We start from the raw sequence: 57,671 nt of genomic DNA on the forward strand, positions 1-57,671 counted from the left end.
AAGGCAGGTTACCTACGTGTTACTCACCCGTCCGCCGCTAGCTTATCCCGAAGGATAAACCCGCTCGACTTGCATGTATTAGGCACGCCGCCAGCGTTCGTCCTGAGCCAGGATCAAACTCTCCATAATAGTGGACGATTGCTCGTCCTATTGTGAAAGCTGAAATGCTCATTTTGATGCTAGCGAGATTTTGCAATCTCTTTTTTGAACGATTTCTCGTTCGTGCTTACTCACTCGTTGTTCAGTTTTCAAAGATCAATCACTCTTGTCCTAACCGCTCTCTTTCGAAAGCCGGAAGACCAATATACCACACTGAGTTTTTATTTGCAACTCTTAATTTCGAGTTGTTTTTGTTGTGTTTCTTATGTTTCTCATGTTGTCCTCAGCGGCAACTTTTATAAGATACCACATACGCCACACACTTTGCAAGTCCTAATTTTTAAAAAAACCGGGCACCGAATGGTGCCCCGAAACGAAGAAATTACTCGCCTTGGCGCTCACGCATCAACGGGAATAATAAGACATCACGAATCGATGGTGCATTCGTCAATAGCATTACCAAACGGTCGATCCCTATACCTAGACCACCCGTTGGCGGCATTCCGTACTCAAGAGCGCGGATGAAATCTTCATCCATTTCATGCGCCTCATCATTACCTTGTTCTTTTTCACGCAGCTGCGCTTCAAAGCGCTCTCTTTGATCGATTGGATCATTAAGTTCTGTAAAGGCATTAGCATGCTCACGCGCTACGATAAAGAGTTCGAAGCGATCCGTAAAGCGCGGATCCTCAGGGTTCTTTTTGGCAAGCGGAGAAATCTCTAATGGATGTCCATAGATGAATGTAGGCTGAATCAACGTCTCTTCAACAAACGTCTCGAAGAACTGGTTCACAATGTGACCAAATGTCATATGCGGTTCAACAGACACCTTATGCTCTTTGGCCAAACCATGCGCTTGCTCATTCGTCATATGGACGCTAAAGTCTACACCTGTAACTTCTTTAATCGCATCCACCATGGATACACGTCTCCAACCTACAGCCACATCAATTTCATGGTCTCCGTAAGGAATTGTCGTCTGTCCAAGAACCTCTTGCGCGATATGAGCAACAAGCTCTTCTGTCAGCTTCATGATATCTTTGTAGTCAGCGTACGCCTCATACAGCTCAATCATCGTAAACTCTGGATTATGACGCGTAGAGATCCCCTCGTTGCGGTATACGCGACCGATTTCGTACACTTTCTCTAGTCCGCCAACAATAAGACGTTTCAAGTGCAGCTCGATCGCAATACGCATATGAAGCTGCATATCCAGCGCATTGTGATGCGTGTTAAAAGGACGTGCTGAAGCACCACCTGCAATTGAGTGCAATGTTGGAGTTTCTACTTCCAAATAACCTAAGGAATCTAAATAACGACGCATGGATTGAATGATTTTGGAACGAAGAATAAACGTCTTCTGAACATCTTGATTCATAATCAGATCGACATACCGTTGACGATAGCGCAGTTCAACATCGCTAAGTCCATGAAATTTATCCGGCAGCGGAAGCAAGGATTTCGTCAGTACCTCAAGTGATTTCACTTTAATAGAGGTTTCGCCCGTCTTCGTTTTGAAAACAACACCTTCTACCCCTACCATATCGCCTAGATCGAGAATATCAAAAGCTTTATATATGTTTGCATCCAGCGCATCTTCACGCACATAGATTTGAATTTTACCTGTAATATCTTGCAGATGTGCGAAGCTAGCCTTGCCCATACTTCTCTTCTGCATAATACGTCCAGCAATACGGACTACTACGTTCGCTTCATCTAGGTCTTCTTTGCTCATTTCTTGATAAGCAGTAAGAATATCCCCCGCTGTATGCGTTCTTTCAAATTTGCTCCCGAATGGATCGACACCGAGACCGCGGAGCTCGTCCAATTTGTTGCGTCTGATCACGAGCAGCTCATTTAACTCTAGTTCCTGACTCATTGTTTCATCTCCTACTCATTAGTTAAGTCTGTGAACGGAAAAAAGCTTCCTGAGGGAAGCTTTCCAAAAGGCTTGCGGCTGCACGCTACTTTTTAATATCAATAATTTGATACTGAATGACGCCAGCAGGTACTACAACATCAACGTTGGTGCCCTTTTGCTTGCCTAGAATAGCTCTACCCACAGGGCTTTCATTGGAAATCTTATTCTGCAACGGATCGGATTCAGCCGAACCTACAATGTTGTATTCTACCAAATCGCCGAATTCCAAATCTTTCAGTGTTACAATCGACCCTACACTTACTGTGTTAATATCGACTTCATCGTTATTAATAATCCGCGCATTGCGCAGCATTTTTTCTAAAGTAATGATTCTACCTTCAATGAAGGCTTGCTCATTCTTCGCGTCTTCGTACTCGGAATTCTCACTAATATCGCCATAACCGATGGCAACCTTAATTCTTTCCGCGACTTCTCGACGTTTCACGGATTTCAGATGCTCAAGCTCATCCTCTAATTTCCGTAGCCCTACTGGTGTAAGAATGACCTCTTTTTCAGCCATTGCCAACTGATCTCCCGTCATGTGAAAGATTTTCATATCGTTGAATCGATGCTTCCTGCTAGGAGTTGGGTCTTTATAGAGCTGATTCAAGTAGTATGAATTCACGTTTTATAATAAGTTGCTTACTCGTTAGTCTTTCAATATATGCAGGAATACATTAATATTGACTGATTATATTGCAACGGTTTCAAAATGTCAATGTCAACCATCGCTGCATGTTTTTAATGCAGTACCGTTGATTCTTCCGCTGCCCCAGACGCGGAACTCATAGCAAGATGCTCGACATATGCGTCTAATGTACGAACCATAACATCCCGCTTCTCTGTCTCCATAATGATATCCTTCACACGAGCAGCTCCCGTCATGCCTTTGAGGTACCAAGCCATGTGTTTGCGCATTTCCTTCACCGCTACATGCTCACCTTTGAGTGCGATCAGTCGATCCATATGCAAAATCGCAATGCGAATTTTCTCTTCTGCTGAAGGTTCTGGAGGTAATGTACCATTAGCTAGATATTGAACCGTACGGTACAGCATCCATGGGTTGCCTAAAGCTCCGCGTCCAATCATGACACCGTCTACACCGGTTTCATCCAACATGCGTTTCGCATCCTCTGGTGTCACAACATCACCGTTTCCGATAACCGGAATAGAAAGAGCTTGTTTAACATCACGGATAATGTTCCAATCCGCTTTCCCTGTGTAGAGTTGCTCACGTGTACGTCCATGTACACTAACGGCGCTACCGCCGCCTCTTTCGACAGCTTTCGCATTTTCCACGGCATAAATATGATCAGAGTCCCACCCAATACGCATCTTGACCGTAACAGGTTTACTAACTGCCGCGACAACTGTAGCGATCATCGCTTCGATTTTATCCGGTTGGAGCAACCATCTTGCTCCCGCGTCACATTTCGTAATTTTGGGAACAGGGCATCCCATGTTGATATCAATAATATCGGCATTCGTATGTTGGTCAACAATTCTAGCCGCCTGAACCAGTGTATCCGTGTCGCCTCCAAATATCTGAAGACTCAGCGGTTTCTCACGATCATCGACATACAGCATCTCCATAGAGCGTGTGTTGCCGTGAACAATCGCTTTATCACTAACCATTTCCGCACAGACTAAGCCTGTACCAAACTCTTTGGCGATTAATCGGAACGCTGGATTACATACGCCCGCCATTGGGGCTAACACAACTCTATTGGGAGCTTCGACATTTCCTATTTTCAGCACCGAAGATTCCACTCCTCTCATTTCACAACTACCGCCACTAATTCTTCAGGTTCTATGTTAAGGACTTGCGAAATATTTTGAATCATTTTATTATCCGGCTTGCGTGTGCCTCGTTCAATCGCCCCTAATATGGCAATGGATACACCTAATAAATCAGCCAGTTCACTCTGGGTATAGCCTTTTAATTTACGAAAAGCGCGAATGCGCTGTGCTATTGAGCTTTTTTCCATAGGATGACGCCTTCCTTTCCTTCCAGTTTCTCCAAGTGTGCAGAGATAGATTCAAATAGAGCGTCCTGCCGCGCGTAGAGAACCTCAGATAGGGGCACTAACACAAAAGCCCGCTCTTGCATCCGCGGATGCGGAATGATCAAGTCGGGGGTCGTTAACCGATGGTCACCATATAGGAGCAGATCCAAATCAATTGTTCGCGGTCCCCAACGCAAGTCACGCGTCCGACCCAGACGGTTCTCAATGGCAAGCAAGGTAACCAATAACGCTTCAGGCGATAAATCAGTATGAATTTGAATAACCATATTTAAAAAAGCAGATTGATCCACATAGCCAACAGGCTCGGTTTCATAGATGCCGGACTGTCCCGTCACCGTTATCCCCGATTCCTCATTCAGCGCTGCAATTGCACCCTGCAAATAATGTTCACGATTATCAATATTGGAGCCTAATGCGACGTAAGCGATAGTGCGTTCTCGATCTTCGGCTGTCATTCCAATGCCCGCTTTCGATTGATCTCTATAGTAACGCCGTCAAAAATAACGGCAAAAGGCGGATGTGGCTTGATAACGCGAACCGTCACTTCATTGATACTAGTATAAGTATGCAGGAGCTCGGATGCAATATTTTCTGCTAAAGCCTCGATTAATTTGTACGTACGCCCTTCAACAATCCCTTTGATTAGAAAAAATGCCTCCCCGTAATGGACGGTTTGGGTCAAATCGTCGGTCTTTCCAGCTTTATCTAAAGGGAGCATTAGCTCCACATCAACGTAGAAGCGTTGCCCCAGCGTATTTTCTTCAGGGAACACACCGTGATTGCCAAAAAACTGCATGCGTGTAAGTATGATTTTATCCATTGTCGAAAGCCTCCAAGGTTAAATGCTGCTGCGAATAATAGCGTCGGTCATAACAGCTAGTCGTTTCATCGATTGGATATCGTGGACCCTAACGATCTGGCACCCTTGCGCAATGCCAAGCACGACGGTCGAAGCTGTACCTTCAAGGCGCTCTTCGGGAGGCAACCCGAGGGTTAGGCCGATGACACTTTTGCGCGATGTACCCAAAAGGACCGGATATCCAAGGTCTGCGATCACACGCAGGTTGTTCATTAGGTAGAGATTCTGCTCATAGGATTTGGCGAAGCCAATGCCGGGATCTAGAATGACGCGTTCAGGCTTAACTCCTGCTTGTAGAGCGTCATTCGTATACTTTTGCAAATCTGCACATACATCTGAAAGAAATTCGACATATTCTGAGCTTATCCGATTGTGGGTGATGATAAACGGACAATCATAATGAGCAGCCACTGCCGCCATCCCATCTTCCGCTTGACCGCCCCATACATCATTTATAATGTGTGCTCCGGCCTCTAGGGCTTGTCTAGCTACTTCCGCTTTATAAGTATCGATTGATATTGGGATGCTGATCTCACGGCGGATCGCCTCGATTACGGGGATAACACGCTGCAGTTCCTCGTCTAGTGTGACGGTTGCCGCACCTGGTCGTGTGGACTCCCCGCCAATGTCGATGATGTCTACGCCTTCTGCAACCATTTGATGGGCTTTGCGAACCGCATCTTCGATTTGTTTATAGCTGCCGCCGTCCGAAAAGGAGTCTGGCGTTACGTTCAATATGCCCATAATGATCGTTCGATCACCAATGGGCAATTCATGACCTCTGTAGGATAACACATTCATCTTAGGTTCACTTCCTGTTCATTGCTGTTAGTTCGCGGAGAGTTCATTCATAACCCCCTGCTAAACGTAATGTTGAATCAGTTGGCGGGTTATAGGACCTAGAGACCCTCCTCCTACGGTGTAAGCTTGTCCATTCGGCGTGTACAAAGTGGTGACAGGCACAATTTCTTGGATTGAATTCACGAGAAATGCTTCGTCCGCATCGACGAGATCTTCCCAACGGTACAGACCGTCTAGTGTTGGAAGCTGTAGCTGTTGTGCGAGATTTATGACATGTGCTCTCGTGATGCCCGGTAGGATGCCCGTATCGAGCGATGGTGTGTAGAGGGTGTCATTTTTGACGAAAAAAAGATTGCTAACGATCCCTTCGGCCACATAGCCATCTTCAGATAACATAAGGCCCTCTGCCCCAGTTGCCCATGGGTATTGCCCCAGCTCTCTTTTGGCCAAAATGTTGTTCATATAATGAAAAGACTTGAATCGGTACAAGCCTTCTGGTGTATTGCGAGGCAGCTTAAGCAGTTGCAGCGCTTTGCCTTGAAGATAGGTTCGTTCATCCTTTGGAGGTAACGGTTTGATGTAGATGATTTCGGTTGATTTTGAGTAATCGGTGGAAGGAAGCCCTAATGCCTCCACGCCTGCGGAGACGGAATAACGGATATAAGCATCTTCCAGGTTATTGACATGGAGTAATTGCTCGATTTGGGTTGTTATCTTCTCGAGGTTAGGCTCATATAGGATGCCGAGCTCTTGGCACCCATCGGTTAGACGACGAAGGTGCTCAGCGAGCAGGAAAGGCTTACGGTTATAGGTTCGAAACGTCTCGAACAAACCGATCCCGTACAGAAAACCGTGATCGTATACGGAGACCACGGCTTCTGTTTCTTGGACGAAAGTTCCATTGATGGAGATGATCATGCTTCTGTTAAACCCCCGACTTGGCTGTGCGACGAAGGAAGTTGCGTAGCATTTGGTGACCATGCTGCGTGATGATCGATTCTGGGTGGAATTGTACACCCTCGATCGGATATTCTTTATGACGCAAAGCCATGATCTCACCTTCAGCCGTTTGCGCGCTGATTTCCAGGCAATCTGGTAACGTTTCTGTTTTGACGATTAAAGAATGATAACGTGTCGCGATGAAAGGTGACGGAAGTCCTTCGAATAAGGTTTGGCCGTCGTGGAAAATCTCCGAGGTTTTGCCGTGCATCAAGCGCTCTGCGCGAATTACATCGCCACCGAAGGCTTGGCCAATGGATTGATGTCCGAGACAAACGCCGAAAATCGGGATGATCCCTTTAAAATGGTCAATCAGTGATAAGCTAATTCCAGCTTCATTCGGCGTGCAAGGCCCTGGAGAAATTAAGATATGGTCTGGCGCGAGCGCCTCGACACCTGCCAAGTCAATCTCGTCATTCCGACGAACGATGACTTCCTCTCCGATCTCACCCAAATACTGCACAAGGTTGTACGTAAACGAATCATAATTATCAATCACTAAAATCATTCTAAGCTCCCCTTTCGTCAGCCCCACTCGGGCTTAAGCTCGGCTCATGCTCCGCTCGCTATACTCGATTGCTTTCCACATCGCTTTGGCTTTGTTCAAGGATTCGATATATTCACGCTCTGGAATGGAATCAATAACGATCCCAGCTCCCGCTTGAATATGGCCCATCCCATCAACCGCTACTAACGTGCGTATAATAATATTAAATTCCATATTGCCATTATAGTCAATCCATCCCATCGAACCTGTGTAGGGACCACGACGTACGGGTTCTAGTTCTTCAATGATTTCCATGCAGCGAATCTTCGGCGCGCCTGTGATCGTACCGCCAGGGAAGGTCGCCGCAATGACATCGTAAGCATCCTTCCCTTCCGCCAATTCGCCGACGACTTCGGAGACGATGTGCATCACATGGGAATAGTACTCGATGACCATGAAGTCTTTCACATGGACGGAGCCATATCGCGAGATGCGGCCCAGGTCGTTGCGCTCAAGGTCGACCAGCATAACGTGCTCGGCGCGCTCTTTGTCATTGTTGATGAGCTCGCCGGCTAGGCGCAGATCATCCTGCTCGTCCTTGCCGCGCGGGCGCGTGCCAGCGATCGGACGCGTCCGCAGGATGCCGTCCTCGAGCTGCACGAGCAGCTCCGGCGAGCCGGAGACGAGAGCGAAGCCTGCGAAGCGCAGCAAGCCCATGTAGGGCGAGGGATTGACGATGCGCAGCGCCTCGTAGATCTCCTCCGGCGTCGTGCGCAGTTGCCGGCTCTGCCTTACTGACAAGTTGACTTGGAACACGTCACCTTGGGAGATGTAGGCTTGGATGCGCTCCACCGCAGCCATGTACGCGGTCTTGTCGAACGCAGGCTGGATGCCTGCGATGCTCTCGACGTCGATGTGCAGCTGCTCGCGCGCCATCGCCGGTTGGTCGGCACCGCTCAGCGGCGTGCCGGACCAGTTGCCGGCGCGGATCGCGTGCCAGCAGACGAGCATCGCTTCGGCACGAGCGTGCGCCTGCGCGTAAAGCTCAGCGAGGTCTGCGCCTTGCGCGAATGGCATATGCACCGCGATGAAGAGACTCTTCTCGGTGTGATCCAAGGTCCACACCTGATCATACATAGCGAAGCTGTAGTCAGGGATCGGCAGATCAACCTGGGATTGCTCCGGCAGCTTCTCGATGGTGCGAATCACATCGTAGCTCCAGTAGCCTACGCAGCCTCCAACAAATTTAGGAGCACCTTGGACTTTCGGACTCTGGTAGGCAGACATCCACTGCTTGACGATGTCAAGTGGTTTGCCTTGTACGCGAGATATCGTAGAGTTCGTGTTACTCGTGATTTCTGCTTCCAAGCCTGTACCACGAACCGTCGAAAAGGGATGCAGCCCAAAGTGCGTATACCGTCCGCCTTTTCCGCTTTCGAGCACGAAAGAGTCTGGCGAAGCTTCTTTCCACGCGTCTTGCCATGAGGCGATACGATCATCTGCGAGTCCTAATTTGATCACATACGGCAGCATGGTGTAGGTGGAGGTTGAAGTGGAGGACCAGTCCTGCCATTGTTCTACTGTTGTTAAAATCATACTTGCGCTCCTTACTTAAAATCCGTTAATTCGTTGTCCATTAGTATACTCCAACCCTATACAGAAAAAAAGCCCCAGCTGTAATAGCTGAAGGCTTGATCTCTTTTGCATGCAATTCGATCTTATTGCTCTTCGAATTGGTACAAAGGTGTTGAAAGGTAACGCTCACCGTTACTTGGAACGACAGCAACAACACGTTTGCCAGCGCCTAACTCTTTAGCAACCTTCAATGCTGCGAAAATCGCTGCACCGGAGGAAATTCCGCCAAGAATACCTTCTTCTTTGGCAACACGACGTGAAGTTTCGAACGCATCTTCGTTCTCAACCGTAATAATTTCATCGTACACATTCGTATTCAAAATATCTGGAACAAAGCCTGCGCCAATACCTTGAATTTTATGAGGACCTGGCTTACCACCAGAAAGAACTGGGGATGCCGAAGGTTCAATTGCGTAAATTTTGATATTCGGGAAGTTTTCTTTCAAAACGCCACCTGCACCTGTGATTGTTCCGCCTGTACCGATACCGGAGATGAAAGCATCCAGTTTACCATCATGAGCGTTGATCGCTTCCACGATTTCCGGTCCTGTTGTTTCACGGTGAACTTTCACGTTCGCTTGGTTCTTAAATTGTTGTGGAATGAAATAAGAAGGATTCTCCGCTTGAAGCTCTTCCGCACGTTTAATTGCACCCTTCATGCCTTCTGCTCCAGGAGTTAGAACCAACTGTGCACCGTAAGCGCGAAGCAGGTTACGTCTTTCCAAAGACATCGTTTCAGGCATAACAAGGATTGCTTTGTATCCTTTAGCTGCTGCGACTAGAGCAATCCCGATTCCTGTGTTACCACTTGTCGGTTCTACAATCGTATCACCCGGCTTCAATTTACCTTCTTGCTCAGCTACTTCGATCATGGAGATGGCAATACGATCTTTAACGCTAGCACCTGGATTTTGGTACTCTAATTTCACATAAACCTCTGCACTGCCTTCTGGAACAACACGGTTCAAACGAACTAGCGGTGTATCTCCAATCAAATCCGTAATGCTCTGTACTAATCTTGCCATAATATTTCCCCTCCAGATTGAGTATTGAATGATTTCCGAGTTAAATGGTTGGTATTAATGAATTTAATCTTATCAATGCGTTTACAGGTTGTCAACCAAATTTTCACATTCTCTTACCGGAGCGTCGGATCTACTACACTTACCTTCCATTTACTTCGTAACAGAGCGATATAATCTTTCAATGGAGGCGCTTGTTGCAGCGCAAGCTCTCTGCGCACATTCTCCCGAATGAACACCAGATCCGGGTTATTTTTGTCCCGTCGATCCTTAAGTAAGACGACCGCAAACCCCTGTGAAACAGGTATCGGCTCACTCACTTTGCCAACCTTCAACAATTTCGCTGACTCCAAGATGGGCGCCTCTACAAAAGGATCGTCACCTTCAATCCAACCCAAATCTCCACCGGAGTTATTGGTTGCATCATCAATTGATCGATCTCTGGCAAGGATCACAAAGCTCTCCCCTTTGGCCAGCTCCGCAATGACCTTCGTCGCTTGCTCCTTCGTGGATACAATGATCTGCTGAATGTTGTACTCTGTTTCTTGCTTAAACTCATCTGCATGTGACGTTATGTATGTCTCGACCTGAGTATCCGTGATGTGAATGGAGGCCGTTGCTAGCTTCTCAAGTAACAACTTATTCGATACATCCTCTTTGATTTCCTGCTCCGACATCCCCAACTGACTTTGCATGGAGTCATAAAATTGTTGTTCACTTTCGTACCCTTGCTGCATCCTTTTCAACTCACGGTTGATTTCCGCACTCTCTACCTTTGTTCCCGACTCATTTCCTTCTAGGCGAATCACTTCACGGTCCAGCATTTGACCTAGCTGCTCTGGTCCATAATGGTGCGCGAGCGCTGTTTGGAGCTCTTCCATGGTAATTTCCCGATTTCCAACTTTGGCGACAACTCGTGTATTCTTATTCTCACCCTGCTGTTCGGGCTCTGGTGATTGTCTTGGTTCTGACTGGTTGATGGCATGACTGATCAGCAAGGATGCGAGCACGAGTATACATATCGACATCGCGATGATGACTCCCCACAATCGCTTTACATTGCGCATCCTATTTCCCTCTTTTACTTCCATATTGCTGCTTGCACCCGTGTTCACTAGCTAAATCAAGCAGATCATCCACTCTTACAGATCAATCATCCGTTGCAAATCTTCCCCTTCATACCGGTAAGCTTCATTGCAGAAATGACAGACGACTTCCGCAACTCCTTCTTCCTCCAATATTTCTTGAAGTTCTTGCTTGCCTAAGGAAATCAAAGTAGATTCCACTTTCTCCCGACTGCATTTGCAACGGAACATGACGTCCATCTCGTCAAGCTTACGGAAGGATGGGAGTACGGTTTGTAAAATTTCTTCTAGATCCAATCCGCCACCTAACATGTTCGTGAAGGTTGGAATTCGTCCTAACATCGCTTCGATCTCATCGATCTCACTATTCGTCAAACCCGGGAGCAGTTGAATCACAAAGCCGCCTGAAGCAAGGATCGTATGATCTGTATTCACCAATACGCCAAGTGCGACAGCAGAAGGTGTTTGTTCTGATTTTGCAAAGTAATAGGTGAAATCCTCTGCCAATTCACCTGAGATTAGAGGAACGCTTCCTTTATATGGCTCCTTCATCCCTAGATCTTTCGTTATGTATAAAAAACCGTCTGTCCCCACCGCAGCAGCAACATCTAATTTGCCGTTATCTTTGAGCGGCGGATCCACCAAAGGATTATCTACGTATCCACGCACTTCACCCTTCGCATTCGCATCAACAACGATTTGACCGATAGGGCCATCCCCTTTGACTTGCACAATGAGATGTTCCTCCCCCTTGAGCATGGCAGCTATAAGAAGAGCCGCGGCAGCAGTTCGACCCAATGCGGCTGTCGCTGTCGGTGTCGTTTGATGTCTTTGACTAAGCTCTTCTGTTAGGTGAGTCGTCTGAACAGCGAAAGCACGTACACGCCCCTCTAACGCTGTTCCTCGAATTAAATAATCACTCATGTCTAAATTCCTTCCTTAAACAGCTTAGGCATTTTTCTCATAAATCATTTGTAAGCCTTGTAAAGTAAGCAATGGGTTGACGACTTGAATCGTCCGTGACTCACTGGAAATGAGCTCTGCTAATCCCCCCGTTGCAATGACAGTTGGATTCACATTAAACTCTTGAATAACTCGCTCTACGATCCCGTCCACCTGACCAACATAGCCATAAATAATTCCGGCTTGCATCGCAGCGACGGTATTTCGGCCAACGACACTTTTCGGCTTAACGAGCTCGATCCGAGGTAGCTTAGCCGCCTTTTGATACAACGCTTCGGTTGAGATCCCAATGCCAGGTGCAATGGCGCATCCCACCAGCTGCCCTGAGGAATCAATATAATCGTACGTTGTAGCTGTACCGAAATCTACAATGATACACGGAGCTCCATATAGCTCCAGCGCCGCCACCGCATTCACAATGCGATCCGCGCCAACTTCCTTCGGATTGTCCACACGGACATTTAGTCCCGTTTTGATCCCAGGTCCAACGATAAATGGCACCCTTTTCAAGTAGTGTAAGCATAGGTTTTCCATGGCATTCATCAACGGGGGCACGACAGATGAAATAATGACACCTTCTACTTGCGCAAAGGTAATACCCGAGTGCTGGAACAAGCTGTGCAGCTGCATGCCATACTCATCAACGGTAGCAGAACGGTTCGTGCTCACACGCCAATGATGCAAGAGCGTACTTTCTTGGTAGAGGCCTAGCACAATGTTCGTATTCCCGACATCGATAACGAGAATCATAGTGCAGTCTCCTTCCGTTCATTCAGATCTAACGAAATATCGAGCGCTGCTACCGAGTACGTCAGTCGTCCAACGGAAATCACGTCCACACCCGTCTCCGCCATGGCCTTAATCGTTTGCGGGGTGACCGAACCTGACCCTTCTACTACAATATGCGGCGCTTTGCTTTTAATTATCGAAACTGCTTCTTTCATTTTGACCGGTACCATGTTGTCCAGCATGATAATATCAGCTCCTGCTTGGAGCGCCTCATGAAGCTGCTCGAAGTTTTCAACTTCCACTTCGATCTTCATCGTGTGAGGAATGTTCTGACGAGCCGCTTGGACCGCTTGGGTGATGCCACCTGAGCCTTTGATATGGTTATCTTTAATCATCACAGCATCATAGAGGCCAAAACGATGATTATAACCGCCGCCAACGCGCACGGCGTACTTCTCAAGCAATCTGTGCCCAGGCGTTGTTTTACGGGTGTCCACTAATCTTGTAGGTAAACCATCTAACGCTGTTACAAATTCATGCGTCTTCGTGGCTATCCCCGACAATCGTTGCATTAAATTCAGACTTAATCGCTCGCCCAATAGGATGCTCCGTGTATTGCCTTCCACTTCAGCTAGTATGGTCCCTTTATGAACAGACGATCCTTCGACCACTTTAGTTTCAAAACGAAGAGAAGCATCGACTGCTGCAAAAACCTCCTGCGCGATGCGAAGCCCACAAACGATTCCGTCTTCTTTGACGTGGATAATCCCTTTGGACACTTGCTCCAAAGGGATTGTAGTCACCGTCGTAACATCGCCTGTACCGATATCTTCTTCAAGCCAAAGGCGAATTTGCTTCCGAACTAATTCCATATTTATTTCTAACATGCTAAATCCACTCCTCAATCCTATCTTCCCCGCGCTGAAAAACAATATGCTTCTTCCATACCAAGTCATCCCGATCCGGGAAATCTTCTCGATAATGGCCGCCGCGGCTTTCCTCACGGGTTAAAGCTGCTGTCGTTGTTAAAAGGGCTACGTTGAGTAAGTTAGCAAACTCATACTCTTCGCGTTTCGTCATCAACGAATCAAAAATCGAAAGTTGTCTCGCCAGCTCTTCATGCCCCTTTTGCAATCCTTTGGCAGCGCGTTTGAGACCTGCATAGCGGAGCATGATTTTCTGAAGCTTGAGTCTCTTCTCAACCACTGCTTGATTCGGGATCTCTGTACGCGGCGCTTCCGATGCTGCACGGATCTGAATGTTTCCTTGGAGATCAGGCAACTCTTGTATCCGTTCTATTATTCTGCGACCGAATACAATCGCTTCTGATAAAGAATTACTCGCTAAGCGGTTTGCACCATGTACGCCTGTAGATGAGACTTCTCCGCAGGCAAATAAACGACGCACCTGCGTTTCTCCGTGCAAGTCCGTCTTCACGCCACCCATCATATAGTGCGCTGCCGGGGCAACCGGAATCCAATCTGTGCTCATATCGAGCCCATAATTCAAACAATATTCGTATATCGTTGGGAAACGATGTTTAATTAATTCTTCCGATTCGTGTGTAATGTCGATATAGACGAAGGTTGATTTGCAATTTTCCATCTCATCCACGATCGCGCGTGCAACCACATCTCTCGGCGCTAACTCTAGCTGGGGATGATAACGCTCCATGAAGCGTTCTCCTTTGATGTTACGCAAATAGGCGCCTTCGCCCCGCACCGCTTCGGAAATCAGAAACCGCGGTGCGCCCGGATAGCATAGCGCTGTTGGATGGAATTGAATGAATTCCACATCTTGAATTTGTGCCCCTGCACGGTGAGCTATGGCAATTCCGTCACCCGTGGCGATGTCTGGGTTTGTTGTGTAGCGGAACAGCTGTCCCGCGCCACCGGAGCAAAGGATTGTAGCGTTGCCGCGCACAAACACACGCTGTCCACCTGGTTTCTGAACGAGTGCGCCGTAGCATTCACCATCTTGTGTAATCAGGTCAATCACGAAGTGATCATCCCAAATTTCGATATTCGGATCTTGCTTCGTACGCTCCGAAAGAGCTCTGACAATTTCCGCGCCTGTCGCATCGCCATTCGAGTGCAAGATGCGACGTTGACTGTGCGCTCCTTCCTTGGTTAAAGCAAACTCCCCGTTCTCTAAATCAAACTGAGTTCCCATACGGATCAAATCCTGTACGCCCTCAGGACCTTCATGCACTAGGACATCAACAGCGTCTGATGAGCAGAGACCCGCTCCTGCGATTATCGTATCCTGGCGGTGGTACTCAGGTGAATCTTCGTCCGAAATGACCGCGGCAATCCCACCTTGCGCGTAACGTGTGTTGCTATCAAGGAGAGATTTCTTCGTAATCATAAGGACTTTTTTATTCTCGCTAGCACGCAGAGCCGTGAAAAGTCCAGCAATGCCTGCACCAATAACAATTACATCTGTATGTATATGAGGAATAGAATCTAAATCAACATCTACGAGATATCTAGGAATCATGACGTTTCACCTGTTCTCTTCACCATTAATACCTCATAAAGCAACCTTAGCATGTCCGTGATCAACTTGTCCGTGTCATCGGAGACTAATTTTGCTTTACGAGGGCACCTATTCACTTAACAAGAGAGTAGCGCATGCTACTTAACTTGTAACATGCGCTCTAAGGACAATCTCGCTTTATCGGCTACGTCTTCTGGTACATAAATCTCTGGTTGCATCGTCTCAAGACATTTCACGATTTTCTTCAAATTATTCACTTTCATGTTCGGACACACCAAGTACTTGGTTGCAAAATGGAATTTCTTATTCGGGCTATCCAAACGAAGCTGATAACCAGTTCCGTCTTCAGTCCCGACGATAAACTCTTGGCAGTCGGACTCTTTGCAATATTTAATAATCGCAGTTGTGCTACCTACAAAGTCCCCTAGCTTAACTACTTCTGGGCGACATTCTGGGTGAACAACGAACTGTGCATTCGGATACTGTGCTCTCATTTCTTCCACATCTTTAACGGTCAGCATATCATGCGTATTGCAATAGCCTTCCCAGATGATCACTTTTTTGCTTGTGAATTTTGATACATAGTCACCCAAATTTTTATCCGGTACCCAAATAATTTCATCTGAATCGACGGAATTGATGACATTGATCGCATTCGCAGAGGTACAACAAATATCTGTTTCCGATTTCACATCGGCCGACGTATTAATGTAAGCAACAACCTTGGCTTTGGGATGCTGACGTTTAAGGGCACGTAGACCTTCAACATTCACCATATCTGCCATCGGGCAACCAGCACGTTCGTCTGGAATAATCACCGTTTTATTCGGTGCAAGAATCTTCGCACTTTCCCCCATGAAATGAACACCACAGAATACGATGACATCGGCATCGGTTTGCGCGGCCTTCTGAGCAAGTAAGAAGGAATCCCCTCGAAAATCCGCTACCTCTTGAACTTCGTCACGCTGATAATAATGAGCAAGAATAATAGCATTCCGTTCTTTCTTCAATTGCAACAGCCGTTCTTTGAGCTCGCGGTTTTGTTCCGCTTTGCGTTCTAATGCTAAGGCTTCCATGGTGCTTCCTCCCCTATCTGGGACGTAAGAATGGTCTCATCGTCTATCTAAAAGTAGTATGATCTAAAAGCAATAAAATTAGAGATTTACAACTAATTTACACATTCTCACATCGCCTGTCAATGCGCAAATACATTGAAAAAACTCGGAATTCCGCGCACACTTGATGTGTACAACGGATTTCCGAGTTCATATCGCAACTTACTCTTCTGTTTGATCCGGTTTGATCTCTTTTACTTCTTTTTCTTTGTCAAACTCCAGCTTATTGCTTTCGCTAGCTTGGCTTTGACCCTGAATATTGACTTTTACATCATCTTCGTCGGAGCTAGCGGTAAGCTTGCCCTTTTCCAAAAGTTCGATGATTTCGTCTTTATCCAACGTCTCTTTCTCAAGCAATGTTTTGGCAACGAGGTGAATTTGATCAGCATGCTCGGTTAGAATCGTGCGTGCACGTTCGTAGCACGTACGAATAAAGCTTTGCATCTCTTGATCGATCTCGTAAGCAATCGCATCACTATAGTTCTGCTCATGTCCGATGTCGCGGCCCAAGAATACTTGACCTTGTGAGCTGCCGAACTGCATCGGTCCAAGCTTATCGCTCATCCCGTATTCCATAATCATGCGACGAACGATTCCCGTTGCTTTCTGGAAGTCACTGTACGCACCAGTACCAATTTCTCCGATGAACAATTCTTCGGAAACACGACCACCCAGAAGTCCAGTCACTTTATCAAGAAGCTCGTTCTTCGTTTGCATCATGCGATCTTCGCCTTCTTTCGGCAACATCATCACATAACCGCCAGCGCGTCCGCGAGGAACGATCGTAACCTTGTGAACCATGTCCGCATTCTCCGCATGATAACCGATAATCGCGTGTCCCGCTTCGTGGTACGCAACGATACGTTTCTCAGTTTCAGAAATAATACGGCTTTTCTTCTGTGTACCCACGATAATACGGTCAAATGCTTCTTCAACTTCAGCCATCGAAATATCTTTACGATTACGACGCGCCGCAATCAAAGCAGCTTCATTCAATAGATTCTCAAGGTCAGCACCCGTAAATCCAGTTGTGTAACGTGAAAGTGCTTCTAGCTTCACATCTTTCGCAAGCGGCTTGTTACGCGCATGAACTTTCAATACAGCCTCACGGCCCTTGATATCCGGACGATCTACCGTGATTTGGCGGTCGAAACGGCCTGGACGCAATAAAGCAGGGTCAAGGATATCTGGGCGGTTGGTCGCCGCTACGATGATAATACCTTCGTTCGCTCCAAATCCGTCCATTTCAACAAGCAATTGGTTGAGCGTTTGCTCACGCTCGTCATGTCCGCCGCCTAAACCAGCGCCACGTTGACGACCAACCGCATCGATTTCATCGATAAATATAATACAAGGCGAGTTCTTCTTCGCGTTCTCGAACAAGTCACGAACACGGGATGCGCCGACACCGACGAACATCTCAACGAAGTCAGAACCAGAGATACTGAAGAACGGAACTCCTGCTTCACCAGCAACTGCACGAGCTAGCAGCGTTTTACCTGTTCCCGGAGGACCATTCAAAAGAACACCCTTAGGAATTCTAGCGCCAACTGCCGCGAATTTGCGAGGATCCTTAAGGAACTCAACAACCTCGATCAATTCTTGCTTCTCTTCATCTGCACCTGCCACATCTTCGAATGTGACACGCTTCTTCTCCTCGTTATACAGACGCGCACGGCTCTTGCCGAAGTTCATGACTTTACCGCCGCCGCCTTGCGCTTGATTCAATAAGAAGAAGAACAAAATGAAGATAATGACGAATGGAATAATGGATGTAAGAAAGCTAATCCAAACGCTATCGCGTTCCATCGGCCCGTACTCTTCCGTTGGTACGCCGTTCGCTTCAATCATTTGTACAACTAACGGCTCGTAAGGAGCATGTGTTTCAAAGCTCTTCTTATCTGCGCCATTAGGCGGATTAATATACTTACCCTTAATCGAATAGCTATACCCATCGAACTTTAATGTTACGGACTCTACATTTTTGTTTACAACTGCTTGTCGGAATTTATCGTAAGTGATTAACTCCTTTTGTTCATTCTGGGTACTGATGAAATGAACGATCCCCACGGTAACCAAAAATATAAGCAAATAAAAGCCGGTATTCCGGATAATTCGATTCATAACGAGCCTCCTCTCAAACGGCACACAATTGTTATTTTACCACACTCCGGTAAAGCGCTACAACGTTACTGTCTTAGTGCGCCTATGGAACATGACACTAGCTGGAATAGATCTCTGGTTTCAATATGCCGATAAATGGAAGGTTACGATACTTCTCTGCATAATCCAGACCATATCCGACAACGAATTCATCTGGTAGCACATAACCCGCATAATCAGGCTCGAGCTCCACTGTTCTTCGTGCCGGTTTATTAAACAGCGCAACAACCGAAATCGTCTTGGCATTGCGACGTTCTAGCACATCTATCAGATAACTTAGCGTTAAACCACTATCGATAATATCTTCTACGATAAGGATATGACGCCCTTCCACCGAAACATCAAGATCTTTGATAATCTTAACAACACCCGAGGATTTCGTAGATTGACCGTAGCTGGATACCGCCATAAAATCAATTTCCAAAGGTACTCTAATTTGCTTTACAAGATCCGCCATGAAAATAAAAGCGCCCTTCAGCACACAAATAACCAATGGATTCTTGCCTTCGTAATCAGTGGAAAGCAACTCCCCTAATTCTTTAATCTTGCCTTGAATTTGTTCTTCACTGTAAAGTACTTCTTGAATATCGCTGTACAAGGATGAACCCCCTAGATTATATTATGAATCCTTATAAATTTACATTCTATAAGAACGAAATTTACGTATGTTCCTGCAGCACTAGCTTCATATGAAGCACACGTTCTGTGTCTGGTCCGACCAAAGCGTGTTTGGACCTACGAAATCCAGCAATCCAGAGAATCCGTCCGGATGCATCGACCAGTAATGGGATGACCTCACGCCTAGTTGGCGGCATTTTGGCATCAATGAACATATCCTTTACTTTTTTGGATCCATTTAAACCAAGTGGTTCCAATCGGTCGCCCGATCTGCGGCTTCTAATAAAGAGCGGCAATTCTACTTGATCTAAATCCAAAAAAACATTGTCCGAAGTAGCTGAAAATGGAGCAGCTTTCTCATACGAGCTTAAAGGCGTCCATGAGTAGATCATTTTGGCGTTCATGTCCGGCAGGTCCAATTCATCTGACGCTAACCCGATCTCATAAGCGTAAGGCTTCGGATCTGGAGCGAAGTTCTGAAATTGAATAGATCCATATTCTCTCACAATATAAACCTGTTCATCCACCTGAAGGACTTGATTCGACATCTGATCTTTCATAATTAACTCACGTACACGCTCAATTCGTGTAAATACCAGCCGTTCCCTTTCCAAACAAAGACAGTTTAATATTAATTTAATCAAACGCCTTTGTAAAGCAACGTGAAGCTCGGCGAAATCACACCGATCCAAGCGGCAGAAGTTAGACTGAAATGTCACGATTCGGCGAAAAACCTTCTCAGTTTCTGCATCCAAATAATCATTCTCAGCTTGCATCACATCCGTCAATCGATTGAGTGATTCTGGAAGTTGTTCATTATACTGTTTCAGCATTGGCATAAGATCTAGCCGAATCTGATTGCGGAAATACTTCCGCAGCTCATTGCTGCTGTCCTTACAATAGGTAATTTCATGCTGAGCGCAATAATTCACAATATCTGATTTGTATATACGTAAAAAAGGACGAATCAGTTCCATTTTTTTTTCGCGCCTGCGTTCCGGCATGCCAACTAGCCCTGAGGGGCCTGTTCCTCGCAGGATTCGCATCAGCATCGTTTCCGCTTGATCATCGGCATGATGGGCCAACGCGATCCGATGTGCGTTGTATTTAGCAGCGACCTGATGGAGAAATTCATATCTTTTCTCACGCGCTGCCACCTGCCCATTTAAAGAAGCTTCCTCTATATAGGCAGGAACGTCGATGACACCAATTTCGCATGGAAGCCCCAGCCCTGCCGAAAGCTCCGCCACGAAATCTGCTTCCGCATCCGATTCCAATCCTCTGAATTGATGATTCACATGGGCAACAATTAGCGACCACGAATAGGTATCCGCAAGACGAAACAGGACATGCAATAGCGCCACTGAGTCAGGTCCCCCTGAAACCGCGACGATCATCACATCCCCTGGATCTGCTAGTTTTTGTTCCACAATTCGTCGTTCCACTCTGGCAACCAGATCTGTATCCATCTCACATTCCTTTCTGCCATTCCCTATCGAACCCTACCAATACATATAAATCGTTGCTCCAAAAATAAAAAGTGATGCAGCAAAGCATATTTTGAGCCATGGCATTTTCAACGTCTGTGCGACCTTCTTACCTGCAATCAGCTTCCTCCAATAAACAATCGCTTCCTCCGAAGTACTGAACTCTCCGCGTAAGGCTTTATTCAAAAAGGGTGCTAACTGAGCAGCAACTGGATTTTCGCGCATAATCGCCGATAATTGATCTAACTCTCTGTTCTGTGGCAGTGTTTTGATGAAGCCTGCAAAGCGTTTGCGATGATCTAGTGTTTTTAATAGTAGAATGGCAAATGAAAATAGATCATAGCTTTCCTCCGCAACCCGCTCCCCCATGCTCCAAAACCCGCGATCGTAGACTTCCGTTAGTTGTTTAATCGCTCGACCCTTGGATGTTACGCCTCCGAAATCAATGAGGTCCACATCGCCATAGTTAGACACAATCATGTTTTCGCCCTTCAAATCCCCAAAAACGTAACCACTTCTATGGATTTCTGTAAGCTTCCGTAAAAGGTTCGTGCCAATCACGTAAATCCAATCCTGACCACGTTTATGTATAAATTCGGAAAGGGTCACGCCCTCAATGTATCGCATGACATAAAAGGATATTCCCTTTCCTTGAACGATCATATCATCGGCATCAATCAAAAAATTCTTAAATGAATTCTCTTTCAGGGATATCGCAAGCAAGGAATTGATCTCTGATTGATGATCTACCGTTTCATACCCTGCTTTAAGCGCAAATCTCGCGTTTCCTCGACGCACAAGAGCTACAATACCATTGGAACCTGCACCTAATAAGCGCTCGACCGCGTACACATGGCCATTCCACTTTCCCTTTATTTCTGACCCTGGGCGAAAGGCCTCATCATACCACGTAGTCACTTAGCATCCCTTCTTCAGTCGTCTTTGGTGAGAAAGGCTTCTCTGTCACGAACTGCAATGTTTGTAGCAGCGCTGGACCGGTTGGCGTCGTACCCTTCATGTTTATTTTATAGAACATCTTGTCGACATTTGCAAGCTGATTCGTCCATCCGTGATCCATTTCTAGTTCTTGATCTCTCGTTTTGGTAGATGGAAAATGGAAAACAGCAAGCTCACTCACGCCACTGCGGGCTCTTAGACTAAGCAAAAGGTCATGAATTGCTTCACGTACCGCGGCCAATTTCGGCTTCATACTCGCACTTGCATCTATTAAAAGGGCAACACGCAGAGACGTGGTTTCACTCATATTATCAATCACTTGAACGACTTCAGCACGTTTCTCAGGAGGCAATTGCTCAATTTGAGAAAACCCTAATATGCTTTGCAGTTCCTTGCCTACGGCGTGCTGGATGGTCGCGTTAACGGTTTTGCGGGTCATCATTTGTACCGTTTGCGACAGCTGCTCGGAATTAACAATCCGACTCATCCCGCCGCCCGCTGCAGCAATCTCTCGAATCTCTTCAGAGCCTAACACCCCTAGTTCCCCATAATCAATCACACCAATGACATTCACAGCAACACCTTCTGCATGGGCTTGCGCTGCCGCAATTACGGGACTTACGCCAACATTGGAACAACCGTCTGTAATTAATAATATTTGTTTCATCATGACCTTCTGCCTCCCCGGCCGATAAGATAGCTCTCTAGTAGTTTCATATCCTAGTTTTTCCATTTGTGAGAGTGTCTAATCATAGGCAGGTGCGGATTTGTTTCATGCATTTCATTTCAAAAAATTATAAAAACCGTGCCAGCAAATGAGCCGGCACGGCTTCTATAATTCGTTAACTAACCGTCTTCGGACGCTCCATACGCGTAATGCCCGGCCAACGGAACGTCGCCCATTCAGGCTGCCGCTTCTCTACCCGCGCAACAACAACGGTCATATCATCCTGAATCTCCCCATGATGATGGCGGAAGATACGCTCCAATAAGCAGTCCGCGAAATCCTGCGGCAGGGTGGTATCGATCTCTTGGATCATCCGCTTCATCCACATCTCCTTGTTCACAGCATGGCCTGGGGCATCATAGATGCCATCCGTCATCATAACAAGGATATCCCCGGATTGCAGCGGTATCGATACCAGATCGACATCAATCTCGCTCAAAATGCCTACCGGTAAATTGTTCGCTGAAATCGCGATAACCTCCGTCCCGCGTTTGATAAAACTTGGCGTAGAGCCAATCTTCATGAATGTTGTATTCGCGCTGTACATATCAATCAAGGCCATATCCACCGTCGCGTACATCTCATCCGATGAGCGCAGCATCAACACCGAGTTCAGCGACTTGATCGCCAGCTTCTCGTCCATACCCGACTGCAGCAGCTGCTGCAGGATGCTAAGGGCCGTCTCGCTCTCAGCGCGCGCGCGCTCGCCATTGCCCATGCCGTCGCTCAGCGCAACGGCATACTTGCCATTGCCCAGCTCCTTCGTAGAGTAGCTGTCACCCGAGAAGAGGTCGCCCCCCTTGGCAGCGCCGGCGACTCCGGTTTCTACCTCGTATTCCTTGGCGGAGCCGAATACGACCGTGCTATAGCCCTCGCCGCGCGTGTGCATCTCCTCACGCATCACGGCGACGTTCTCGCCGATGATTTCGCTTAGGAGCGGCGCGATGATTTTACGGCATTCATCAAATCCCTTCGTATATTGATGTATGATTTCGATTTCAATATTTCCTTCATCTAAGGAAATCACGTCGATGGTATGAATGGACAAGCCCAGCTCCTCCAGGGCATTTCGGATTTGCTCTTCTTGAAGGAACAGCTCCTGTCCTTCTCGTTTAATCTCCTTCGCTAAGTCTTCCATAACCTGCGAAACACCTGATAATTGGTCGGCAACGAGATGCCGGCTATCGATGATCTGTTTTTTCCAATGCATATCATTCTTATATAAGCTATATTGCTGCTTCATCACATCAAGCACTTGTTCTGTACGGATGCACACCTTCTTCCACTCAGGAGGAATCTGCTTCTTCGTCATGCTCTCCTTCGTCTCAATTTGGGACATCATATCCGTCATGTAGGTGTAGGTTTGATAGAATTTCTGATCCCAGCACTGGCTCTTCTTCCAACAAGACTCACACGCCTTCTGGGTGACAGCATTCATAAAATGTCCGACATCCTCCTCCTTACGGCTCACCTCATCTTCGGTTGTCAACTGTTTGAAGCTGCGCGCCAGCTGGCGAAACACCTCAGAGAACTGCTCTACGCGGCCCGCTGTCACATCGCGCACACGCTTCGCATAGTCCTGCTGCGACTTTAAATTTTCTTGTGTTCCAGGTACATATTTAGCTAGCATGAGAATGACACTGCGGGGGGTAAGGAGGAAGAGGGCAACGGCCGCCAGTGATTCCCATGCGGAGTTGATCACATCCACACTAGAACCCATATAGAAAGAGAGAATGGACGATCCTAGCAGCATCCCGAGAGCAACCGTTAAGCGGTTCCCCTCCTTGAGGAGACCTGCGAGCATACCAGAGAAAGCAAGTAGACTCATCTGATAGATCGCATTACTATTCGCAAGACTTAGGATTAGTCCTGTAACCACACCAACAGATGCTCCGAACGGCGCGCCCCCTACCAATGCAAACAATAGAATTAAATAGCGCGACAGCACATGCTCTACAGTAACAGGACCCACGATCCAACCGACTGTACCTGTCATGACCGAAGCCAGTAAAATAATTAAACAAATAATTTCCTCATGCTTTAAATGATAATTTTTACGAGTGAGTGTAAATACCGGAATCGCTTGGATGAAAATGAGTGTCAGCACCAAGCTTAGCAATGCTTCAACGGTAAGCATCATCAACGAGTACCACGTTAAGTTTGAAACAACCAACTCCGCAAAGAGCTGTACGAGAAAGGTTGAGCTGAACACGAGCAGTGGCGCTAACGAAACGTCTGATCGTTCATATTTCTCCAGTGCCTTCTGGATTAATAAGAATACAATGATTTCTGTCACCAGATAACCGGTGTTCCCGTTCACCGCGAGCAAGCTTCCGGCAAAAGCAGCAATACCCACCCAATGCAAGATATCTTTTCTTGTAAAATAGATGACTGCGATAAACGAGAGCGCAAATGGTGATAACTGTTCTAGAATCATCGCACGACCTAGCAAGAAGCCCATAACGATTAGCAGTAACGACCATTTCTTAGCAACAAAAGCTTGTACCCATCGATTCTCCACAGCTGCACTGTGAACGCCTACTTTTGCTTTCTGCCAAATTCCCGACCATCCGCTACCCATCACCGCGCCTAAGCTTCGTCTTTGCATATTCTCGAACACCTTCCATTTCATCCCTTATTTGTTTCTCTAGTATAAAGACAATCTAGCAGAAAGTTTGTCAGAATGAGTTGATAGAATCAAAAAAATTTCCGACATATCCTGAAGTCCTTGTCAACAGGTCTCAGCCCTTACCTACTATAGGTTTGTCACATTGAAATCGTTTCCAAAAGTCTGATTACCTCGAACTTTCGCCCTGCGTATGGGGAAGATACCCGTAACTCCATGTCGATTGTTTTATATTCTTTCGCGCGACTTGTCACTAGAACACAGAAAAAACCACATTCGTTTAAGCGAATGTGGTTCATCATCTGCATCTATTAGTCTCTTCTTCCGCCTCGGCCACCACGTTTGGACTCGGTGTTCTTCTTCAAGGACGAAATCCGTTCTTCACTATCTTTAAGGAAACGAGATACTTTATCTTCGAACGAAAACGGTCTAGCACCGCCTTGCTGCTTATTAAAGCCGCCGCGACCACCACCACCGCCACCACGATTGAAGCCACCGCCGCCACCTGGACGACCGCCACCACCACCGGAACCACCGCTTGGAGGACCACTACGATCGCCGCCACCGCTTGGGCGACCACCTTGGTAACCGCCACTTGGACGATCTCCACTAGGGCGACCTTGATAGCTGCTGCCACCTGTACGTTCAGGACGAGCTGGTCTTTCCTCAACTGGCTTGTCAATCGTTTGCTTGATCGACAGTCCGATCTTGCCATCCTTGTCCACGTTAATTACTTTGACCGTTACCTTGTCTTCCAGCTTCAAGTGGTCATTAACGTCCTTCACATAATTGTCTGCGATCTCCGAAATGTGAACAAGACCGGTAACTCCTTCAGCAAGCTCGACGAATGCTCCAAAGTGAGTAATCCCCGTCACTCTTCCCTCTAACTTGGTGCCAACTTCAATTGCCATAAAGTAAAATGTTCCTCCCTTAAAATGTTGAAAACACTGGCTACGCCGATTATAACCGATGCAGAAACCACGGTCAACACGGCATTCGCCACTTCTTCGTAATGTTTTTTATTGCGACTTCGAGACACTTAGTGGCGTCTCTCCCGTTTTACTGTAATGAAAGTCTCGGCGAATGATTTGATCCAAATATTCGTCGTTATGAAGCCGTGCGATTTCCTTCGTCGTTTGGACATTTACCTTCTGTGCCTCGACGAGTTGTTGCTCCATATTTGCTACGACACTTTTCTTCTCGTGCAGCTTGGCGAACTGCCCCCAGATGTTAACAGCAGCCCAGCTCAGAAAACATAAGACAATGATCAAAAGAATACGAAGTCTTCGCTTCGAGCCTTCCCGACTGATGCGCTTGGTTGAAACGGTTGCTTGAGCATGCATGAATAGGAATTCCTCCTACTTCGAGAATATCCTGTGATAAAGCGTAATGATACGTCCCTTTAGTTTCTTCAACCAATCAGGGATCACCAAGTACTTATGCACAGGCTTAGTCATCCAGAGGAATAATCTCCACACAGGATAAAGCAATTGTAGCACAATTCTATACAGGAATATAGCTACGGCTAGCAAAAATCCTAAAATTATCACGATCAGACGATATAAGCCAATAATCGGTTTAATGATTAAAATTTCGACAGTCCTCGTAAGGAAGCGGTAAATCGCCACAATAATTCGAATGAGAACGAGCGTAAGGCGAATGACAAGCGAACTGAGGAGTGCAAAATAGAAGCTGATCCCGATCCCCATGCCGAGGAAAATAAAAATACGAACTTGTCCTTCATTACTGTAAATAAGCATCTTGAACACCAGGATTGTCGCCACAATCCAATAGATACTATCCACAATCGGAATGGTCCATCGTGGCAATCGCAGCTTGCCCGAGAGTACATGGAACACATCGAACAGAGCCCCTATGCAAATTCCACTCAAGAACATGATAAAAATCGTATGAAACTGAACGTGAAGCGTCACTTAAATAGCTTGCCTAGGAACCCTTTGGATTTCTCCTGGGTATTCCCGTCCACATAGGCTAATTCATGAATAATACCTTCAATGGCGACTAATCCTTGCTCCAAGCTCAAGTTCTTGATGTGCAAATTCTGCCCCTTAATCATCAAGTAGCCCATTTCCGTTTCTAGGAGGAATTCTTCGCTATCAAAGCTTTCTACGTTCAAAACTCCCGATATTTCCAAGAGCTTGCGATTCAGCATTTTAATTTCTTGCCTTTTATTGTTGTTTTTCACGGGTTCGATCATGGCCTGTACCCCTCCTTCACCTAATCTTACGATATGGGAGGATGTCCTTTTTTAGAACCAAGCCTTGCATCTTATGCCCATAAAAAAAGTAGCCCGAAATCCCCTCTGCAGGAATCCCAGGCTACTTCACAGTTATGCGTTATTCGGATTGGAAGGCTTCTTCCTTCAGCAACGTGTACATCTGCGCAGCGTCTTCCTTACGGGTAGACTCAGTCAGAAGCTCAACGCGAATCGTTACTTTCTTTTGACCGAACTGAATGGATAGCTCATCTCCAACTTTCACATGCGTACTCGCTTTAGCGTCTCTACCATTGATCCACACGCGTCCTTGATCGGACACATCCTTCGCAACCGTACGGCGTTTAATCAGACGAGATACTTTGAGAAATTTATCGATCCGCATTATTTTACAGCGTCTTTAAGCTTGTTGCCCGCTTTGAAAGCAGGAACATTGGATTCTGCGATTTCGATTGGGTTACCCGTTTGTGGGTTACGACCTGTACGGCCGGAACGTTTGCGAGTTTCGAATGTACCGAAACCAATCAATTGTACTTTATCTCCGGATGAAAGAGCGTCTGTCACTTCACCAAGGAATCCGTTAAGGACAACTTCTACGTCTTTCTTAGTAAGTCCGCTTTTTTCTGCAATGTTGTTGATCAAATCTGTTTTGTTCATGTGTTTTCTTTACCTCCCAAAATGTTTGAAGATCAGGTCTTCTATGTACCAACTGTGGTTACATTTCATGATTTTACCTTGCAACAAGTCTAGTATTCTGCTTTTTTCGGCAAAATCCTTCTATCGCTGATCAAGTTTTATAACTTTTTTTGCTTCCTGCCAGTATTGTTCCATCTCTGATAACCCAGTTTGTTCAAAAGATAGGCCCTTTAAACGTAGCTGTTCCTCGATATATGAAAATCTTTGCATAAATTTACGGTTAGTTTGGGCTAGCGCTTCTTCGGGATCTACTTTGAGGAATCTAGCAACATTCACGATAGAAAAGAGAACATCGCCCAGCTCGTCACGACGCTCCTGAGCTCCTTCTTCCGCTGGCTTCGCAATCGCTTCACGCAGTTCGGTAAGCTCCTCTTCCACTTTAGCAAGCACATCCTCCAGCTCTGTCCAGTCAAAACCGACGGTTGCCGCCTTCTTCTGCAGCTTCATCGCCTTCATCAAGCCCGGTAACTCACGCGGAATACCGTCCAGCACGGATTGCTTCGTGACATCAATGCCTTTCTTCCGCTTCTCCTCCGCCTTCATCGCGTTCCAGTTCACAAGCGCTTCATCGGCATCTTCTGCCTTCTGCTCGCCAAACACATGGGGATGACGGCGTATCAGCTTCTCATTCAAAGTGGCAATCACATCGTATACAGTGAAAGTCCCGATCTCCTCTTCCATCTGAGCATGCAGCATGACTTGTAAAAGCAGATCACCAAGCTCCTCGCACATATGATCCGGATCATCTTCATCGATCGTTTCCAGCACTTCGTAGGCTTCTTCGATCAAATTTTTGCGCAGACTCTCGTGTGTCTGCTCGCGGTCCCATGGGCAGCCTTCTGGACTGCGCAGAGTCTGCACAATCTCATGCAATTTGCCAAATGTTCGATAGAACGGCTCCTGTTGTTCACTGCGGGGCACCCAGACGAGTGACAAATTGCCGTAGCCTTTAACATGATCCAGCTCATGAAGCGGCACTTCAATGATCTGCTCCTGACCCGCCACACCTAATGAATGACCAACAACAACTCGGTATTCATCTGGGTAAGCTTCCATCAGGCTAATTTTCAGATCAGATGCCGTGTACGTATCGTAGACCTGCCCAATTACCGTATGCAGCTGCGGATTCAAAGCATAACGACTAATGCTCGTTGCATCGAGCAGTTGAAAGCCATCAATCGGGTCAAAACCAAAACGCAGGAACGCTTGGTCCAAGAAGCTCTCGCCACCTGTGATTTGGAGCTCAATGCCCTCGGAAGGACAGTTTTGTTTCAATAGCTGAACTGTGTATTCCGCCACCATCGGATGACCAGGGACAGCGTACAGCACTTCAGCCGTATGACTTTTTGCTGTAGTGATTAATTGTTCCGCGATGGACTCGTAGACGCCTTCAAACGACTCATTCGACATGTAGTTCGCATCAAACGTCTCGTAGGGGATCTGATTGGCATCCAGCAGCTGAACCATGGGATGGTCTTTCGTCCGTAGGAATAGTTTGGCTTGTGACTTCGCAGCGAGTTGGAGTTTCTTCCAGACTCCTAAGGTTAGTTGATCTTCGTCTCCAGTCCCGAGTCCAAGGACGGTAATTTGCGGCTTGTTTATTGACATGGGATGACACCTCCTGATTGATGGTTATAGGAATTTTGCCGATTGGGGCATATTTGTGAGTGTGGGTTCGTGAGATGTGCAAAAAGTGCTCAAGCGGAGCAGTAGTGATGATTTTCATCACTACAGAGCGAAATAGCTAGTTTGTTCTGCACGGGCGCGTGAAACAGCCGCTACTCAGGGTCTGCGGAGCCGGCCGAAAACTTCGTCGGCCGCAGCTTCGCCAGTACCGGCGCTAGTTTCCGGTCCAGCTCGGGCATCAGCCGCAGCTCCTCACGGCTGATGCTGCCGCTGCGCAGCAGCGCAAGCCCGTAGACGGCCGCGCCGCCGGCTACACCAACCAAAGCGATGGCGCTAGCGCTCCATCGCTCAGGCACGTGCCATGCCGCCACAGCGAGCATGGCCAGACCTTGCAGCGCTGCGAGGCCGCCGCCCATCAGTCCCACGCCCAGCGCGGGACTGACGGCGTACGGCCGCAGCGCAAAGCGCACCCCGGTGCTGCGTCGCAGCTGCACCAGATTCAGCCCCGCGGCAGCGGCGTAAGCGATCACCGCGCTGAGCGCGGCGCCGTCGATGCCCCAGCGGGGCAGCAGTAACACGTTGCCGAGTGCTTTCAGCACGATGGCAACGAGCAGGGCCTTGACCGGCGTGCGGATCGCGCCGGCGCCCTGGAGAACGCTGGCGCTGACAGCGTTCAGGGTACTAAATAAAGCCGTGAAAGCCAATACGGCCATCGTCCAGCTTGCCTCAGCGCTCGTATAGAGCATCATGTTGATCGGGACCGCCAAGAAGGCGAGTCCAAATGAAGCTCCGAGCCCGATCAGCCACGCGAGCCTGACGGACATTTCAGCTCGAGAACGGATAAGATCTAGCTGCCCTTTTACCTTAGCTTCGGCTATCGCCGGCACCAAGACGGCTGACATCGAGGACGCCACCATCACGACCAGCTGCACGAGTGGAAGCCCGCGATTATATAGACCGAACTGACGCATAGCCTCCATCTCGCTGCCAAACGAAGTTTCCAGCAGCCGCGGCATGGTGAAAGTATCCACAAGGGTGAGTAACGGCACTACAATAGCGCCTAGGCATACAGGTATCGCATACACCGTAATGCGTTTCGCCCACTGCCAGGAAGAGGTCGCTTGCGTTGACTCTAGGCCAGCTGCTATCGCCTTCATCGCTTCCCTTTCTGACTTATGCCCTGTCCCTTCCTCTCGCCCTCCATTCGTTGGCAAGCCTGCCTTCTGGCGCTCTACACGCCGCCCTCTCCGCCAATACACGACCATCACCACTAGACCCGCTCCAGCACCTGTCACAGAGCCAAATGTGGCACCCGCTGCGATCCAAGCTTCATCGTAGGCGAGAGCGACCATATACAGCAGCAAAGCGACCATCGTAATCACACGAATGAGCTGTTCAATGACTTGCGAAACCGCGGTTGGCACCATATTCTGATACCCTTGAAAATATCCGCGCAGGACGGCAAGAACGGGAGATAGGAGCAATGCAAATGAGATACTGCGGATTGCTGTCACGGTTTGAGAAATGCCAATCCAACCAGCAATCGTCTCGGCACCGAAATACAACAAAAGAAATAAGAGAAGCCCTGCGCTCATTAATAGCACAGATGAGACAACCACAATCCGCTTCGCGCCAGGATGATCCCCTTCCATGACACGTTCGGCTACGAATTTAGACACAGCGACTGGAAATCCAGCAGTGGCTGCAAATAAGATCAAAATATAGAGCGGATAAACCGCATTATAAATACCAAAAGCCACATCTCCGGCTACGTTTTGCAAAGGAATCTTCTGCAGTGTCCCTAATAACTTGGAGATCACAGCAGCAGCGCCCAGCAGGGCAGCGCCCTTCAATAGCATGTTCCCCCGTTTACCGTCACCATGCCTCTGGAGCCCCTCGTCCTGTTGATCTTGCTCCTTGCCGGTGACACTCATTCCGAACTACCCCTCTACACTAACATGAGTTCTATGTACGTATTATAGCGAAATCTACCAGTTCAGACAAAAAAAGCTTCTCTTACAGATGCGTCACCATCTCCGTAAGGAAGCCTTCGTTTGGGATTATGTGTTCATTGCTCCATCTGCTTCGCTAGAAATCCAGCCGCAGTCTCAACCATTTTAACTTCCATATTCGCCATTTTCACATTCTCGTCCTTCGAAATCAGGATAACCGAACCAATGGGATCGCCACCTGCCACAATCGGTGCAGCTACAAAGGAAGTGAACGTTTCATTGGTGTCTTTAATAATCTCAAATTGCCCTGAACTACTTTCAATGACAGCCTTACGATTTTCCATGCAAGCCTCAATGATTGCCCCTACGGATTTCTCTAAATAATCTTTTTTAGACCCGCCAGCCATGGCAATAATATGATCTCGATCGGAAATCAAGGCAACGTGATTGGTGCTTTCAAATAACGACTCTGCGTATTCCTTCGCAAAATCACCAAGCTCACCAATCGGTGAATATTTCTTCAGAATGACTTCTCCATCACGATCCACGAAAATTTCCAAAGGGTCACCTTCACGAATGCGTAGGGTGCGCCGTATTTCCTTGGGGATTACAACTCTCCCTAAATCATCTATCCGACGGACAATTCCAGTTGCTTTCATACCTCTAGATGCCTCACTTTCCGCTTTCGAATTAGATACGACACGAGCATGAAACCTTGTATGCTAGATCGGGATTTGGTGGGAACTTGAAATCTATCCTTAGTATTCTTCACTTCCCATTCTTCTATGCAGACGCCTCGACTAAGCAATTTACTTTATTTAGCTCTGCACCCTGCTGCGCTTATCATGTCCAAAAATGAGAAATAAAAACAGGATGCCCATTATCGGACATCCTGGTAAATTCTTACTTTGCAGCTGGGCTTGCCGCAGGACTAGCTGCTGGACTTGCCGCTGGTGCTGGGCTTGTTTCCACTTTAGGAAGGTTATTCGTTTCGATCAGTTTCGGGTACTCTGTTTCTGCAAACTCAGACAAAGATTTCTCTGCAAGCTGAGATTTGATTTGTGTTTTGAGTGTATCATCCAGTTGCTTCGTGCTTCTGGATTCTACTTTCATTACGTGGTAACCAAAAGTGGATTCAACTGGATCACTGATTTTGTTCAATGGAAGCGTGCTAGCTGCATCCTTGAACTCTGTTACCCATTCATTGATGTTGGCATCCTTGTACGTACCGCCTGCATCTTTGGAGCCTGGATCATCGGAATATTCTTTTGCAAGCGCTGCGAAATCGCCGCCTGCATCCAACTTCGCTTTCACTTCTTTCGCTCTTTTCAGCGCTTCATCCTTCGTACGAAGATCTGCTTGTGTCGCAGAATCTTTCAAGGAGATCAGAATGTGGCTAACGGTTGCAACGTCAAATGCATGTGCTGCCGCTTGTTCTTTATACGCATCTTGAACCGCTTGGTCTGTAATTTTACTTTCCATGCTGCCCATTGTGTAGAAGCTTAATTTCATTAGGGACTCGATATCCTTCAACTCGATACCATTGTCTTTCAACTGCTTGTCCATTCCGCCTTCTTGCTTGCCGAAGTAGTCGGTGATGGCTTTCATTTGCTCTGTTACTTGTTTGTCAGCATCCGCTTTCACTTTATCATCCGCTTTGGCGGAAAGAACACGGAAAGTAACCATTTGCTTCAACATATCTTGTTGAAAAGCCGGATCTTCCAGGTATTGGGCTAGTTGCGGGGAGAACATTTTATTTACATTGATGAATGAATCGAATTCACCGCGTGTAATTTTCCCGCCTTCTTTGTACGTAGCAATAATATCGCTTGGATTACCTTTAGCAGCCGCTGTAGCGGAAGGCGATGCTGTTCCAGCGCCTTCCTTTTTGCTTCCACACGCGCTGAGGACAGAGAATGCAAGGACTACTGTCACCAAACCTAATATCCATTTTTTCGAAGTAAGTCGTTGTCTGCTAGTTTCATTTGGCAACATCCTGTAATTCCCCTTTCGTTTTCAGAACATCCTTATATTGTACCAAGAATTTCTCCAACAATTCGATGGAGGCTTCCGGCTTCATGCCTTTAAAGCGGATAACAATAAGTAACTGCGGGTCTGCGTTCAATTTGATACGACCATCAAAGCCTTTGGACAAGGCAAGCAGCTTCTGACCATCCAGCCTGCCATTCTGGTCGATATGCACCTTGATTAGGTAATCCTCCCCTTTTTGGCTAATCGTTTCAATCCGGTAATCCGAACCGTATGCTTTCAAACGAGCCACTGTCAGTAGGTTGAACACGGCCTGCGGCAGATCGCCGAAGCGATCAACGAGCTCATCATGCAGATCCGCGGCTTCTTCCAGCGTACGAATGGCGGCCACTTTTTTGTAAATTTCGATTTTCTGCATGCTGTCATAGATGTAATCAGATGGCAAATACGCATCCAATTGAATATCGATTGAAGTATGCCATTCCGGCTCTGGAATGACGGCTTCTCCATCTATTTCTAGCTTCAGCTTTGCAATTTCCTCGGCTAGCATTTGCGAGTACAAATCAAAGCCGACGGATGCAATGAAGCCGTGCTGCTCAGCACCCAATAAGTTTCCTGCGCCACGAATGGATAAGTCCCTCATCGCAATTTTAAAGCCTGAACCTAGTTCTGTAAACTCTTTAATCGCTTGAAGTCGTTTCTCGGCTACTTCTGTCAGCACTTTATCACGCTGATACGTGAAATAAGCATAAGCGACGCGATTCGACCGACCCACACGTCCACGCAGCTGATAGAGCTGGGAAAGCCCCATTTTATCAGCATCATGGACAATAAGTGTGTTCACATTCGGGATATCTACACCGGTTTCAATAATGCTCGTGCTGACGAGAACATCATACTCCCCGTCCAAGAAATCGAGAATCGTCTTCTCGAGCTCCTGCTCGCCCATTTGGCCATGTGCTACGGTTACCCGCGCTTCTGGAATCATCATCGAGATTTGATCGGCTATTTGTGTGATGCCTTGCACGCGATTGTAGAGATAATACACTTGCCCCTCACGTGCCAGCTCTCGTTCAATGGCTTCTCTAACCAGCGTCGGCCCATATTCCACCACATAGGTCTGAACCGGGAAACGGTTCTCTGGCGGTGTTTCAATGACCGATAAGTCACGAACCCCCAGCATGGACATGTGCAAGGTTCTTGGAATTGGCGTTGCAGTTAGCGTGAGCACGTCCACGTTCGTCTTAAGGCGTTTTAGCTTCTCCTTGTGGGACACGCCGAAACGCTGCTCCTCATCGACGATGAGCAAACCTAGATCCTTGAACTGGACGTCTTGTGACAAGAGGCGATGGGTCCCAATCACGACATCAACGACGCCCTTCTTGACCCCTTTCATGACCTCCGTCTGTTCCTTCTTGGACCGGAAACGACTTAACACTTTCACATTGAACGGATAGCCGGAGAAGCGCTCACGGAATGTTTCATAATGCTGCTGCGCCAAAATCGTCGTTGGCACGAGAACAGCAACCTGCTTCCCGTCAATCGCAGCTTTGAAGGCTGCACGAACGGCAACCTCGGTTTTCCCATAGCCAACGTCTCCGCACAACAGTCTATCCATGGGACGTGCTTTTTCCATATCCGTTTTGATTTCCTCAATGGCGCGAAGCTGATCTCGCGTTTCATCGTAAGGGAACATCGCTTCGAACTCGTTCTGGTAAGAGCTGTCCGTGCTAAATCCGTAACCAGTCGCAGCTTGGCGTTCCGCATACAGCTTAATCAGCTCATCTGCAATATCTTTGACCGATGCGCGAGCTTTGCTCTTCACACGGGCCCAATCTGCGCCGCCAAGTTTATAGACCTTCGGTTCTTTCTCTTCAGAACCGACATACTTTTGAATCAGATCAATCTGGTCAATCGGAACAGACAGCTTGTCGCCGCCGGCATACATAATATGCAGATAATCCTTATGAATCCCGCCAACCTCTAAGGTGCCGATACCAACATATTTCCCAATCCCGTGATTTACATGAACAACGTAGTCGCCGACCTTCAGCTCTTGATAGCTTTTGATCCGCTCCGCATTCTCCAGCTTCTTCTCCACTTTACGTGCCTTACGCTGCTTCTGGGTGAAAATTTCACCCTCCGTAATGACGACGAGATGGATCGAAGGCATTTCAAAGCCTGTTTGCAGATTGCCATCTACAATCTCAGGAACTTCGATCTGGTAATCGCCTAGAACACGACGTACACGCTCTGCACGGTCATCCCCATTTGCCAGCAGAATGACCTTGCTGCCATTTTTCTTCCAGCGCTCCATTTCAGCCTTGAGGAGATTCATCTGCCCATGGAAGTTTTGCATCACACGGCAAACAAAGTTAACGATATTTTGCGGCTGTATACCCGCTACCTGACGAAGGAAAAGTGACACATACAACGTCGGGAACGGTCTGCGGTGCAGCAAGGTTTCGTAAGATTTGGACAGCACAAAAGCCGGCAAGCTCTTCCCCTCAGTTAACGCATGCATCATCCACTCGGCTTCATCGCGTTCGAGCTGCTTCGCTGTTTCCAGTAGGCGGGCAGGCTCGTCGATAATGAGAATCGAATCTTTGGGCATGTAGTCCATGAGCGTCTGTCTTTCCGTATATAGGAGAGAAATATATTTATAAATGCCTGGGAACGTCTGACCCTCGCGCATTAGCTCGATATCGCGGCCTATGACCTCTAACAGCTTGTCTTTAGCTGAACGCTCGGTCATCTTCGCCAGTTGCTCTTGCAGCAGCTCGTAGGCGTGCTGGGCAGCTGACTGTAACCGCTTTCTATCCGCTTGAATCTCGCGGCATGGAGGGATCGTCACCGTTGTTAACTTATCAATTGACCGTTGGTCACTAACATCGAAAGTCCGAATAGAGTCGACCTCGATATCAAAAAGCTCAATCCGAATCGCATTCTCCGACGTTAATGGGAATAAATCGAGAATTCCGCCTCGAACACTCATCTCACCTTTTGTTTCGACTCGCTCAACCCGTTCGTAGCCTAGACTGGATAAGCTGGCTAGCAGCTCGTCTAATTGAACCGTATCCCCGACATTAATCGTTACACGGGACTCCTCGAACACTTGTTTGAGTGGAAGCAATCTTCGTACACCAGCAAATGGCGCAATAACCACGCCGCGGTATCCGCCGGCAAGTTTGGTGAGAACGTCAATACGCTGCGCTAGCATCTCTGGGCTTGAAGCCGCTTCTTCCGTAGTCAGAAGCTCTTGAGATGGATAGAGCAGCACTTCATTAGGGGACAGACACTCCAAGAGGTCCTCCGCTATTTTTTGCGCAGCGAACATATTGTGCGTAACAACGAAAAGCGGACGCTCAAGCTCACGCGCGAGTGAGGCCAGCATCACTTGCCTGGAGGAGCCAGTTAAACCGGCAATGAGCTGCTCTTTCATTTCGGACTTTAGGCCTGTCACGATCGTTTGAAAGTCGGTATCCGCAGAAAAAGCTTGAATTAAAGCTTGCAAACAAGTACACTCCCCTCACAAAAAGAAGCCTCGGCACACTTGCCTCGGCTATTAACTCTTCATCTTCATCATAATTATTGCAACGGACTGGCTAGCAGGGATAATTCTGGGTTCGCTTCTAGTGCCTCATGACAATAGTCGCAAACGACCCTAACCGTAACATCTCCGTTCGTATTATACGATATTATATCTCTACGCTCATCAGGGGTCAAGAAATGGAAGCCTAACTGCTGCTCCGTAATTGCATGCTGATTAATTTCCCCGACAAAGGTATGACAATGCCTGCAAATATACTTGATCATATGTATGCCTCCTTCGACAATTCGATTACATCCTAGTATGACCATTCTTCGGAGAAATTAGCCGAATCTGCCATTGTCATTTCGGATAGGTTGCGTACATATCATCATTTATACAACAGAATGACTGAAAGTGTTTATTTATTAAACTTAGCCATCGTTTTCTCGAAAGACTCGCCCAAACTAAACTCCATCGCCTCACATGTTAGATCCAACACTTCGTTAATGGACTTCATCTCTTCTTTTGAAAAGTTGGACAGCACATAATCCGCAATGTTATAGCCCGGTGCTGGGCGATTCACACCAATCCGGATACGATTGAAAATTTGTGTGCCCCCATGCTGAATAATCGACTTAATGCCGTTATGCCCTCCTGGGCTCCCTTGGTAACGAAGACGAATTTGGCCAAAGCTCGTATCCATATCATCATAAACGATGACGACGTCTTCCAATTTCGCTTTATAGAAATCAAGGAATGCTCGCATGGATTCACCCGAAAGGTTCATGTACGTCATGGGCTTAAGTAAATATACCTTCGTCCCATTCACATTACCTTCTGCCAGCAGCCCTTTCCCTTTATTCTGAAAAGAGGTGATTCCCCATTTGGCGGCAAAGCGGTCAATCGCCATGAACCCGACATTGTGCCGATTAAGCTCATACTGCTTTCCCGGATTTCCCAGTCCGATAAAACATTTCATAATTTTCAAAATCCCCCTAGATATAAAACTAAAAAACCTTTGCGGAACCCGCTTCTAAAGGTTATTGTTTACAATATACCCGTTCCCCAATGTTTTCCAATGTTATCCATCCCAAAAAAGCTGTAGGTGATAAACGAACGATGTATCTTCATGGACAACAGCTTACAGAAGATGATCATTTACAAGATCATGTCGATGCGGACGTACCCGTCCAAGTATACTATCAAAATCTGCACAAGGATATAGGTTTCATTGAAATGTACAACCGTCATTTCGTTAAGATTAATCGTATCTTTTATAGCAGAAAGAAGCATACTTTTGTTTCACGCCCCGGATATTAAGCGCTTACATTCAAGGGGTATTAGCAGGCGTACTAGTGAGAAAACCTCTATCGAGGCCATTCACAGATGAGCGACCGCGTTAAAGCGGAGAGACTTTGGTCCTCGACCAAAGATCCCTATATATGGTTTTATCGCCAATAAGAAAGCTGTTTTCGGAAGCCGAAAACTTATACTTTCTTATGTGGTAAGACAAAGAACCTCTTTCGGTCTCGCTCAGCCTGGTCGCTCTCACGCAAACCAAGCTGAGTAGGCAGCATCTCACTTCTAACGCCCCCACCTCAAGAGGTTCCATTCCTACTGTTTAATGACTCCGCCGCGCCTGGTCACTCACAGTCCATCAACGACCTTTGTTCTCTTTCTTCGCCTTCATCCGTGCTTTGATTTTATCTGCATAGCCCGCTTTATTCTCTTGACGCTCTCGCGCGATAGCCAGATCACCCTCGTTTACGTTATGTGTAATCGTGGAACCCGCAACCACATAGGCCCCGTTCCCAATTTTCACTGGCGCGATCAAATTGACATTGCTGCCCACGAACGCATTATCACCGATTTCAGTCAGGTTTTTATTAAAGCCATCATAATTCACTGTTATCGCACCGCAACCGATGTTGACATTCGTCCCGACAACCGCGTCACCTACGTAGCTCAAATGAGAAACCTTCGTCCCTTCACCCAGCGTTGCATTTTTAATCTCTACGAAGTCGCCAACCTTCACTTGCTTGCCAAGCTTAGCGCCAGGTCTCAAATAAGCAAATGGCCCTACTGATGTTTCGTTATCTACAAATGCACCTTGAAGAACCGATTGCTTAATCGTCACTTCATCCTGAATGGTGGAATCGATGATTTCAGTTTGCGGCCCAATCGTACAAAGCTCACCAATTCGCGTATTTCCGCGTAAAATCGTGCCCGGCAACAGTACCGTATCTGCGCCAATCACAACATCCTTCTCGATATACGTATTCAGCGGATCGATAATGGTAACCCCGTTCAACATATGCTGGCGGTTAATTCGCGCTTTGAACAGCTGCTCTGCTTCGGACAATGCCACACGATCGTTCACGCCAATCGACTCAGCTGGATCTGCCATGCAATAGCCTTGAACAACTTCGCCTGCACTCGTCATAATGCCGATAACATCGGTTAGGTAATACTCATTCTGTACATTCTGGTTCGTAACGGACGCCAGCGCTTTGAACATTTTTCGATTATCAAAAATGTACGTACCCGTGTTAATCTCCTGAACAGCCGCTTCCTCTGGTGAGCAATCCTTCTGCTCAACGATGCGAGCAACGCGTCCATCTTTCCCGCGAATAATACGTCCGTAGCCTTGCGGCTCGTTCAGCTTCGCTGTCAAAATTGTCGCGGCCGCTCCTGATTGTCGGTGCAGTTCAATGGTCTCTTGAAGCGTAGTTGCTGTTATTAGGGGGGTATCCCCGCAAATGACAACCGTCATTCCTTCTTCCTCGCCAAGCATTTCCTTCGCCTGAAGCACCGCATGACCTGTTCCTAGTTGTTGCTCTTGCAGTGCATACTGAGCACGATCACCTAGGTATCCTTTCACTGCCTCCGCACCAAATCCAACGACCACAACCGTTTGCGTTACTTTTATATCTTGCAGCGTATCAACAACGTGACCCACCATCGGTTTACCAACAACCGGGTGAAGCACCTTGTATAGCTTTGATTTCATTCGTTTCCCTTGTCCTGCAGCCAACACAATTGCCATGAGCTTCAACGAATATCCAACTCCCTTATTAATAAATTCATGATTTCTCTTTATCTATACAACGATGAGTTCTTCCCCCAATATAGCATCATTACCTGCGAAAAGAAAAGAGAGCCCCAAGGGCTCTCTCAATAATCTGAATTATGCGCCTTCTTCAATAACTTCCTCTTCTACAGCTGCGCGATCATATTCAGCTAGTACTGCAGCTTGAATCTTCTCACGAGTTGTGGACGAAATCGGATGAGCGATATCGCGGAATTCACCGTCTGGTGTTCGCTTGCTCGGCATAGCAACGAACATTCCGTTATTGCCATCGATGACACGAATGTCGTGTACGACGAACTCGTTATCAATGGTAATAGAAGCAATCGCCTTCATCCTCCCCTCGGAGTTTACCCGGCGGAGTCTTACATCTGTAATTTGCACTTGTGTTCACCACCTTTTTCCATCTCTGAGACTTGGGTGATATATTCAACATCTCTATGCAAATTCCTTCTTATTTTTTTGAAAAATTTGATAATTTAATGTGTTCTTAATGTTTCTGTTAAATTTCGACAGGAATCACAGCAATTAGTTCAATTTCGACAAAAACATCACGAGGTAATCTCGCAACTTCAACGGTAGATCTAGCTGGTTTGTGGTCACCAAAGTAGGTTGCATAAATCTCATTAAGCTCCCCAAATTGATTCATGTCTTTCAGGAAGACAGTTGCCTTCGCGACATGTCCGAAAGATGAACCCGCTGCTTCAAGCACGCCTTTCAAATTTGCAAAAACTTGATGTGCCTGTTCCTTGATCCCGCCCTCTACGATTTGACCATCCAAACCTAATGGGATCTGTCCGGAAGTAAACAAAAGGTTACCTAATTTAACCGCCTGTGAATAAGGTCCAATAGCAGCAGGTGCTGCTGATGTTGAAATAAGTTCCATGCTTTACGAATCTCCTTTTTTGAATATAGAAATCACTTGTGACGGCGGAGTAATTTATTTCGTATCAAAATAGTTACCTGGCTCTACCGTAATTTGCTTTGTCTTGGAGTCTACGCCATATAATCGAGCTAGTGAGACATAGTTATCTACCAATTGCTCCTCAGCTTCGCAGGATTCCATGAATACGCCTACACCTTGTACAGTCGCTTTAAACTCCGCTAACAGGTCCATCATGCCATGAATCGTGCCGCCAACATGCATGAAGTCATCGATGATCAGCACCTTGGACTCTTCCTTCAGGGCGCGCCTTGCTAGTGACATGGTTTGGATCCGCTTGTTGGAGCCCGACACATAGTTAATACTAACTGCCGAACCTTCCGTTACCCGGCTGTCTCTACGTACGATAACAACAGGCAAGTTCATATAGGTGGCCGTCGCATAAGCAAGCGGGATCCCTTTGGTTTCAACGGTCATAATCACATCTACATCGCGACCAGCGAAAGCGGATGCAAAAGTTTTGCCAATTTCGTTCAAATACTGGGGCTGCCCCATGATATCGGACATATACAAATATCCGCCGGGAAGAATCCGTTCTGGTTGTTGCAGTTGCAAACATAGGTTCTGGATAAACTTCAAGGATATTTCTTTGGGCACCTTCGGTGAAAATTTCACGCCTCCAGCGGCACCAGCAAGCGTATTAAGCTCACCTAGTCCTTCTTCTTCAAACACTTCTTTAATGATGGCAAGATCTTCGCTTATGGAAGATTTCGCGGAGTTGTAACGCTCGGCAAAAGTCGTTAAAGGGATTAACGAGTGAGGGCGAAATAACAAATATTGTGTCATTTCCACCAGCCTAGCGCTCCTTTTCAACTTTTTCATCGCACTACCCCCAAAAATCCGAATATTATAATGAAAATATACCACTTTTATACGTATTTATTCAAGCTAACCATGAAAATTATGTTAACACAAACCTCACATAAATGTAACGCGCCTCAAGGTTCAGGAGCCACCATTACCATTATGCCCCTTTAATTGAAAAAGAGCCCCATAGCGGGGCTCTCATAAGACTCATTATGTCAGCATGCGCACAGCATAAACATCCTTACAAAAGCCCCGCAGCCCATTGTAGATGCGCGGCACCTTCGCCTCCTTGGAAACGAGACCAAATACGGTTGGCCCGCTGCCTGACATCAACACACCGTCCGCACCCAAGCGCTGCATGCACTCCTTGAGATGCCTAACTTCTGGATAGAGATCCAGTGTCACTTCCTCCAGCACATTGCCTAGATTGTCGCACAGACGGTCGAACTGCTTGTCCTGAATCGCACTTAACACACCCTGTGTAGAAGGATGATGCTTGATCTCCCGTGCGTTCAGCTTCCCGTAGATCTCCGAAGTCGATACATTGATCGGCGGCTTTGCCAGCACGACCCAGCACTGAGGCGGAGCCGAGATATGCTCCAGCTTTTCGCCGCGACCTGTCGCAAGGGCAGTCCCTCCTGTCACACAGAAAGGCACATCGGAGCCAAGCTCTGCACCAAGCACCTGAAGCTCCTCATTAGGGATATTTAGGTTCCAGAGACGGTTGAGACCTCTCAGCGTTGCTGCCGCGTCGCTGCTACCGCCAGCCAAACCGGCAGCCACAGGAATACGCTTGTCCAAGTGAATGTAGACGCCTTGCTTGACGTCATAGCGGTCCTTAATAAGACGCGCTGCCTGAAAGGCCAGGTTCTTCTCATCGAGCGGAATATAGCCCGCCTGACTCGATATAATAATCGTGTCACGCGCGAGTTCCTGCATTTCGATCCGATCTGCAAGATCCACCATCGTCATCACCATCTCAACTTCATGGTAGCCGTCTGGTCTTTTATGTAAAACATCAAGAGACAAATTAATTTTAGCCGGTGCTTTCTCAAAAATCTTCATCCGATCACCTTCTTTTGCTCGATTGCCATTGAGATATTATAACAAAAGCGCAAAAAAAAAGCTAAAGCAATTGCTTTAGCTATAATACGGACGCTGCCCCGCTTGGCCTGACTGCTGATAGCCAGTGGCTGGTTGATGCGTGTTATACGATTGAGTATAACTCTGCCCGTTAAATGCAGGCTGACTAGCTGTTGGCTGACGGTAGTTAGTTGGTGTAACCTGGGCGTGTGTCGGAGTTGACACATGCTGCTTCGCCAGATGCTCCTCTGCAATTTGAATCGCCCGCTTCACCATATTCCCCGCATCCTTCGTACGAATGCCAGACCAACCTTCACGCTGCACGACATCGTAGAAACCAAGATCCTTCGCTAATTCATATTTAAAGCTTTCGGACATAACACTTCTTCTTCGACTCATACCAAATCCCCCTTATCATTTTCGCAAAATGAACTCTGCAACCATCATAAGCAGTGATTGATGACGATTTCGATTAGTATGCCCCATCACTTTACGTCCATGCACCATCTTGAACTTCACCATGATCAAACATCTCTATATCTCTATACAAAGCAAAAACAGACCACGAGGGTCTGTTCAATATCGGAACGCTGTTAAGCTAATGCTGTATGTAAGTGATGCGAACCTGACCATCATCGTTGCATACTGTAACTTCGACGGATTCGGTGAGGATATCGGCGTAGCTGTATGACACTCGTTTGAAGGCGTGGGATTCTTGATCTAATTTCACAATAAACACAGAAGGGTAGGTTTCTTCTAAAACACCAGAACGCTCGACAGTCTTACGACGGCCACCATTCGCTCTCAACATGATCTTCTGCCCAACGTGGGGCTCCAAACTGCGTTTGATTTCCAATAGCGCATTTTTTGCCATTGTCAACTACCACCTCTTTCCTTGTCAATTATAACCCATTCAGCCATTCATGTCAAACAAGGGCAAATATTATATCAGCACCCCAATCCCGTTGTCAACGGCATTTTTGTTCAATTTCCGATTTCCCCTTCCTTCAGGTTGTCACCAATGTTCGCAAATTATTCACACTTTTCCAGTTATGGAGAAACTTCTTCATAACACCTTAAGAAAGAGCGCATTTTTCATGGTTGCTCCGGAGTAAACACAGTAAACTTATGTTTTTTACGCGCAAAAAAAGAACACCTCTCTGTCACCCCCTCCACGGAGTCGATGACAAATAAGTGTTTCTCGAGCGCCAGCTAAGCTAAATAGACTCATCCGTGTGTTGAATACCAGGAACACCCATCCGATAGCTGCCACGCGTCTCTACCCCACCTAGACCCTCTAAGCCTGTTACGGTCAAGTCCATGATATCCAACATCGAGATCGTTTCTTTTGTTGGGGTATAGGACAGCTTGGCAGCGATACAGAGCGGATCTAAGGCGTGAATGAGAATGCGAGCAGGTGAACTTGCGAAATTAGCCCCAGCCCGTAATAAGGCTTCAAAATGCGACTGACATGCACCCGCCACAATAATTAATGAATCACGATTTCTCTCATATTGTCTAGCCACTCGAACCGCATTCACAAAGTTTTGGGAATTCTTATAGCTCGACAGATTGCTCGGGCTGACGCTTTGCCGATTTTTCAAAATGCCATCATGACCTGTGATGACAACGATGTCCGGTTTATATTGAGGAAGCAATCTTTGCAGTGCTTCCGCCATTTGCACCTCAGGAATGAAAAAACCTTCTGCTGGCACGCGTAATTCGCCGTAGAGCTGCATACTTTTGCGCAGGTAACTTGGATCGCCATCTAGATGAAGCACCCTTCCCGGCACTTCAAAATAGCTATTATTATTGGGTTGAGGCTTTTGTTTATGGTTGATGGCTAACTGATTCTTCTCCTGCAACTGCACTTGAGACACTGCCAGCCGACGCAGCGACTCACGAAACTCAGGCGAGCTCGATCTCGGATGATCTAAGGTCTCTTTAAGATTCGTTTTTGTCAGATCCGAAAGCGGCGCATCTGCTAGCAACCGATAATCGACACCTCGCAGAATCGCCTTGAGATGCTCAATTCGTTCAATTTTAAACACGACGTCTCCGCCATAGGAAATACGGGTCACAAAATCTCCTTGCCTCATCGCACAAATCCCCTCCTAGGGGTATCCTATGGCGAGACTAGGCATTTGGTGCGGGTTATTTGCACCCGTGCGCACGAAGAGCCGTCGACAAGCGAGCAAATTCCTCCATGCTGAGTGTTTCACCGCGACGGGAAGGCTCGATCTGAATGCTGTGCAGCAAAGCTTCCAGCTCAGGCTTGTTCTCTTTGGAAAAGAACCTTGCCGCGAGGTTGTTGTATAAGGTTTTGCGACGCTGAACGAAGGACGCTTGGACGACGGCAAAGAAGAAGTCCACGTCCGCCACTTCCACTGGAGGCGTTTGACGTACACGCAGCCGGATGACAGCGGAATCGACGTTCGGCTGCGGCACGAAGACGGTGCGAGGCACGATGGTGACGAGCTCTGGCTCGCAGTAGAACTGCACGGCAATGCTAAGGCTGCCGTAATCCTTGGTGCCTGGACGAGCCGCCATGCGGTCGGCCACTTCTTTTTGGATCATCACGACGATATTCTCCAGCGGGAGCTTCTCTTCGAGAAGCTTCATGATGATCGGCGTCGTGATGTAGTAGGGCAGGTTGGCGACAACACTGACGCCCTCCACGCCTTCGAAATGCTGCTGGAACAGCTCCTGCAGGTTAGTCTTCAAGATATCCCCATGAACGACTGTAGCATGGGGGTATGGCGCCAGCGTCTCGTCCAGAATAGGCAGCAGACGCTGATCGATCTCGACAGCCAGCACGCGGCCAGCGAGCTTGGCTAGCTGCTGTGTGAGCGCGCCGATGCCGGGGCCGATCTCGAGCGCAGCCTTCGTAGGCCCGAGCTCAGCGGCCATGACAATCTTGCTCAATATATTTTGATCAATCAAAAAGTTCTGGCCCAAGCTTTTCTTCAGCACGAGGCCATTTTTCTTAATAATTTGTTTCGTTTTACTTGGTGTAGCTACATCTTCTGCGGTTACAATCACTTCTTGCCCGGATATCGTCATAGGATAGACCTCGTTATCTATAGGATCTCTAACATATATGTCAATTCAAATGCTCGAGCGCCGCTTCGAATTCCTCTCGCGAAATCTGAAACATCGCGCAGCGCTTATAAAATTGCTTACCATTGCAATAACCAATGCCTAAGGCGTTGCCTACGGCCAAGCGGCGTGCCGCCGCATCCGGATGCACGACGAGGCCCGCGCCGATCAAATCCTCCATCGTCAGCTGAGAGACCGCTGCGTCGTACTCTGTCCGCAGGCTCTGAAGCGCCTGACGGATCGTCTCCGGCGTCGCGTTCTCGACGCCAATGTCGCCTTTATACGCGGCTTGCTCCTGCGTAATGAAGGCATGCTTGCAGCCAGGCACCTTGGCTGCCACGATTTTGCGAATCCGCTCACCTGCGTGATCGGGATCCGTGAATATAATGACGCCTCTGCGCTGCTGAGCCAGCGCGATCCGCTTGAGTACGGCTTGTCCGATGGCGGAGCCGCCCGTTTCAATCGTATCCGCCTCCACAGCCCGCCTGATGGCAGCTGTATCGTCCTTACCCTCCACAACGATCATTTCTTTTATCATCTACATTTTCCTTCCCAGTACAAGCAGAAAAAGAAGAGGGGTCTCCTCTTCTTTCGCGCGGCAGATGCCAAGCTACGTGTATTTAGTAGTGTTCCCGTCAAAACTTCCGAATACACGTTAGTTTTGAGACGGTTTTGTAGGGCCAACCACATATACCGTGTACCCTTGTTTGGTTCCGAATTTATTCGCATAGCCATGATCCTCGTAATATACATCGATCATCTGACCTTTCACGCCGCTGCCAATATCCTCAGCACGACGGAAGCCAATCCCTTCAATATACACCCACCAACCCAGTGGAATCACCTTCGGATCTACGGCAATTGTGCGACCTTCGGTTACAGTAGTCCCCGTGTAGGTTTTACCATAACCAGAGGAGCCCTCGGTTTTGCCTGTCGACGCGGCGTCCGCTGAATAAGCAGTAAGTTTCACGTTTTTGAGAATTTGTTTGTAGCCGAAGGTCACACCATTCTTGGAAACCTCATCCACACTCGGTGAAGAGGCGGAGAGAACGACCACAGGATTTTTCGTGCCTACAGATACTACTTTCTTAACGCTTTCTGATTGTACTTCTTCACCCACAACTGCTTCCGCGACTAAAACACCGTCCTCGAAAGTCTTTTCTTTCTTCTTGACCAATACGCCTTCTTTACCTTCTTGGACGACTTGCTCTTTCCCTTTAAGTAAAGATGCGTCATTCTTTTTCTCTGTCTCGAATGCGATCGGTTCAGAGACTTCCTCCGTCTCTTTTTTCACACGGACGATCTTGATTTCATCACCTGTGCTTAGAGCGGCCGTCGGTTCGGGAGTGATACGATCGTTCTCCCCAAGTGCAATATTTAAACGTTGCAATGCACTTTCTACCGTTCTTGCAGTTGTGTAAACAGTGGTGGTCTTTCCATCAGCAGTCAATTGAATTGGTGAGGCCTGCTCGATAACAATTTTGTCTCCACCCTTGAGCTTGGTCGTAAGTGAAGCTGAAATTTCATCGTGCTCTCCAATCTTTATGGCTTGTTCATCCAGTAGGCGTTGCAGGACCCATTGCTTCGTGTGCACAATAGTTTCTTGTCCATTCACAACCACGGATACGCTCTTGGTAGCCGTTCCGTACAACAACACCAAAAACATGAAAGTCATTGCGATTGAGATTATAGCTAGGCTTAAAATCAAACGCAAGTTTTCATGCTTCCATCGCAATGCGAAGGACATGCTGGATGATCGTTTTACATGGGTCTCGCTAATTGAGATACTGCCCACTTTTTCGGTCCTCCTTCAAAGCCTCGCCGCCAGGTTACAGCATGATTAAATTTGACGCGACTAAGGTTTTTAGTTTAACTTAACATGCTCGCCATCTTCAGCTTTCTAACCTCGCTGAATCTGGTCGTCCCCCCTTTTACCTATTCATCATCCTATGAATTCCGGGTCATTTTATGTCTTTTTATCTGTGTAAAACCCTGTATGAGGACAAAAAGCCAGCAAGAAGAGGACTCTTCTCGCTGGCTTAGTTTGCATAGTGAAATACAAATAGCACGCACGACAATCGTTACCTCTCTTACGCTTACGAGGTTAGCTGACGGATTCGGACGTGAGAGTCGCCCTACGCAGACGCAAACTACTTGTTTGACGTCCATGATTCACCCCTGTTACTCTCTGCTTACTTAACCGCATTTGAATGCTAATTAAGCTTGCAGTGGTTCCCCCGTTTCCACATTTGGAACTCAGCGAATGGAAAATTGGCAAATTGGATATTAAGTTATTATGAAAAGTATATTACGCTGTTAAGCTCAACCTGTAAAGGGATTAACACCCGTTAAAAAGGGCTAAATCACTTAAATTTCGATTATTTTTCAAATATAATCCACTTATATCTACATGTACCTAACTTTAACGTACGTATACTCGATTTTTTAATGCATAATGACCAAAACTAGGCTAAAAACGCAAATTTGTTTATAATGATTCTGGAAGTAATTGAATGATAAATACCAATAATTTGCTATTTAGGGAGGCAATTGAGATGGTTCCCATCTTAGAAGTAAACGCTTTATTCGGGGGATACTTACCTAACAGACCAGTTCTGCATGACCTCACATTTTCGATCCGCCAAGGTGAAATGATGGGGCTAATCGGACTCAACGGGGCAGGGAAAAGTACCACCATCAAAAATATATTAGGACTGCTGCAGCCGCAAAAAGGATCCATTCGTATTAAAGGCTTAACTTTAGCCGAAAGTCCAATTCCCTACCGCGCTACATACGCCTATGTACCTGAAAGTCCAGAGTTATACGAAGAGCTTACGATTCGTGAACACCTTGAGCTAACAGCCATGGCTTATGGCGTTTCCAAGGAGGACTACGAAACCCGTTCCCAGTCCTTGTTAGAGCAATTTCAAATGAAAGACAAGCTGAATAGCTTCGCAAATCATTTATCCAAAGGGATGAAGCAAAAGGTCATGATCATGAATGCGTTCCTGATCGAGCCCTCGTTATATATTATCGATGAGCCATTTCTCGGTCTCGACCCTTTAGCTATACGTTCCTTGCTCGAATTAATGGTTAAAATGAAACAAAAAGGCGCATCATTCCTCATTTCCTCACACATTTTGTCTACAATTGAAAAATATTGCGATAACTATGTCGTTCTCCACAAGGGCCACATGGTTGCTCAGGGAGATTTAGTCGAATTACGCGCACAAACAGAGCTTCCCCAGGCGTCATTAGACGACATCTTCTACAAGCTTGTTCAAGGAGAACTGCGATGAACCAGCCAAAAGATACTACACATGCATTTAACACTCAAGCATTATGGAAGCAGCGTTTTCAACATTATATGAAGGAATCCATGGGTTATTGGCAGTATGCCGCACGCAGTAATTTTATCGGATTCTTGTTGTTTCTTGTCATCGTTTCTTCCTATTATTATGCAAAAACATTACAGCGACTTCCGACAGATTATCCGTACCTATGGATCGTCCTGCTCGCGCTCGTTCCACTCGTCACTTCAAGTCCCATTCGAACACTGACCCGCAGTGCCGATCGGATGTTTCTGTTGCGGATTGAACATGAAATGGACGCTTATTTCCGAAGCAGCTTCTTCTATAGCTTTTCACTTCAGGGGCTCTGGTTATTTCTTGCTTGGGTCACACTTCGTCCGCTTTATAACCATTGTTTAGGAGCGGATTCACAGCCATTTCTACTAATGTTAGCTCTATTGCTTCTATTAAAAGTAGCTAACCTATTAGCCAGTTGGCAGGAAGGCAGATTTGCTGCTGAACGAACAAGATTACTGTCTGTCATCTTTCGTTGGATCGCGTCCATTTCCCTCATTACCGTTCAATTTCACTATAGTAGCTTATGGGCCAGCATAACAGCATTGTTGCTTGTATTCGTATGGCTTTCCGCGTTTCGTTCTGTTGCTAAATATGTGATCGGATGGGATTATCTGATTGCCAAAGAGAAGCAGCAGCAGGCTAGACTCTACGCCTTCTTCAATTGGTTCGTAGATGTCCCTCAGTTACCAACGCGAATAGCCCGCCGAGGTTGGATCAGCGGGCTTACACGAACGATCCCATTTCGACAGGATTCGGCGTTTCTCTACTTATATATGAAGACATTGCTGCGCACTGAATTATTCGCGATTGTTCTCCGGCTTACTGTGATTGGCGTATTAGCCTTAGCCGTTTCAGATTCCACGACTGCAAAAAGCGTAATTCTACTCATCGCACTTGTGATCTCGATGGTTCAGCTTTCGTCTCTGGAGCGTGCGCATCGGTATACGTTCTGGCTCAGTATGTATCCATTGGAGTCTCAAGCCAAGGCAGGTTCTCTAGCCTATATCATCTGGTTAACTCTCACACCCCAGCTTGTCATCCTGACGATTCCATTTATGATGGGAACGCCAATCCTATATCTCCTAGTTCCACTGCTCAGTCTCTCCTTCATTTCCTTCGCATGCGGTGTTGTCCTGCGTCGGAAATTCAACAAAAGTATTTTACTTGAGGCCGAGTAAACGAATCGCATTATTCGTCGTAACTTCAGCTAGCTCTTCCAGCGTCATCCCACGAATTTCCGCGGCAGTCTCAGCCACTAAGCGAACATAACCGGTTTCATTGCGCTTACCGCGGAAAGGATGGGGTGTTAAGTAAGGAGCATCCGTTTCGATCAATAGACGATCAAGCGGAACCTGTGCCAACACCTCTTTCGGTTGCACAGCATTTTTAAAAGTAACTGGCCCTCCAAAGGAAATATGGAAGTTCATATCCAGACATTGCTTGGCCGTTTCCCAGCTCCCTGAGAAGCAATGCATGATGCCTCCGACTTCGGCTGCCTTCTCTTCTTTGAGAATCGTTAAGATATCTTGATGTGCATCTCGATTATGAATCACAATCGGCATCCCCAGCTTACGCGCAAGACGAATTTGCTCCCGAAAAACCCGCTGTTGCACATCCTTCGGTGATTTGTCCCAATAATAATCCAGACCAATCTCTCCGATCGCGACCACCTTCTCATGCTGGCATAAGGACTCGATCCATTCCAAATCACCAGGCATCATATCAATGGCATCGACGGGATGCCAGCCTACCGTTGAGTAAATAAAATCGTATTTCTCAGCAAGCTCAATCGAGCTCGGGATGGTTTCGCGGTTAAAGCCGACATTCACAATTCTCGTAACACCGGCATCTAACGCCCGCTGAATAACTTCCTCTTGATCATCTTTAAATTGTTCGGCATTTAAATGTGTATGTGAATCCGTTAGCATGGTCGTTCTCCTCTATGTCAATAAATATGGTGTGTTACGTATCCTTGCCACTCCTTGCTACTCTTGCTCCCCCAACATCTCCCAAACATCCAGATAGTCTTCAGCATTCAACCTTTCAAGCAACTCCTCTGGATAGTACACATGGTGCTTCCCCATCTGAAAGCCACTAATCGACTGCACAATTTCCGAGCGATGTGTAATTTCAGTTAAGTTTTCCTTATGATCCAGCAAAAGGATTGGCAAATTATCATCATTTTCGCCAGCTCTGTACACGTCATAGGATTGATTTGAAGGAAAATCGATCTCCATATAGTAAGTCGGGTCGAAGCCAACCTCTCTCATCACCATTTCCATGCGCTGAATGAGTTGCACCTGATCTCCGTCGAAGGTACTGTACTTGTACAATTTACGGTCTAAGAAACGCTTGCACATATCCCCCAGCATATCATCCTTCTCTTGACTCCAAAAGGTTAGCATCGTTTGCATGACCGACTCATCGAGCAACAAATAATCTTCCAAGGTGATTTGATTCTGAATCAGATGAAGAATCGGCTCCACCATAAATCCGAAATTATAGCCTTCCTCATATAAATGCTTGGCGCGTGCAAATATTTTATGCAAAAGTATTTCTGCGCTTCGCGTTACTGGATGGAAATAAACCTGCCAGTACATCTGATAGCGAGACATGAGATAGTCCTCAACGGCATGCATACCACTCTCTTTGACAACGATATGTCCCTTATAGGGCCTAATCACCCGAAGAATTCGCTCCAGATCAAATGTGCCATAATTAACGCCTGTAAAGTAAGCATCACGCAGCAAATAATCCATGCGGTCCGCATCCAGCTGACTAGATACTAAGCTAACTACTATTTCTTCGCTATACGATTTACAAATGACTCCGGCCACCTTTTTCGGAAAATCAGGTGAGACCCGGCTCAGCACTTCGTTCACCTCGGTATCTCCGAGCACAATGCGGCAGGACCAGTCCTCGTGCCTTGTCCCGAATGCCTTTTCGATGGAGTGTGAAAACGGACCATGTCCCAAATCGTGGAGCAAAGCCGCACACAAGCAGAGCAGACGCTCCTCCTTCGGCCAGTCCTCATAGTGATTGCGTTCGAACTGCGAAATAATTTTCCGCGTAATCTCGTATACGCCTAGCGAGTGAGAGAAGCGACTATGCTCTGCACCGTGAAAGGTTAAATAGGACGTGCCTAATTGGCGAATACGGCGCAATCGTTGAAATTCCCGTGTATTAATTAAATCCCAAATCGTCTCATCTTGCACATAAATGTATTTATGAACGGGATCTTTAAACACCTTTTCTTCTTTCATGTGGTATTGACCTCCCTAATATTAGTAAATGTTTCGACATTTTTGACAAACAATCCTTTAAAATGTCGTTTTTTGTCGAATTTCAAATTTCCAATTTTCCAGCTTCTCAAAATCTGTTTTTCCAATATTTTTTAAGAAAAGGGGATTTGAAAAGCTCGTAATATCCCCCTTACAACCCCTTATTCCTAGCGCCATTACCGTTTTTAACCATGTCACAAAAATAATGAATTTGGGGATTAACTAGCTCATTTTCAGCGAAAATATGGTTGACTATTTTGGGAATCGTTGGTATCATAAGTCATAAGCAAATGTCGAAACATGACGATCTTGATAAAAATTTGATAAAATCGAAAGGGGTTTTATATATATATGATGAAATCTACCGGAATTGTTAGAAAAGTGGACGAACTAGGACGCGTTGTAATTCCAATCGAGCTGCGCCGCACGTTGGGTATTGGCGAGAAAGACGCTCTGGAAATATATGTAGACGGCGAACGCATCATGTTGAAGAAATATGAGCCTGCTTGTATCTTCTGTGGCAATGCGGAGAACGTCTCGTACTTTAAGGGAAAAATTGTTTGTCATATTTGTTTAGCAGAAATGCCAACACCTGTGACAAAATAAGAAAAGTAGTATATAATAGAAGTAGCACTTATCCTATTGGTAATTCTAACCTTTTTCATATCTCCTTTCATCTCTAACTTTGTTGGCTTCGGCCACGGGTTAGAGATCTTTTTTTGTATCAGGGCAAAGATGACATTGGCAAGCAAGTGTCTAAGCTGGGCAACAAAGATAAAATCAATCCTGTACAGGGATCCGGCCCCCATAAGGGGCCTTTTCCTGTTCTATGTCATTCTGCGCCCTTTAACGCTCAAGAAGCGCATTATACACATCACGCTTCGATAATCCACGGTCCGTCGCGACTAGCTTCAACGCGTCCTTGCGATCGATCCCGCGATCCTCGTAGTGGGCGACGTGCTCGCCGAGCGACTTCGCTTCCCACCAACCGTCGGCCGCCTCCTGCACCGCCGCGTCTGACGCGCCTTCGGCGATCACGCAGTACTCGCCCTGCGGCGGGTACTGCTCTAAATGTGCGAGGCACTCTGCGATCGTGCCGCGCACAAACTCCTCGTACCGCTTCGTCAGCTCGCGGGCGAGGCAAACCCTGCGCTCCGCTCCCCACACTTCCGCCATGCGCAGAAGTGTTTTCTCCACGCGGTGCGGAGATTCATAGAACAGCAATGTGTCTTGCACATGCTGCAGCCCTTCAAGCAACTTCGTCTGGTCCTTTTTCTCCCTGGGGAGAAAACCGACGAAGGAGAACCGCTCTGTCGGCAAGCCTGATGCAATCAGCGCTGACAGGGCCGCGTTCGCGCCGGGGATGGGTACCACCGGCACGCCCTCTTCTACGGCCATCCGCACCAGGTCATAACCTGGGTCGGAAATGGCCGGAAGCCCTGCATCGCTGACTAGCGCGATGCTCTGCCCTTCAAGCAGCAAGCGGACCAGTTCGGGGCCACTTGCTTGCTTGTTGTGTTCGTGATAGCTGACCAGTCGCGTAGCGACTTCAAAGTGGGTCAGCAGCTTGCGCGTTTGCCGCGTGTCCTCAGCGGCAATCATGCTCACTTCCTTCAGTGTGCGGATCGCACGGAAGGTCATATCCTCGAGGTTGCCGATCGGCGTGGCAACCAAGTATAGCGTTCCTACACCGCTATGATCCTCGCGGTAGCTTTTTTGTATCGTCAAACTCACAGTTAAATCCCTCATCACTTTATATTAATCATACAATTAACCTGCTTACGAGAATTCAAGCGAGCTCCGACCTCCATAATAGATGTCTTTCAGCTCCTGGCAATACTCCTCATTCTCTGTGTATACGATGAGAGGCGGTAGCGTGCGGATCTCCGGCTTCCCATCCTTCATTCCCTCAATTAGCACCATCATCGCTTCTTCGCCTGCGCGCGCATGCACATAGCGAATTCGCTTCGGTTCGATGCGGTACTGCCTCATTAGGCAGACGATGTCGACCACTCGTGTAGCACGATGCACCATTGCCACCTTACCTCCGGCTTTTACTAACTTGGCGCTTGCCGCAGTAACATCTTCTAGATTGCAATGAATTTCATGTCGCGCCGCCGCAAAATGCACATTGCTATTCTGCTCCCCATTCGGCACAGGCAGGTAAGGTGGATTTACGGTGACGGCATCGAATTGCCCATGGCCTAGTGTCTTATGAATCGTTTTCAAATCTCCCTGCACCATATGAAGCCTATCCGATAACTCATTAATCTCAGCGTTCCGCACGGCCATATCCGCTAGACGTTCTTGAATTTCGACGCCCCATATCTCAGCTCGAGTTCGCGTGGATAACAACAAGGGAACCACACCATTCCCTGTACATAAGTCGACGATTCGCCCCTTAGGAGGAACACTGCTGAACCTCCCCAAGAGAACAGCATCCATGGAAAAACTGAACACTTCATCACTTTGGATAATTTTCAAATCATAAGTTAATAAATCATCGATTCGTTCTGTTGGTAATAGCGAAACTTGCTTCATACGTCTTTCCTTTCTCTTCCTTGCTTATTATGGAAAAAAACCGTAAGGGATACACCCCTACGGCCAAACGTCTTATTTATTTAAAAAGGATAAGCAAAACAAACAATCTCCCTCGGTCCGAAGGTGTCCATAATATACATTGCAAATATGAAATCCTTCGTTGTATAAGCGGGTTAAATTATCATATCCGGCTCCTGGTAACTGCACCGGTTCTTCATCAGTATCTCTCGTCGGCTCCTCAACCACCGTTTCCTCTTGGCGGATGAGCTTACGCAGCTGCTGATTCTCTATGCTTAATCTCTTATTTTCTTCGATGAGGGTAATAATCCGTTTCTTCAAGGCACCTAATTCAGCATACGTGGTACCCATTCGTTCTTCGATCCCATCTATTTGTCCAAAAATATCCTGTTTATCCACGCTTTCACCTCTAGTGCCATGCATGCTTACTGGCCAGCGCCCCCTTGGATCCTCGATCTTCTACTCTTGTTCAACAACATCATCGAATGGTAGATCTAGCGCTTTCCCAAGATCAAACAATTGAACCTTTGCCGTACGTTCTTTAATATTGAGACCCAGAACTTTCCCGCTGCCAAATGAGGTGATCACTAGTCGACCAACCGTCGGCAGAGAATCTTTGGCGCTTTCATAGTTATCATGTTCATATTTCAAGCAACACATTAATCTTCCGCATAATCCCGATATTTTGGTCGGATTCAGGGATAGATTCTGGTCTTTGGCCATCTTGATGGACACTGGCTCGAAATCACCTAAGAACGAGGAACAACATAGAATTCGCCCACACGGACCTATGCCACCCAACATCTTCGCTTCATCGCGCACACCAATTTGACGGAGCTCAATTCTTGTCCGAAAAATACTCGCCAAGTCCTTCACAAGCTCACGGAAATCGACGCGTCCTTCAGCCGTAAAATAAAAGATAATTTTATTTCGGTCAAAGGTATACTCTACGTCCACTAGCTTCATCTTAAGACTATGGTCTTTAATTTTATCGTGACACGTTTGGAAAGCGTCCTTGGCTGCTTTTTTATTCTCTTCAACCAAATCAGCATCCGTATCATCCGCAATACGAATGACTTTTTTGAGTGGCAGAACCACATCGTTCTCTTTGACGGTCTTTTTGCCCACCACGACCTTGCCGTATTCAACACCGCGTGCGGTCTCAACAATAACGGCACTTTCTTGCTCGATCGGTAAATCAATGGGGTCAAAATAATATATTTTACCCGCTTTCTTGAAGCGGACGCCAACCACTGAGTACATCTTACACCCCCTGCATCTCCACGAGCATTTTCTCTATAACCAGCTGAGAATTGGCATTGGAACGCAGTCGCTTTTGTAAATCTACGGCCTGCTCCATCATACGCACCCAGGCTGAGACATCTCGACTTAACGCGAGGGAGCTCATCCAGTCAAGCTGGTCATAATATACAAGCTTATCTCTGCGCTCAAGGCGCAACTGCACCATATCTTTAAACCAGAGGATCAATAGGTCGAACAACGTCGAAACATGATCCGCAAGTTCTGTTTTCACAATCCGCTGTTGCACGGTAATCATGGAAGTAGGGAAACGTGTGAGCGTCTCCTTCGCTAATTGTAACATTACGGTTCTCATTTCTGCAAACCAATTCGCGCCAATTAAATCTCTGGCCGCTTGCAATCCTGCTGTTACATGCGATGCAGGCCCAACTAATGCCGCAGGAAGGCCTTCTTCCAGCAATGCGAGCACCATTTGCTCACGTGCCATTGGCGTAAATTGGATCCACTGTGCCCTCGACTGAATCGTCGGTAACAGGGCATTTCCGTTCTCGGTGATCAGAATCGCTACTACACGAGAGTTCGGTTCCTCTAGAAATTTCAGTAAGCTATTCGCAGCCTGTACCGTCATTTTCTCTGCATGGTACAGCACATATATCTTCGTTCCAGACGCCGTTGCACGGTACGCGAATTCCTTTTGCAACTCCCGGATCTGCTCAATTTTAATTGAAGCGCCTTCAGGAGCAACCATATGGAGATCTGGGTGATTGCCATGCTCGACCTTACGGCATTCTAAGCATTCGCCGCATGCGTCATCCGTCCCGTTCTGACAATAGATCGCTTTGGCGAGTGCTAATGCCATTTCGGAACGGCCCGTCCCAACAGGACCACTAAAAATATACGCATGTGAAAGTCTATCTTGACGCAGTCCGTTCTGCAGCAGCCGTTTCGCCGCCGCTTGTCCCGGTATCGCTTGGAAGGACATTTATTTTCGCCCCATTACACGCTTATATTTTTTAAAATAACAAGTTGATCAGCATTCCTCGGATTTCTCCGATTCTATGCAATATTTCGATCCGCCCCTGCTCATTCTCCAATAACTCATCGGCTAATGAGAGGAGCTCTTGATCGATTTCTTCTAAAAGCTTATATCGCTTCGAACGGCCGCGACGATCCCAGCCCTTCGTATCTCTTAAATTGACACCTCGCCTAGCTGTTTCCTCGAGAAACTGACGAATCAACAGCTTATACTGGAGCAACTCTCTCACGGTCATGCCCCTCGACAAGCGATCGCCTTGGAGCGTGATTTGCTGAACCATTTTAGCCAGCTGTTCCT

At 47.0% G+C, this 57,671-nt stretch carries 58 protein-coding genes, 1 rRNA gene, 1 pseudogene and 1 riboswitch (1 of these 61 running past the window's edge); of the genes and pseudogenes, 4 read left to right on the plus strand and 56 right to left on the minus strand.

Translation table 11 applies throughout. The annotated features are described in order from the left end of the window. The 37 genes from AC1DVJ_RS20410 to pth form a co-directional block, all read right to left on the minus strand. A 16S ribosomal RNA gene (locus tag AC1DVJ_RS20410) occupies positions 1-129 on the minus strand; the annotation flags it as partial. Between the two features lie 352 nt (positions 130-481). After that, complete coding sequence (lysS, locus tag AC1DVJ_RS20415) at positions 482-1,978, minus strand: lysine--tRNA ligase (RefSeq protein ID WP_477593062.1); 1,497 nt, start codon at positions 1,976-1,978, stop codon at positions 482-484. Positions 1,979-2,063: 85 nt separating this feature from the next. Next, positions 2,064-2,540 (minus strand): transcription elongation factor GreA, encoded by a 477-nt coding sequence (gene greA / locus AC1DVJ_RS20420; protein ID WP_028557404.1) that lies wholly within the window; start codon positions 2,538-2,540, stop codon positions 2,064-2,066. Positions 2,541-2,761: 221 nt separating this feature from the next. Next, positions 2,762-3,778 carry a tRNA dihydrouridine synthase DusB gene (gene dusB, locus AC1DVJ_RS20425; protein WP_477593063.1) on the minus strand — a complete coding sequence of 339 codons (1,017 nt, stop codon included), beginning with the start codon at positions 3,776-3,778 and terminating at the stop codon, positions 2,762-2,764. A 17-nt stretch (positions 3,779-3,795) separates the two neighbouring features. After that, entirely contained in the window at positions 3,796-4,008 is a 213-nt protein-coding gene (locus AC1DVJ_RS20430; protein WP_171629496.1) for a helix-turn-helix domain-containing protein, read from the minus strand. Beyond that, on the minus strand, positions 3,990-4,502 hold the full coding sequence (gene folK, locus AC1DVJ_RS20435) for a 2-amino-4-hydroxy-6-hydroxymethyldihydropteridine diphosphokinase (RefSeq protein WP_477593064.1): 513 nt from the start codon (positions 4,500-4,502) through the stop codon (positions 3,990-3,992). The genes AC1DVJ_RS20430 and folK overlap by 19 nt, the downstream gene beginning before the upstream one ends. Continuing rightward, positions 4,499-4,867, minus strand: coding sequence for a dihydroneopterin aldolase (gene folB / locus AC1DVJ_RS20440; RefSeq protein ID WP_477593065.1), 369 nt, complete (start codon positions 4,865-4,867; stop codon positions 4,499-4,501). Before folB ends, folK begins: the two co-directional genes overlap by 4 nt. A gap of 18 nt (positions 4,868-4,885) precedes the next feature. Further along, positions 4,886-5,707, minus strand: a complete 822-nt coding sequence (gene folP, locus AC1DVJ_RS20445) for a dihydropteroate synthase (protein WP_477593066.1) — start codon at positions 5,705-5,707, stop codon at positions 4,886-4,888. Between the two features lie 60 nt (positions 5,708-5,767). Continuing rightward, on the minus strand, positions 5,768-6,625 hold the full coding sequence (gene pabC / locus AC1DVJ_RS20450; protein WP_477593067.1) for an aminodeoxychorismate lyase: 858 nt from the start codon (positions 6,623-6,625) through the stop codon (positions 5,768-5,770). Between the two features lie 7 nt (positions 6,626-6,632). Beyond that, entirely contained in the window at positions 6,633-7,214 is a 582-nt protein-coding gene (gene pabA, locus AC1DVJ_RS20455; RefSeq protein ID WP_477593068.1) for an aminodeoxychorismate/anthranilate synthase component II, read from the minus strand. A gap of 33 nt (positions 7,215-7,247) precedes the next feature. Beyond that, positions 7,248-8,789 carry an anthranilate synthase component I family protein gene (locus AC1DVJ_RS20460; protein ID WP_477593069.1) on the minus strand — a complete coding sequence of 514 codons (1,542 nt, stop codon included), beginning with the start codon at positions 8,787-8,789 and terminating at the stop codon, positions 7,248-7,250. A 122-nt stretch (positions 8,790-8,911) separates the two neighbouring features. Further along, a complete protein-coding gene (gene cysK / locus AC1DVJ_RS20465) occupies positions 8,912-9,853 on the minus strand; it encodes a cysteine synthase A (protein ID WP_477593070.1) in 942 nt (313 codons plus the stop codon). A gap of 113 nt (positions 9,854-9,966) precedes the next feature. Further along, positions 9,967-10,917, minus strand: coding sequence for a peptidylprolyl isomerase (locus AC1DVJ_RS20470; RefSeq protein WP_477593071.1), 951 nt, complete (start codon positions 10,915-10,917; stop codon positions 9,967-9,969). A gap of 75 nt (positions 10,918-10,992) precedes the next feature. Further along, positions 10,993-11,859 carry an Hsp33 family molecular chaperone HslO gene (hslO, locus tag AC1DVJ_RS20475; protein WP_477593072.1) on the minus strand — a complete coding sequence of 289 codons (867 nt, stop codon included), beginning with the start codon at positions 11,857-11,859 and terminating at the stop codon, positions 10,993-10,995. Between the two features lie 24 nt (positions 11,860-11,883). Beyond that, positions 11,884-12,648, minus strand: coding sequence for a type III pantothenate kinase (locus tag AC1DVJ_RS20480; protein ID WP_477593073.1), 765 nt, complete (start codon positions 12,646-12,648; stop codon positions 11,884-11,886). Continuing rightward, positions 12,645-13,514: a carboxylating nicotinate-nucleotide diphosphorylase gene (gene nadC, locus AC1DVJ_RS20485; protein WP_477593074.1), complete on the minus strand. Its 870-nt coding sequence runs from the start codon at positions 13,512-13,514 to the stop codon at positions 12,645-12,647. Before nadC ends, AC1DVJ_RS20480 begins: the two co-directional genes overlap by 4 nt. Before the next feature lies 1 nt (position 13,515). Continuing rightward, positions 13,516-15,126 carry an L-aspartate oxidase gene (gene nadB / locus AC1DVJ_RS20490; protein WP_477593075.1) on the minus strand — a complete coding sequence of 537 codons (1,611 nt, stop codon included), beginning with the start codon at positions 15,124-15,126 and terminating at the stop codon, positions 13,516-13,518. 137 nt (positions 15,127-15,263) lie between these two features. Beyond that, entirely contained in the window at positions 15,264-16,202 is a 939-nt protein-coding gene (gene nadA / locus AC1DVJ_RS20495) for a quinolinate synthase NadA (protein ID WP_477593076.1), read from the minus strand. A gap of 201 nt (positions 16,203-16,403) precedes the next feature. Further along, positions 16,404-18,365: an ATP-dependent zinc metalloprotease FtsH gene (gene ftsH / locus AC1DVJ_RS20500; protein ID WP_477593077.1), complete on the minus strand. Its 1,962-nt coding sequence runs from the start codon at positions 18,363-18,365 to the stop codon at positions 16,404-16,406. A 97-nt stretch (positions 18,366-18,462) separates the two neighbouring features. After that, positions 18,463-19,002, minus strand: coding sequence for a hypoxanthine phosphoribosyltransferase (hpt, locus tag AC1DVJ_RS20505; protein ID WP_477593078.1), 540 nt, complete (start codon positions 19,000-19,002; stop codon positions 18,463-18,465). 61 nt (positions 19,003-19,063) lie between these two features. Then, complete coding sequence (tilS, locus tag AC1DVJ_RS20510; protein WP_477593079.1) at positions 19,064-20,491, minus strand: tRNA lysidine(34) synthetase TilS; 1,428 nt, start codon at positions 20,489-20,491, stop codon at positions 19,064-19,066. A 33-nt stretch (positions 20,492-20,524) separates the two neighbouring features. After that, complete coding sequence (locus AC1DVJ_RS20515) at positions 20,525-21,427, minus strand: protein kinase domain-containing protein (protein WP_477593080.1); 903 nt, start codon at positions 21,425-21,427, stop codon at positions 20,525-20,527. Then, positions 21,411-22,133, minus strand: a complete 723-nt coding sequence (locus AC1DVJ_RS20520) for a vWA domain-containing protein (RefSeq protein WP_477593111.1) — start codon at positions 22,131-22,133, stop codon at positions 21,411-21,413. The genes AC1DVJ_RS20515 and AC1DVJ_RS20520 overlap by 17 nt, the downstream gene beginning before the upstream one ends. Before the next feature lie 175 nt (positions 22,134-22,308). After that, a complete protein-coding gene (spoIIE, locus tag AC1DVJ_RS20525) occupies positions 22,309-24,774 on the minus strand; it encodes a stage II sporulation protein E (RefSeq protein ID WP_477593112.1) in 2,466 nt (821 codons plus the stop codon). Positions 24,775-25,130: 356 nt separating this feature from the next. Further along, on the minus strand, positions 25,131-25,730 hold the full coding sequence (locus AC1DVJ_RS20530) for a S1 domain-containing RNA-binding protein (RefSeq protein WP_477593081.1): 600 nt from the start codon (positions 25,728-25,730) through the stop codon (positions 25,131-25,133). A 108-nt stretch (positions 25,731-25,838) separates the two neighbouring features. Continuing rightward, complete coding sequence (locus tag AC1DVJ_RS20535) at positions 25,839-26,162, minus strand: FtsB family cell division protein (RefSeq protein ID WP_477593082.1); 324 nt, start codon at positions 26,160-26,162, stop codon at positions 25,839-25,841. A gap of 15 nt (positions 26,163-26,177) precedes the next feature. Further along, on the minus strand, positions 26,178-26,753 hold the full coding sequence (gene yabQ, locus AC1DVJ_RS20540; RefSeq protein ID WP_477593083.1) for a spore cortex biosynthesis protein YabQ: 576 nt from the start codon (positions 26,751-26,753) through the stop codon (positions 26,178-26,180). Beyond that, a complete protein-coding gene (gene yabP, locus AC1DVJ_RS20545) occupies positions 26,750-27,037 on the minus strand; it encodes a sporulation protein YabP (RefSeq protein WP_028557380.1) in 288 nt (95 codons plus the stop codon). The genes yabQ and yabP overlap by 4 nt, the downstream gene beginning before the upstream one ends. Before the next feature lie 139 nt (positions 27,038-27,176). Further along, positions 27,177-27,440: an RNA-binding S4 domain-containing protein gene (locus AC1DVJ_RS20550; RefSeq protein ID WP_057313307.1), complete on the minus strand. Its 264-nt coding sequence runs from the start codon at positions 27,438-27,440 to the stop codon at positions 27,177-27,179. Beyond that, positions 27,440-27,712 (minus strand): HU family DNA-binding protein, encoded by a 273-nt coding sequence (locus AC1DVJ_RS20555; protein ID WP_028557378.1) that lies wholly within the window; start codon positions 27,710-27,712, stop codon positions 27,440-27,442. Before AC1DVJ_RS20555 ends, AC1DVJ_RS20550 begins: the two co-directional genes overlap by 1 nt. 120 nt (positions 27,713-27,832) lie before the next feature. Further along, positions 27,833-29,359, minus strand: coding sequence for a bifunctional methyltransferase/pyrophosphohydrolase YabN (gene yabN, locus AC1DVJ_RS20560; RefSeq protein ID WP_477593084.1), 1,527 nt, complete (start codon positions 29,357-29,359; stop codon positions 27,833-27,835). Positions 29,360-29,529: 170 nt separating this feature from the next. After that, positions 29,530-31,311: a putative polysaccharide biosynthesis protein gene (locus tag AC1DVJ_RS20565; protein WP_477593085.1), complete on the minus strand. Its 1,782-nt coding sequence runs from the start codon at positions 31,309-31,311 to the stop codon at positions 29,530-29,532. Between the two features lie 134 nt (positions 31,312-31,445). Then, positions 31,446-31,988 carry a stage V sporulation protein T gene (spoVT, locus tag AC1DVJ_RS20570; RefSeq protein WP_477593086.1) on the minus strand — a complete coding sequence of 181 codons (543 nt, stop codon included), beginning with the start codon at positions 31,986-31,988 and terminating at the stop codon, positions 31,446-31,448. A 244-nt stretch (positions 31,989-32,232) separates the two neighbouring features. Further along, positions 32,233-33,324 carry a peptidylprolyl isomerase gene (locus AC1DVJ_RS20575; protein WP_477593087.1) on the minus strand — a complete coding sequence of 364 codons (1,092 nt, stop codon included), beginning with the start codon at positions 33,322-33,324 and terminating at the stop codon, positions 32,233-32,235. Next, entirely contained in the window at positions 33,311-36,832 is a 3,522-nt protein-coding gene (gene mfd / locus AC1DVJ_RS20580) for a transcription-repair coupling factor (RefSeq protein WP_477593088.1), read from the minus strand. The genes AC1DVJ_RS20575 and mfd overlap by 14 nt, the downstream gene beginning before the upstream one ends. Before the next feature lie 74 nt (positions 36,833-36,906). Beyond that, positions 36,907-37,134, minus strand: coding sequence for an anti-sigma-F factor Fin (locus AC1DVJ_RS20585; protein WP_310502535.1), 228 nt, complete (start codon positions 37,132-37,134; stop codon positions 36,907-36,909). 134 nt (positions 37,135-37,268) lie between these two features. Next, positions 37,269-37,829, minus strand: coding sequence for an aminoacyl-tRNA hydrolase (gene pth / locus AC1DVJ_RS20590; protein WP_477593089.1), 561 nt, complete (start codon positions 37,827-37,829; stop codon positions 37,269-37,271). Between the two features lie 89 nt (positions 37,830-37,918). On the opposite strand from pth, the gene AC1DVJ_RS20595 reads away from it, so the two are divergent. Further along, positions 37,919-38,170 carry a hypothetical protein gene (locus AC1DVJ_RS20595; RefSeq protein ID WP_477593090.1) on the plus strand — a complete coding sequence of 84 codons (252 nt, stop codon included), beginning with the start codon at positions 37,919-37,921 and terminating at the stop codon, positions 38,168-38,170. A gap of 337 nt (positions 38,171-38,507) precedes the next feature. Here the strand turns inward: AC1DVJ_RS20595 and glmU are convergent, their stop codons facing one another. From glmU to AC1DVJ_RS20650, 11 genes and pseudogenes are all read right to left on the minus strand, one after another. Next, positions 38,508-39,905, minus strand: a complete 1,398-nt coding sequence (gene glmU / locus AC1DVJ_RS20600) for a bifunctional UDP-N-acetylglucosamine diphosphorylase/glucosamine-1-phosphate N-acetyltransferase GlmU (protein ID WP_477593091.1) — start codon at positions 39,903-39,905, stop codon at positions 38,508-38,510. Positions 39,906-40,037: 132 nt separating this feature from the next. Next, positions 40,038-40,322 (minus strand): septation regulator SpoVG, encoded by a 285-nt coding sequence (spoVG, locus tag AC1DVJ_RS20605; protein WP_028557369.1) that lies wholly within the window; start codon positions 40,320-40,322, stop codon positions 40,038-40,040. Between the two features lie 118 nt (positions 40,323-40,440). After that, positions 40,441-40,824 carry a RidA family protein gene (locus AC1DVJ_RS20610; RefSeq protein ID WP_477593092.1) on the minus strand — a complete coding sequence of 128 codons (384 nt, stop codon included), beginning with the start codon at positions 40,822-40,824 and terminating at the stop codon, positions 40,441-40,443. Between the two features lie 54 nt (positions 40,825-40,878). Further along, entirely contained in the window at positions 40,879-41,703 is an 825-nt protein-coding gene (gene purR, locus AC1DVJ_RS20615) for a pur operon repressor (RefSeq protein WP_065854315.1), read from the minus strand. A 195-nt stretch (positions 41,704-41,898) separates the two neighbouring features. Further along, complete coding sequence (gene ispE, locus AC1DVJ_RS20620) at positions 41,899-42,753, minus strand: 4-(cytidine 5'-diphospho)-2-C-methyl-D-erythritol kinase (protein ID WP_477593093.1); 855 nt, start codon at positions 42,751-42,753, stop codon at positions 41,899-41,901. A gap of 243 nt (positions 42,754-42,996) precedes the next feature. Continuing rightward, a pseudogene (locus tag AC1DVJ_RS20625) lies at positions 42,997-43,170 on the minus strand (small, acid-soluble spore protein, alpha/beta type); the annotation flags it as partial. Positions 43,171-43,369: 199 nt separating this feature from the next. After that, positions 43,370-43,645 (minus strand): biofilm formation stimulator Veg, encoded by a 276-nt coding sequence (gene veg / locus AC1DVJ_RS20630; RefSeq protein WP_028557365.1) that lies wholly within the window; start codon positions 43,643-43,645, stop codon positions 43,370-43,372. 343 nt (positions 43,646-43,988) lie between these two features. Next, entirely contained in the window at positions 43,989-44,870 is an 882-nt protein-coding gene (gene yabG / locus AC1DVJ_RS20635) for a sporulation peptidase YabG (protein ID WP_477593094.1), read from the minus strand. A gap of 55 nt (positions 44,871-44,925) precedes the next feature. Beyond that, on the minus strand, positions 44,926-45,834 hold the full coding sequence (gene rsmA / locus AC1DVJ_RS20640; protein WP_477593095.1) for a 16S rRNA (adenine(1518)-N(6)/adenine(1519)-N(6))-dimethyltransferase RsmA: 909 nt from the start codon (positions 45,832-45,834) through the stop codon (positions 44,926-44,928). A 40-nt stretch (positions 45,835-45,874) separates the two neighbouring features. Then, positions 45,875-46,408, minus strand: coding sequence for a ribonuclease M5 (gene rnmV / locus AC1DVJ_RS20645; RefSeq protein ID WP_477593096.1), 534 nt, complete (start codon positions 46,406-46,408; stop codon positions 45,875-45,877). Between the two features lie 117 nt (positions 46,409-46,525). After that, complete coding sequence (locus AC1DVJ_RS20650) at positions 46,526-47,665, minus strand: ubiquitin-like domain-containing protein (protein ID WP_477593097.1); 1,140 nt, start codon at positions 47,663-47,665, stop codon at positions 46,526-46,528. Positions 47,666-47,948: 283 nt separating this feature from the next. Continuing rightward, a riboswitch (cyclic di-AMP (ydaO/yuaA leader) is annotated at positions 47,949-48,142 on the minus strand. A gap of 283 nt (positions 48,143-48,425) precedes the next feature. Between AC1DVJ_RS20650 and AC1DVJ_RS20655 the strand changes: the two genes are divergently transcribed. Together AC1DVJ_RS20655 and AC1DVJ_RS20660 are read left to right on the plus strand one after the other, a co-directional pair. Further along, positions 48,426-49,169 (plus strand): ABC transporter ATP-binding protein, encoded by a 744-nt coding sequence (locus AC1DVJ_RS20655; protein WP_477593098.1) that lies wholly within the window; start codon positions 48,426-48,428, stop codon positions 49,167-49,169. After that, positions 49,166-50,416 carry an ABC transporter permease gene (locus AC1DVJ_RS20660; protein WP_477593099.1) on the plus strand — a complete coding sequence of 417 codons (1,251 nt, stop codon included), beginning with the start codon at positions 49,166-49,168 and terminating at the stop codon, positions 50,414-50,416. The genes AC1DVJ_RS20655 and AC1DVJ_RS20660 overlap by 4 nt, the downstream gene beginning before the upstream one ends. On the opposite strand, the gene AC1DVJ_RS20665 is transcribed toward AC1DVJ_RS20660, so the two are convergent. Together AC1DVJ_RS20665 and AC1DVJ_RS20670 are read right to left on the minus strand one after the other, a co-directional pair. Then, complete coding sequence (locus AC1DVJ_RS20665) at positions 50,399-51,166, minus strand: TatD family hydrolase (RefSeq protein ID WP_477593100.1); 768 nt, start codon at positions 51,164-51,166, stop codon at positions 50,399-50,401. The genes AC1DVJ_RS20660 and AC1DVJ_RS20665 overlap by 18 nt on opposite strands. Positions 51,167-51,223: 57 nt before the next feature. Next, complete coding sequence (locus AC1DVJ_RS20670) at positions 51,224-52,501, minus strand: HD domain-containing protein (RefSeq protein WP_477593101.1); 1,278 nt, start codon at positions 52,499-52,501, stop codon at positions 51,224-51,226. 369 nt (positions 52,502-52,870) lie between these two features. Here AC1DVJ_RS20670 and AC1DVJ_RS20675 point away from each other — a divergent pair, with 369 nt between their 5' ends. Continuing rightward, complete coding sequence (locus AC1DVJ_RS20675; RefSeq protein WP_028557356.1) at positions 52,871-53,125, plus strand: AbrB/MazE/SpoVT family DNA-binding domain-containing protein; 255 nt, start codon at positions 52,871-52,873, stop codon at positions 53,123-53,125. A gap of 240 nt (positions 53,126-53,365) precedes the next feature. Here AC1DVJ_RS20675 and rsmI read toward each other — a convergent pair whose 3' ends face one another. The 6 genes from rsmI to AC1DVJ_RS20705 all read right to left on the minus strand — a co-directional run. After that, positions 53,366-54,268 (minus strand): 16S rRNA (cytidine(1402)-2'-O)-methyltransferase, encoded by a 903-nt coding sequence (gene rsmI, locus AC1DVJ_RS20680; protein ID WP_477593102.1) that lies wholly within the window; start codon positions 54,266-54,268, stop codon positions 53,366-53,368. 30 nt (positions 54,269-54,298) lie between these two features. Further along, positions 54,299-55,060, minus strand: a complete 762-nt coding sequence (locus AC1DVJ_RS20685) for a tRNA1(Val) (adenine(37)-N6)-methyltransferase (protein WP_477593103.1) — start codon at positions 55,058-55,060, stop codon at positions 54,299-54,301. Positions 55,061-55,132: 72 nt separating this feature from the next. Further along, entirely contained in the window at positions 55,133-55,477 is a 345-nt protein-coding gene (gene yabA / locus AC1DVJ_RS20690) for a DNA replication initiation control protein YabA (protein ID WP_477593104.1), read from the minus strand. A 60-nt stretch (positions 55,478-55,537) separates the two neighbouring features. Beyond that, positions 55,538-56,341, minus strand: coding sequence for a PSP1 domain-containing protein (locus tag AC1DVJ_RS20695; RefSeq protein ID WP_065854292.1), 804 nt, complete (start codon positions 56,339-56,341; stop codon positions 55,538-55,540). Position 56,342: 1 nt separating this feature from the next. Next, the gene (gene holB, locus AC1DVJ_RS20700; RefSeq protein ID WP_477593105.1) at positions 56,343-57,320 is read right to left on the minus strand and encodes a DNA polymerase III subunit delta'; all 978 of its coding nucleotides are present in this window, start codon (positions 57,318-57,320) and stop codon (positions 56,343-56,345) included. A gap of 31 nt (positions 57,321-57,351) precedes the next feature. Then, positions 57,352-57,671, minus strand: the 3' portion of a protein-coding gene (locus AC1DVJ_RS20705; protein WP_477593106.1) for a YaaR family protein. 127 nt of this gene lie beyond the right edge of the window; only the last 320 of its 447 coding nucleotides appear in the window; its start codon lies off the right edge, out of view; the stop codon is at positions 57,352-57,354.

It is taken from the genome of Paenibacillus sp. P4_A9, assembly GCF_056402415.1.

Bases quoted from the DNA above. Each gene is read 5' to 3' on its own strand.
- AC1DVJ_RS20470 (WP_477593071.1), bottom strand. From the start codon at position 10,917: ATGCGCAATGTAAAGCGATTGTGGGGAGTCATCATCGCGATGTCGATA.
- nadA (WP_477593076.1), bottom strand. From the start codon at position 16,202: ATGGAAGCCTTAGCATTAGAACGCAAAGCGGAACAAAACCGCGAGCTC.
- AC1DVJ_RS20595 (WP_477593090.1), top strand. From the start codon at position 37,919: ATGTTTTCCAATGTTATCCATCCCAAAAAAGCTGTAGGTGATAAACGA.
- yabG (WP_477593094.1), bottom strand. From the start codon at position 44,870: ATGAGGCAAGGAGATTTTGTGACCCGTATTTCCTATGGCGGAGACGTC.
- folP (WP_477593066.1), bottom strand. From the start codon at position 5,707: ATGAATGTGTTATCCTACAGAGGTCATGAATTGCCCATTGGTGATCGA.
- rnmV (WP_477593096.1), bottom strand. From the start codon at position 46,408: ATGATAAAAGAAATGATCGTTGTGGAGGGTAAGGACGATACAGCTGCC.
- AC1DVJ_RS20610 (WP_477593092.1), bottom strand. From the start codon at position 40,824: ATGGAACTTATTTCAACATCAGCAGCACCTGCTGCTATTGGACCTTAT.
- yabN (WP_477593084.1), bottom strand. From the start codon at position 29,359: ATGTCAATAAACAAGCCGCAAATTACCGTCCTTGGACTCGGGACTGGA.
- veg (WP_028557365.1), bottom strand. From the start codon at position 43,645: ATGGCAAAAAATGCGCTATTGGAAATCAAACGCAGTTTGGAGCCCCAC.
- AC1DVJ_RS20565 (WP_477593085.1), bottom strand. From the start codon at position 31,311: ATGAGTGTCACCGGCAAGGAGCAAGATCAACAGGACGAGGGGCTCCAG.
- AC1DVJ_RS20695 (WP_065854292.1), bottom strand. From the start codon at position 56,341: ATGTACTCAGTGGTTGGCGTCCGCTTCAAGAAAGCGGGTAAAATATAT.
- hslO (WP_477593072.1), bottom strand. From the start codon at position 11,859: ATGAGTGATTATTTAATTCGAGGAACAGCGTTAGAGGGGCGTGTACGT.
- pth (WP_477593089.1), bottom strand. From the start codon at position 37,829: ATGAAATGTTTTATCGGACTGGGAAATCCGGGAAAGCAGTATGAGCTT.
- AC1DVJ_RS20550 (WP_057313307.1), bottom strand. From the start codon at position 27,440: ATGCGGATCGATAAATTTCTCAAAGTATCTCGTCTGATTAAACGCCGT.
- AC1DVJ_RS20660 (WP_477593099.1), top strand. From the start codon at position 49,166: ATGAACCAGCCAAAAGATACTACACATGCATTTAACACTCAAGCATTA.
- AC1DVJ_RS20430 (WP_171629496.1), bottom strand. From the start codon at position 4,008: ATGGAAAAAAGCTCAATAGCACAGCGCATTCGCGCTTTTCGTAAATTA.
- AC1DVJ_RS20675 (WP_028557356.1), top strand. From the start codon at position 52,871: ATGATGAAATCTACCGGAATTGTTAGAAAAGTGGACGAACTAGGACGC.
- AC1DVJ_RS20670 (WP_477593101.1), bottom strand. From the start codon at position 52,501: ATGAAAGAAGAAAAGGTGTTTAAAGATCCCGTTCATAAATACATTTAT.
- AC1DVJ_RS20585 (WP_310502535.1), bottom strand. From the start codon at position 37,134: ATGATCAAGTATATTTGCAGGCATTGTCATACCTTTGTCGGGGAAATT.
- holB (WP_477593105.1), bottom strand. From the start codon at position 57,320: ATGTCCTTCCAAGCGATACCGGGACAAGCGGCGGCGAAACGGCTGCTG.
- AC1DVJ_RS20520 (WP_477593111.1), bottom strand. From the start codon at position 22,133: ATGAAACAAATATTATTAATTACAGACGGTTGTTCCAATGTTGGCGTA.
- AC1DVJ_RS20530 (WP_477593081.1), bottom strand. From the start codon at position 25,730: ATGGCAATTGAAGTTGGCACCAAGTTAGAGGGAAGAGTGACGGGGATT.
- AC1DVJ_RS20460 (WP_477593069.1), bottom strand. From the start codon at position 8,789: ATGATTTTAACAACAGTAGAACAATGGCAGGACTGGTCCTCCACTTCA.
- lysS (WP_477593062.1), bottom strand. From the start codon at position 1,978: ATGAGTCAGGAACTAGAGTTAAATGAGCTGCTCGTGATCAGACGCAAC.
- pabA (WP_477593068.1), bottom strand. From the start codon at position 7,214: ATGATTTTAGTGATTGATAATTATGATTCGTTTACGTACAACCTTGTG.
- AC1DVJ_RS20655 (WP_477593098.1), top strand. From the start codon at position 48,426: ATGGTTCCCATCTTAGAAGTAAACGCTTTATTCGGGGGATACTTACCT.
- nadB (WP_477593075.1), bottom strand. From the start codon at position 15,126: ATGATTCCTAGATATCTCGTAGATGTTGATTTAGATTCTATTCCTCAT.
- pabC (WP_477593067.1), bottom strand. From the start codon at position 6,625: ATGATCATCTCCATCAATGGAACTTTCGTCCAAGAAACAGAAGCCGTG.
- rsmI (WP_477593102.1), bottom strand. From the start codon at position 54,268: ATGAGGGATTTAACTGTGAGTTTGACGATACAAAAAAGCTACCGCGAG.
- AC1DVJ_RS20685 (WP_477593103.1), bottom strand. From the start codon at position 55,060: ATGAAGCAAGTTTCGCTATTACCAACAGAACGAATCGATGATTTATTA.
- purR (WP_065854315.1), bottom strand. From the start codon at position 41,703: ATGAAAAAGTTGAAAAGGAGCGCTAGGCTGGTGGAAATGACACAATAT.
- ftsH (WP_477593077.1), bottom strand. From the start codon at position 18,365: ATGAATCGAATTATCCGGAATACCGGCTTTTATTTGCTTATATTTTTG.
- ispE (WP_477593093.1), bottom strand. From the start codon at position 42,753: ATGAAGATTTTTGAGAAAGCACCGGCTAAAATTAATTTGTCTCTTGAT.
- AC1DVJ_RS20665 (WP_477593100.1), bottom strand. From the start codon at position 51,166: ATGCTAACGGATTCACATACACATTTAAATGCCGAACAATTTAAAGAT.
- spoIIE (WP_477593112.1), bottom strand. From the start codon at position 24,774: ATGGGTAGCGGATGGTCGGGAATTTGGCAGAAAGCAAAAGTAGGCGTT.
- yabP (WP_028557380.1), bottom strand. From the start codon at position 27,037: ATGATCGAACCCGTGAAAAACAACAATAAAAGGCAAGAAATTAAAATG.
- greA (WP_028557404.1), bottom strand. From the start codon at position 2,540: ATGGCTGAAAAAGAGGTCATTCTTACACCAGTAGGGCTACGGAAATTA.
- AC1DVJ_RS20535 (WP_477593082.1), bottom strand. From the start codon at position 26,162: ATGCATGCTCAAGCAACCGTTTCAACCAAGCGCATCAGTCGGGAAGGC.
- AC1DVJ_RS20555 (WP_028557378.1), bottom strand. From the start codon at position 27,712: ATGAACAAAACAGATTTGATCAACAACATTGCAGAAAAAAGCGGACTT.
- folK (WP_477593064.1), bottom strand. From the start codon at position 4,502: ATGACAGCCGAAGATCGAGAACGCACTATCGCTTACGTCGCATTAGGC.
- rsmA (WP_477593095.1), bottom strand. From the start codon at position 45,834: ATGACGATATCCGGGCAAGAAGTGATTGTAACCGCAGAAGATGTAGCT.
- AC1DVJ_RS20480 (WP_477593073.1), bottom strand. From the start codon at position 12,648: ATGATTCTCGTTATCGATGTCGGGAATACGAACATTGTGCTAGGCCTC.
- folB (WP_477593065.1), bottom strand. From the start codon at position 4,867: ATGGATAAAATCATACTTACACGCATGCAGTTTTTTGGCAATCACGGT.
- AC1DVJ_RS20575 (WP_477593087.1), bottom strand. From the start codon at position 33,324: ATGTTGCCAAATGAAACTAGCAGACAACGACTTACTTCGAAAAAATGG.
- spoVT (WP_477593086.1), bottom strand. From the start codon at position 31,988: ATGAAAGCAACTGGAATTGTCCGTCGGATAGATGATTTAGGGAGAGTT.
- nadC (WP_477593074.1), bottom strand. From the start codon at position 13,514: ATGTTAGAAATAAATATGGAATTAGTTCGGAAGCAAATTCGCCTTTGG.
- tilS (WP_477593079.1), bottom strand. From the start codon at position 20,491: ATGGATACAGATCTGGTTGCCAGAGTGGAACGACGAATTGTGGAACAA.
- cysK (WP_477593070.1), bottom strand. From the start codon at position 9,853: ATGGCAAGATTAGTACAGAGCATTACGGATTTGATTGGAGATACACCG.